Origin of the sequence: Saccharibacillus sacchari, from assembly GCF_037722395.1 — a bacterium.
GTDB lineage: Bacteria > Bacillota > Bacilli > Paenibacillales > Paenibacillaceae > Saccharibacillus > Saccharibacillus sacchari_A.
In genome coordinates, this window is the sequence record NZ_JBBKAR010000061.1 from 1 (window position 1) to 57,671 (window position 57,671).

The window sequence follows — 57,671 nt, forward strand, 5'->3', positions numbered from 1 at the left end:
TTATTCACGAATTTCACCTACAACTCCCAACTGCGGTATTCACGAACTTCATAAACCCCTCACTATACGTATGATTCCCGCCCTCACTCCTTCCCCATATCCTGCATGATCGCAATCTCCAACTTTCTTTCCAACTCGTAATAACGTCCAAGCAACCCATCCTCTTCCGGCAGCCTTTTTAAAATCAAATCCGTTATCCCCCCATACTTACCGGGCTCCTCCGGCTGCCAATCGAACAAAGCCTTATACCATTCGATGGTCGTTTCTTCGCTATTCTTCATAAAACGAATCGGATTGTAGCTGTGTGTCAATCGATGAACCATAAGAGTCTCCAATACATCCAGCCTATATTCCAAGTCCCGCTCCGCTCCTGCCTGCTCGCCTAACTTTTTCACATCTTCAACCATTTCCGCAAAAGTCAGTCCCACATGCTGCATGGCGATGCAGGACCAGTAGCCCGTACCTGTTCCTTTTCCGTGCGCTTCCCAATTGGGACTCCAAAGAATTCGTCGAATGGTTTCTTTCTCTTCCGCCCCAAAACACGCAATTCCAAGAATCAGCCCGGCGTTGCAATCTACGGAAGCGGTCTTCTCTCCCCATTCGAACAGCTCAGGCACGATGCTTCGATCCGCTACTTTATGCGCCAACGCAGGCAAAAATTCCTTAAACAATGCTTCTCCAAAAGAAGCTTTAAGCATTTCCCTAATCTCTTCTTCGTAAGAAGCACAGGATAAATGCAGCAACCCCAAGCACGCATTTGCCGAGACATGCCAATCGTTGATCGAGACCATCTGAAGCAATTGCTCTGTTGCCGCCTCGACTCCCATATACCCCAAAGTCAAAAGGGTTTCGTCCGGCAAGCCCGTTTTCAATACTCCCCGCTCAATACTATAGGCATACAACCTTTGCGCCAACCCGGCATCTCCATGCGCTCCGATTCCCCGAAGCAGCAATTCATTCGTATAATCTTCGGGCAAAGCTGTCCATAATTCGAAAAGCGCTTTAGCGTCTTCAATATCGCCATGCTTTACGATTACATTCATATACGCTTCGATAATGATCCTATCTGGCCTTTGGTCCGCCGTCATTTGCTTAATTAATTTTTGCGTTGCCAAAATCGTCATTATTCTTTTCCTTCCTTATCCAACTCACACCTAAATCCATCTTTCACCTACGCTTACAGTATAGCCCTACCCACCAAGCATGAACACTATTTTTTCGCCTCCTGTCTCCTGTTCCCCTTTCCCAACCGTAACGCAAAAAGCCCGCACTCTCGCGCAGGCCCTCACCGCTATCTATTTTTCTTACTCTCCCAATCATCTCCTACCACGACACCGTAATAATCGACGACTGCGCCATCAACTCCCCGTTCTTCCGGTCCACTTTATTCACCATAATCTTCGTGCCCGACGGGCTCCATTTCATCGCGTCCCCCGCATCTGCCAGGTCCGACGAAATCATAAACGCCTCGCCCGTATTCACATCCGAAATATAAAACCCATCTTTGCTCCCATCGTCCGCCGACGTCACCGTATACGCCAGTCTTTTCCCGTCCGGCGACCAACTCGTCCCGAACACCTGCGTTCCCGTCGCCAGCGTCTTTTTCTCGTTTCCCGCCAAATCCGTCAGCATCAGCGTCATCTCGGTCTTTCCTGTCCGCTTTACAAGCGCGAGCTGACTGCCGTCCGGTGCCGGTATCGCCCACAAAATCCCGCTGCCGAACCGCTCCAATTTCTTCGTCGACGTATGGTAAGCGAACAATTCCTGCTCGTTCAACCCGGTATAGTACACGATATCGCCTACAGTCTGAATACCGCTCGCCCGCTGCCCGGCATCCTTTAAGTCCAGCAACTGCTCGCTTTTTCCCGACAAATCGGTTAGGAACAACTGCCCTTCGATATTCCCGTAAACGAAATGCTCATCATCCAACCAAGCCCCGTCGATCAGAATCTCGCGTCCGTCCGCAATCTGCACCGATTCTCCCGTTTCCAGGTCCATGATATAGCCAACGCCCGTCATTTCGAAGATCTCCTGGTAAAAAAGATGCTTCTTGTCCGGTGACAATTTGGCTCCTCCCCAGTTGGTGTTGTCCGCAACGATCTTTTTCTCTTTGCCTCCGGCGAGCGTATGCACATACAGGCCTTGCGGCAAAATCTCTCCGTCGCTAAATTCGGTCGGTTCGCCTGCATCGTTCTGACGATTGACCACCACTTCATCTTCGCTGAGCCAATCCTGCCCACGCACTCCGTTGATCTGCTGAATATCCTCAAGCTTCAGGTCGGCGTATACCGAAGCATTCGTATTGTCTGTAACTGTGATATCCGGCGCAGCCGTTTGAGTCGAATCATCGGTTTGGGTGTTGGACGCATCAGGCACCACTACCGTTTCCCCGGATGGAGACGACGGTGAAGCACATCCGGCGAGCAACGCCAGTACAGCCGCCGCTGCCGCCATACTTTTCACCCGCGATCCGCCTTGCCTTTTTCCCAAACCTAACTTTCTTCTATATATTAAGTTCATGTATTTTCATTCCCTTCATCGAATCTGTGTCGTTACATTCAGTGTACCCAACAAATACCTCCAAAATGTTTCAAACACGTAAATACTCCACATCCACAGCCCCCATTCAACCTTTTCCGCCGATAAAAAAGAAAAGCCGCAGCTCCCCGCGACTTTTCCACTCGATCTTTTCAATTTCGGTCTATCCGCGGAAACGTCAGCTCGAACACCGTTCCCTGCTCATCCGAAGACAGTAGCTCGATCGTTCCTCCTTGCGCCTCCGTCAATCGTTTCACCAGCGCCAGCCCTAACCCGCTTCCTCCAGACTGCCGCGCCCGATCCCGGTTAACGGTGAAAAACGGCTCGAAAATCCGCTCCCGCAGCTCTTTCGGAATCGCCGGGCCTGTATTGCGGATACAAATCACTACGACATGTTCCACCGTAGCCGCAGTTTGCGCGTGCCCGTCTGCCGCTTCGGCAATGTCCGGTTCGGAACGTCGATCCCGACGATTCGCTTCAACTTCCAGCGCCGAGCGCTCCTTCAAATCCACCACAACCGTCCCGTCAGGTACATTATACTTAATCGCATTATCCAACAAATTCACGAAAATATGCATAAAGCTTTCCCTGTCGAACCAGATCGGAAAACGCAAAGCCGGATCGCCTGCTTCATCACCCGATTCCAACCGCAACGTCAGATCGAATCGTTCCGCTTTCCCGCGCATCCGTCCGACCACGTCCCGCAGCGCTTCCTGCGCATCCATCTGCTCGGCCTGAATCTCGAAATCGTACTTTTCCAACTCGGCCAGACGCAGCACCTTTTCGACCATCTCGTACAGCCGCTCCGCTTCTTTGCCGATATTGCTCCGTGCTTCTTCCAGCAAATTCGGATCGTCCCCGTACATCTCCAGCAGCTCGACATACGCTTTGATCGACGTCAGCGGCGTTTTGAACTCGTGGCTGATGCTGCCGATATACTCTTTTTGCTGCTTTTCCAGCGCTTGAAGTTTCTCGACCGCAAGCTTGAGCTTATGCTGCTCTTCCTGCATCGCTTCGATATTGCGTTCGATCGCCCCGCTCATCTCGTACAGTCCTTCACCCAGCTGCCCCAGCTCGTCCCGGCGGCGCTTAAGCGGCGCGCTGCGCACAAACTCGCCGCGCCGAATCGCATCCGCCGTTTTTTTCAAACGAATGATCCCGCCCGCAAAACGATTGAAAAACAAATACCCCAGCACGAAGCTCAGGCCTACCACGCTCAACCCGATGCTGACAAAAAGCCCGCGAATATCCGCATAAGCGGCCTGATAACTGACGATCGAATACCGGAAACGAATCACCCCGACCTGTCCTTCCGGACCTTCCAGCGGCGCGAAATATTCCAGCGAACTTCCCTGTTTCCAATACGCCACCTGTCCGGCCATCGCGTAGCGGAACGACGAAGCGCCGGACGGATCGCCTTCCAGCGGCGGAATCTCGCCCGGCAGCGAAGTCCCGATCCGCTCGCCTTCGGCGTCGTACAGCGTCACCGGCATGCCCGTCAGATCCGACAGCTCGTCCGATAACCGTACCCCTTCTTGCTGCAAAAACGCCGGCGGATCGAGTCTCGGCTCCTGCGTATAATACTCCTGCCGCACGCGGAGATTGGCCAATTGCGTTTGCCGGGCCATCGTGGCTTCGATCTGCTCCGTCTGGCTCCGCTCTGTTCCCTGCAACACAAGCGCGCTCAACACCCCGACCGTCAAACTCAGCAGCACCGCCAGAAAAAGCGTAAACTTCAGCTTGATGCTGACCCTCATGACGGCGCGGTCGCCTTATACCCGACGCCGTATACCGTTTGCAGCATCGCCTGATGGTCTTCGCCCAGCTTTTTGCGCAGCCGCTGCACATGAATATCCACCGTCCGCGTGCCGCCTGCATAATCCATGCTCCACACGCGGTCGAGCAGATCGTCCCGGGTAAAAACGCGCGCCGGACGGGACACAAGCAGCGTGAGCAGATCGAATTCTTTCGGCGTCAGTTCCAACTCCTCCCCGTCCAATTCAGCCGAACGATGCGAGATACGGATACGCAGCGGACCCAGTTCCACCAAATCGTCCGCGTCGATGTCTGCTGTCGAAACTTCATTCGCTTCCATCGCCGGAGTCTGCTTCTCTACCCGACGCATCAGCGCTTTCACCCGTGCGAGCACCTCGCGAATTTCGAACGGCTTCGTCATATAATCGTCCGCTCCAAGCTCCAGCCCGACGATTTTGTCGATCATATCGTTTTTAACCGTCAGCAAAATAATCCCGATCCCGCTGCGATTCTCCAGACGGCGGCACACCTCGTACCCATCCATCCTCGGCATCATCACATCGAGCACCAGCACGGAAGGACCGAACGATTCCACCTTTTCCAGCGCTTCCACGCCGTCCGCCGCTGTCTCCGTTTCGTATCCTTCTCGCTTTAACGCATACGCGATCGCGCTGCGAATCCCCGGTTCATCGTCCACGACCAGCACTTTTTTGTTCATCCGGATTCCTCCTGTCCGCTTGCTGTTCTTCTTCATTAAACACGATACGTACCGATTTTCCAAAACTAGCAGCTTGCCGCGAAAAAACGTACCGGGCCTGCCGCTTTCCGCGCAGCAGCGGAACGTTCTCCCGGCGCACGGCAAACAGCCGCAGCGGACCCTTTCGTCCACTGCGGCTGAGCGACCGAGCAAGGTTCAGCCTTCCGCGACGACCCGGTCTTTGCCCGACCGTTTCGCCAGATACAACCGGCGGTCGGCGACCGCCAGCAGCTCGGCACGGTTGATCGAACCGCCTTGCACGGTATGCACGCCGATGCTGGCCGTAACCGGAATCACGCCGGTAATCGGGCTCCAATGCGCGTTGCGGATCGCCCGGCACATCCGGTTCGCCAATTCCTCGCCTTGCCGACGATCCGCGCGCGGGAAGATCGCCACGAATTCTTCGCCGCCCAATCTGGCGACAGCCGCCGGTTCGGCAGCCGATACCGACAAGATTTTGGCTACGTTGATCAGAACCGTATCCCCGACCTCGTGCGACAGCGTATCGTTAATGCGTTTGAAATAATCCAGGTCGATGATCGCGACGGTCAGCGATTCGCCGCTTTCTTGCATGCGCAGCAGCAGGCTGTCGAGATATTGATCGATAAAACGCCGGTTGCGCAGTCCCGTAAGCGGATCGCGCAGCGCCATTTCGCGGAAATGCTCGCTGCTTTTACGGGCTTCTTCGGCTTCGAATACAGCTTGGAAAATCCGGACTTTCGCTTCGCGCTCGGACGAGCGAAGCGTTTCGGAATCCGCGTGAAACCGCACATGCTCTTCGTAAGCCTGTTGATACAAGCCGGAAGCCGCATACAATTCCGCTTGCCGCAAACGCACCTGCACGCTGACGCGGGCCAGGCCGTGATCTTCGCATAAGTGCCTGGCTTCGTCCAGCATCGCTTGCGCTTCCGCCAATTTGCCTTGCACAAGCTGCGCCTGGGACACCGTCAGCATACATTCGGGCAGCGATACCAATTCGCTCAACTTGCGCTGCGTCGGATCGGTAAGAACGGGCAGCAGCGTTTTTTCCGCTTCTTCGGGACGGCCGAGCAAAATTTCGCCTTTGGCAATCGTATCGAGTAGCAGCGCAATCAGCGGAAAGCCGTGGCGCTCCGATAGCTCGCGAATTTGTTCGATCAGGCTCGATGCCGCTTCCAAGTCGCCTTGATCGTAATAGGTGTAAGCCATATTATTCAGCGCGTAGAGCGCGAACTGCACGTCTCCCGTAGTATGCGAGATTTCCAGCACTTCGTCGAAGCGCTGCTTCGCGTCTTCGAACGAACCGGCTTCGTCGAGCGCAAGGCCGAGCATCATCAGATGATCGGCGCGCGTAGCCGGAGACACTTCGCCCGGCAGATGCTGAAGCCCGCGGAACGCATGTTCAAGCGCGCTTTCGTGGTCGCCGACGCGTCGAAAAAATCCGCCGAGCAGCCGATGGCTGCGCGCCAGCAGATGCTTGTAATCGTGCTTGGCGGCCCAGGCGTTGATTTCGCGAATCATGCGGCCGCTTTCCGCCACGCGTCCCTGGCGGCCGAACACGTCTGCCTGTACAAGACGGGTGCGGTGCACCAGATCTTCGCGTCCCAACTTTTCCGCGACTTGAAGCGCCTGCTGAACGGGTACGATCGCGGTGCTGATATCGCGGTAAGGCAAAAGCTCCAATATGTCCAGCACTTGCTCGAACTCGGAAGGCGTACACCCTACCGTTTGCGCTTTTCGGTACAGCATCGTCCAATCCGGCTGATGCATGCCCGGACTTGTCTGTTTTGAATGATAATCCGGCAAGGTACTCCCTCCATGTAACAGCCTCATCGCTGTTCAGACCGGATGTCCGGCCGCGAAGCGACGCAAAATGCTAAGTATACAATATACTAAGGTTCTCCGACATGAAAATCAATGCTTTATGCAAGGTTTAGCCTAATTATATAGGAAAAAAGACCGAACGAATTTAGTTCGCCCGATCTTTTTCGAAAAAATCAGTTTTGTCCCAATATATCGAGCAGCGTTCCCGGAATCCGGAACTGCTGGCCGTTGATATGAATCGTCTTCAACATTTCCCGTTCTTCGGCGTCATGCGCGTCCTTGATCGCTTGCACTTCATGCTGCAACCGTTCCATTTGCAGATCGAGCGAGCTGGCGGAATCCGCGGCGGCTTTCAGCTCGGACAACAATTCGCCGGGCACGTCCTGATTGTATTTATAAAAGATTTTATGCTCCAGGCTCGCCCAGAAGTCCATCGCGATCGTACGAATCTGAAGCTCCACGCACACATGCTCCGTCCGGTCGGACAAAAACACCGGTACTTCGATCAACAGATGCAGGCTCCGGTACCCGTTGCTTTTCGGATGCGCAATGTAGTCCTTGATATCCAGCACTTTAAGATCGTTCTGCTGTTGAAGCATCTCGCTAACTTTGTAAATATCGGAAATGAACGAGCAGGTAATGCGCAGGCCCGCGATATCGCGGATATGCTCCTTGATCGAAGTCAGGGAAATATCGTGCTGCTTGCGAATCAACTTGTTCACGATGCTCTCCGGCGACTTCAGGCGAGACTTGGTATGCTCGATCGGGCTATAGTCGTGCAAGGTCTGAAATTCCTGTTTCAGGATGTCGATCTTCGTCTCCATCTCGTCGAGTGCAAACTTGTACGTCATCATAAAGCGGGTCACTTCGTCGCGGAACGACTTAAGCTGCTCCATCGGAACGCTTTTGCCGCTAAAATCCAAAGCTTTGTTTTCCATGAAATTTGTTTCCGTTCCTCTCTGCAGGGGGCAGCGGATTCGGCATCCGTCCGCCCGTCAAATATTCGTTATATCCTGAATATCGGTCACTTTAAGTATAGAGGTTACCCCGCAGTTTTACAAATTTCGAGTTTCGTTTGCCTGGGATCAAATATCCTGTCTGGCATGGAGCTTGAGCGATAGTAAAATGGACAAACACAACAGGATTAAAATAGCTATTGCGACGATCGCCAGCTCTATTCCCGCGCTGCCTGCTCCGCCAAATATCCCGTGCCGCATGACGTCGTAATCTTTCAGGATCGTACCGACCACGGCGCTTCCGATCGCGATCAACATAATAAAGACCGTTCGCACAATCTGCATCCCTTTTGGCCCAAGCCAAAAGTAAAGAGGGAGAAAGATCGAGGTTACCAACAAATTGAGCATCAGCACCATCCCCACTTCGGGAAGTCCGAAAGCTACCGTTTCCACATTCAACATCATGGACAGAAGCTGAAGTACACCGGCAAAAGCAAGTCCGATCAACGTAAACGCCAAAATGCTGAAGTATTTCGACCAGACGATCTGGGATCGGCTTACCGGCAGACTCGCGGTGAAGCGCTGGCTGTTATTTTGCATATCCAATGTACAGGAAGTAACCAGCATCACCACAGCGGGAAATGCTACATATACGAGCAGCGTTCCCGTTTCCGACCAGGCCATATACAGAAGAAACGGGATTACAATCAACACATATCGATAAACAAGCAGGATGTCTTTACGAATCAAATGCGCCACGCTATACACGGACAAACCCTCCTTTGCCTTTTACCGTGAAATAGACAATCTCTTCGAGCGTAGGCTGTTCGATCAAAGCCAAGCTGCCAAAGATTCGCTCGGCTCGCGTACGGTCGGTCATCAGTCCTTCGAAACCGACCCCGCTCTCGCGCAATCCTGCAAAAAGCGGCCGAATGTCGGGATCGAGCAGTTCTTTTCCTCCCTTGACCAACACATGGCGCTCCAGCACTTCGTCTTTGGTTTCGTCGAAGATCAGCTTCCCTTGATTCACAAAAACAATGTAGTCGGCAATGCGGTCCAGATCGCTGGTAATATGACTGGAAAATAAAATGGAGCGTTGCTCGTCTTGAAGTTGGTCAGCAAGCAAATCCAGCAATTCGCGGCGGAACACCGGGTCCAGCCCCGCTGTCGGTTCGTCCATGATCAACAGCTCGGCGGAATGCGATAAGGCTACGGCGAGCGAGAATTTCATTTTCATCCCTTTGGACAGGTCTTTGATTTTTTTGTTTTCCGGAAGTTCGAAACGCTCCAGATAATCGCGAAAGGTATCGGCTTCCCAGTTCCGATAAAACGGCGCGAGAATGTTCGTCATCCTTTTTAGAGTCAGATGATCGTAAAAAACATTCTCGTCCGACACGTAACCGATACGCTCCCGCATTCCTGTTGCTTCATGCTCCAGCTTGCTGCCGAACAGCTCAACATGTCCCTGATCGGGCTTCACCATCTGCATGATCATGCGAATCAACGTGCTTTTGCCGGCGCCGTTGGGTCCGATCAAGCCGGTAATATACCCTTTTCGAATCGAAAAGTTGACGTCTTCCATCTTAAATGAATCATAACTTTTCCATATCCCTTCAAGCGTCGCTGCATTCATTCCCGATTCTCCTCCTCGTATAACGTGGTTAAATATTCGGTCAGTTCTTGTTGGCTAAGTCCCAAAGCTTTGGCTTCGATCATTGCTTCGTTTAACATCTGCTCCAATGCCTTCAACCTTCGTTCCCTCAGAAACTCCGGGTTCACGCCGGCCACGAATGAACCGCGCCCCACCATGGATTCGGTCAAACCTTCGCGCTCCAGTTCTTCATAAGCACGCTTGGTGGTGATCACGCTGATCTGCAAATCTTTGGCAAGTTGACGGATAGAAGGTAAAGAGGCTCCCGGCTCCAACTCCCCGCTAAAAATCAACTGCCGGATCTGAGCGACAATCTGCGCATAAATCGGTTCACCGGACGAATTGGAGATCAAAATGTTCATGGCGGACCTCCCTTGTGTCTATAAGTGTATATATTGTTTACTTTGTATATAAACAATATATACATTAGGGTGTTGGATGTCAATAAATTCCTGGGGATTAGGCGACAGGAAAAAACCACGGCGATATGCCGCGGTTGAGGGATGAAGGCAACTTTGATAGAAGATCCGCCTGCTATAGAGCGATGAGGGAGAAAAGTGTTGACTTTTTGCACACATTTTCGCATATTTCAACGCTCTTTTTTAAAAATTTTGATGAAATATCAACATTTTTTCACTTTTAACAGACTTTTCGGAAAAATCTGTTTTAAATGTTGACCAAATGGCACAATAATCAAAAAAGAGCAGATTAGCTCATGATTTTTTTGACTTTTTGCACACATTTCTTAAATCAAGCTTTGTTTTTTAACATGCGGGGAGTGATGCAAGGTACGTATATGGGTATTTCAATCCATGCTTCTGCGTGGGGAGCCACCTAAGACCCTTATACCGCGCGGGGTGCGAACCTCTCCGGGATTTCACGCGAGCTTCAAGTTCGTACCTTTTAGATTCAAGATCGACAACAAGAATCGTAGAACGTAAAAAAAGGGACTAGGGCGTGTACGCAAACTCCGAAGGGCGCAGATTGAGCTGAATTTTCGTTCTCATCCAGGAACTTTTCCGAAGGCGTGCCGGGGCACGTCAAGGGAAAGTGACGTAGAGGAGGGCGAAAAGGCAGCTCAAGATGTACGTCGCCTGAGTTTGCGTACACGCCCTAGCCAATCCACCTCGCAATGGATTGTGTAGTCCCTTTTCAATCGGTATCTTTATTCCGCCTTAACCAGAATCTTCACTTGATTTTTCTCTTTCAGCAGCGTCTCGAACCCTTCGCTTAGCACTTCGTCCAAGCCGATCCGCTTCGTGACCAGCTTGTCTGCCGGGAAGTAGCCTTGATCCATCAGGCTGATGACCGCCGGGAATACGTCGCGGTAGCCGATAATGCCGTTCACGGTACGCTCTTTCATGACGATGCGGTTCGGCATGATCGGAGCTTCTTTTTCGAAAATGCTGACGATCATCAGCTCGCCGCCGATATTCGTCGATTCCAGAGCTTGAGTCAGCACCGGGGGTACGCCGGTCACTTCGTAAGCGACGTCTACGCCACCGTTCGTGCGGGAATGCAGCTCGGCCACGACGTCGTATTCTTTCGGATCAAGCACGATCGCGCCCAGTTCCGCCGCTTTCGCTTTGCGTTCCGGCGACAATTCGACCGCATAAATTTCCGCCGCGCCGGAAGCTTTGAGCGCTTCGATCACCAACAGGCCGATCGGGCCTGCGCCGAATACCGCCGCTTTGTCGCCGACTTTCAACTTGCTTTGGCGAACAGCGTGCAAAGCGACCGCAGACGGCTCGACCAAGGCGCCTTGCTCGTAAGAGATGCTGTCCGGAATTTTGTGCACCATGTAATCTTCAGCGGTTACGTATTCGGAGAACCCGCCTCCGCCTCCGGCAAGACCGAGGAAGCCCATTTTTTCGCACAGATTATATTTGCCTTTGCGACAAGCTTCGCATTTTCCGCAAGCATAGATCGGTTCAACCACGACACGATCCCCGGCTTGCACGCGCGTCACGCCTTCGCCCGTTTCGACAACGCGGCCGGAAAACTCATGCCCCATCACGACCGGAGCGATTTCGCCCGTGATCGGATGCGGGTCGCTTGCCGGGATAAAGATCGGTCCCGCCGTATATTCATGTAGATCGCTGCCGCAAATGCCGCACCATTCCACTTTGATCTTCACTTTGCCGGGAAGCGCTTTCGGCTCCTCGATTGTTTCCAAACGCAAATCTTTCGGTCCATGCCATCTCAATGCTTTCATTGCCGGTCATCTCCTTCGATTGTGTTGACGCTATACGCTCCGATTTTTCCGGAAACGTTTCCGAAATCAAATATGTCACAGTTCTGACACATTGTCAAACCAATAAAGCAGATCAATCATTGCGATTTATAGCTTTTTCATGATCAAAAACCTCAAAAATAAGCTTTTTAAAGCCTATATGCCCCAATTCCAACCTTGCCTATGAATAGAATGATATAATAAAGAGACACCGCAACGTTTTCAATAATTTTCGGAAACGATTCCGAAACGACGATAAAGGTAGGCGATCCATATGGCATCTAAGAAAGTAACGATCGAAGACGTAGCCCGGCATGCCGGAGTCGGAATCGCGACCGTTTCCCGGGCGATTAACAACGGCGAAGGCATCAGCGCCAAGACCCGCACCCGTATTCTCCAAACGATCGAAGAACTCGGCTTTGTTCCCAATACATCCGCGCAAAGCCTGAAAGTCAGATTGACCAACCAGATCGCGCTCGCCGTTCCCGATATCCGCAACGCGATCATTCCGGATATTGCCTGGGCCGTCGAGCAAGCCGCGAAAGCGCATGGCTACCGGGTCGTTCAGATCAACACGGCGGGTAATGCCCGGGCCGAGCTGGAAGTGGTTCGCGATATCAAAAAGCTGCATGTCGACGGGTTGATCATCATGCCGCTGGCTTACCCCAAAACGCTTTCGGAGCTAATCAACAAAGCCGGAGTGCCGATATCGGTCATTAACTACGGCAAACAGCTCGACACTACGCTTCAAGCGGATATCGTTTGTTTATCCATGCTGGAAGGGCAGCTCGTCATGGATCATCTCAAGCAAATCGGCCGCAACCGGATCGCTTACGCGGGCACGCAAAAAGACGTCATCGAAGACCGTTACCTCGCCTATGAACGCGCAGTAGATCGGGTAGACGCTTCATTGGTGTATTTCGGCGACGACTTTTCCCTGCAAACCGGAACCCGTGCCGCGGACTATTTTCACGGGTTGACGCATATGCCGGACGCCGTTTACGCGGTCAACGACATGGTCGCGATCGGCCTGGTGAACCGGTTCAAGGAACTCGGCGTACGCGTCCCCGAAGAAGTGGCCGTCGTCGGCGTCGATAACAACCAATGGACCACGATCAGCAGCCCGCAGATCAGTTCCGTGTCCATCATGGGCAGCGAAGTAGCTCGATTGGCGGCAGAGCTTCTGCTCAAGCGCATCCGCGAACAAATCGTCGGCGATTATGAAAAAGTCCAGTTCGAGCCGCGCCTGATCGTCCGGGAATCGAGCGTAATGCTGAAACGTTCTTCCCTGAACCATACATAGCCTCACGCAAAAAAGCACCGCTTCAAGAACGACGCTTCGTTCCAGGCGGTGCTTTTTACGATCCGACCTATTACTCTGTACCAGGTCAAATAGTGGGTTTACGTTTGGCCGAGATTCGTACCTAAACCGTGTACGAAGTCTCCGACGGAAACGCACATGGGTCTGGTGCGTTTCGGACGAGCTTAACCTTACATTCATTTGGTACAGAGTACTATACGCTTAATCCGGCTTATATTCCAACAGAAATTGACGGAATTCGTCCAGATTGCCAAACTTCCGAATCTCCACGCCCTGCTCACGGAAAAAGCGCTCCAACGTCACCTCCAACCGATTCGCAGCCGATTGAAGCGCAAATAGATTGGCAGGGTCCAGCACCGATACGAGAGAAGGCAGTTTGGCTCGTTCGGCGATCTTGCGTCCTTCCTCTTGCGCCTTTTGCCCCACTTTCCATTGTCCCGTTTCGCAAAATACGAGGAAGCTGTTCAGCTCGCTCTCCACGTGCACCGCCGAGAAAAAGGCCAGTTCATACTCTTTGCGTTCGCAAGCCGATTGCACTTTGTCGAGCAGCCCTTTGAATTCCTCGAAAAAGCCTTCGGCTCGCGGCACATACTGCGGCGTCGGCGGTTGAAGACGGCTTCTCTGCTCGTCGAATACCCTTTTTGCCGAATCTACGAGATGCTCGCAGGCCCCGATGATCGCAGGAGGTTCGCCACTTCGCATCATCGTATTCATCACCTGTTCCAGTTCGGCCGGTCGAACCGGCAGGTTGTAGATTTCCGTCAGATTTTTGCCCCATCCTTTGCGTAGATAAGTCCGGTTGGCCAGCGCGATCGCTTCCAGCACCGGAGCCACTACCTCAAACGCTTGAAGTCGGTAAAAGGAGAGCGATTTCCCAATCCCCGCACGCCGCATCTCCCACAAAAACGGGTACACCCCCTCCAGCTTCTTTTCCGCCAGATCCAGAAACTTCTTTTCGCCCTCGAACGAACGCATATCTTTGATCTGAAGCTTCAGATTGTTGAAACGCTCCAAATCTTCGTCGGAACGGACATACAGCAGCTTGCAATCGGCCAAAATACCGGTTTTACTGTCCTCCAGCCGTGCCATACGTTCCGCCCGTTCCCAATCGATCGGCCAGAAGTCGAAGCTACGTCCGCCCAGAATAAAAGACAGTCCGGCACCGTAGCCTTGCGGATTCGCCGGAATATAGAAAAAGTCCAGATCGGAACGTTCGGTTGCCGTCCCGTCGGTGTACGAACCATAATAAGCCGCTATCGCGACGTCCTCTGCGTAATCCCGCCGAATTCGCTTGATGAGTGCCGAAGAAACGTCGAATACATTAAACTTTTCCATGGCTGAGATCCCCCGTTTTCCGCCTACTTTGAAGACCGCAGGCTTTCCTTTTTATCCTATCATCTGCCGGATATACATAGCAAAATCGGCAAAAAAGGAGGAGCGGACGTTCGCTCCTCCTTTGCTCTGTATTCACCGATTCACCGAAACGTTCCGCTTATGCCGCGCATTACTGTACCGATACGGTCATGGCTAACGCTTCGAGCGGAACGCGCTGCGTCTCGATCTGGTACACGACGTCTCCCCTGTTCCAGGCTACGATATTTTGCACGACATCGCCGCCTTGCTGGTACTTCGCGCTGATCCGGCCCGCATCATCCGGTGCCGGGAGCGAGTGACTTTCCAGGTAGTCCACCATTTTCTGCGCAATCCCCGCTTGGTCCATCTGATCTTCGCTCAGCGACTGAATTTGCAGCACCCAGCGCCCTTCTTGCCAGGTCAGATACTGCGTACCCGCCGCTCCTTCCTGCATCCCCTGGATTCCATTTCCCAGATCGACGGACATATCGGCAGGAATCGAATCCAGATCTGGCGCCGTGAAAAAGATGTCTTCCTGGCTTAAAGGATCGGCATAACTCTCGGCGTTCACGATCGCAAGGATCGGTGTCTCTCCGGTCGGCGCTAGGGAGTCATCGTCTACAGGCACAACCTGCTCCGTTTCGTAAAAAACAACGTTGAACGCGGCCTCTTCGTTTTTCTCGATCGAAGCCGTCAAATAATGCCCGTCCGCAATCTCGAATTCTGTCGGCAATACCGCATCCGGAAGTTTCAATTGCGCTCGGACCTGATCGATCACGCCCTCCGTATCCGGTGCATTACTATCTTCCGCCGGATCGGTGTCCTCCGTCGCGTTCTCTTCGGTCTGCTTGGTATCCGTGTCTTCTGCCGCATCCTCTGCGCTCGTCGCCGGCCCCGTGCCCGGAACGACATTCGCGCCCCCGTCTTCGGAGGCCGCATCGGCAGGAGCATTCGCCTCCTCGGGCGCGCTGCCCGACGTATTTCCGCAGCCGCTGAGCGCAAGCGCCACGATCAACGCGGCGGGGGCGAGTTTCAGCGATTTGCGTAAAGATGGAATCGTTCGACGTGTTACATTCATGCTGATCTCCTCCTTATTTCTACGTAACCCCATTACCCGCGAGAGAAGCTGCCAAACAAAAAGGATTCCTCTCCCCGCCACCCGGAGAAAGGAATCCTTTTTCAATCGCCTGCGTAACCGTATCTGCTTCAGCCTAAAAAGGTCGGCAAGCAAACTTAAGCCGCGTTCGCGATTGCGCCGACTTCAACTTTGATACTTTGCGTCGAAGTCTCGCCTGCCGCGTTTTTCAGCACGGCTTTGTACTCGTAAGTACCTGGTGCTTTACCGCTGATTTTCGTGACTGCGCTTTGGCCGCCCGGCGTTACCGCGTTGAGGCTTTGCGTGTCGACCAGTTGGCCGTTTTCGTACAGTTCGTACGAAGAAGCGTTTGTCCCCCACCACAGGTTCATCGTCACATTGTAGTTGCCGTCACGATCCCAGTTGTCTTGGGACAAAACCGCTTGAGCAGGCGCTGCGTCTGTTACGTTAACGGTCAGCACATTGCTTTTCGTCGTGCCGAAACGGTTCGTCAATTCCAGTTCGTACGTGTAAGTACCGTTCTTTTTGCCTTCTACAGGTACGGACACTTTTTGCGCGCCTGGCGTTGCATCCGTCAGCAGAGCGCTTTTGATCACTTTGCCGTCTTCATACAGTTTGTACGAAGAACCGTTGTTGCCCCACCATAGGTTCATCGTGACATTGTAGCTGCCGTCACGCAGACCTGTATCGTGTCCGTTGTCGTCCGTCAGCACAGGAGTTCCCGGCGCCGCTGTTGCAGGACCGTCAACGGGTTGACCCGGTTGTTCCGGCTCTTCCACCGGAGGCTCTTCCGTCGAAGCCGCCAAAGCGATATCCGATGCGCCGCGCGGTTTCAGTTGGAAAGCACCGCGGAAGATCGCCGATACGCCTGTGATATCAAGCTTATCGCCTTCTGCATAGGTAAATTGATCCTGCGTCAGACCCGTGCGGCCGTCCACGCGGATATGCGTAACGACGCCGGCATCCGAAGTGGCATCGAATTCAAATGTACCGGCAGGCGTTGCCGCTACGATATTCGATACCGTTACGTTTTTCAGTTGAATCAGTTGACCTTGGTTGGCATCCGTTGCCGTATCGGCAAGGAGCGGGGACGGCAGCTCTGCCGTCCCCGTTTTTTCGATCGCAACCGGTGTTGTCAGTTCAAGCTCCGTGTTGTACAGCGCAAGCGGTGCCGTTACACGAATCTTGTCGCCCTGATTAAAGCCACTTTCACTTTGGAAAACGTAAATGCCCGCAGTGTCGTCTTGCAGATAGAAGGCTTGACCCCCGAACGAACCCGGTTGAGTCGTGACTACGCCTTCCAGCGTAACCAGCGTGCCTTCAGCTTGCGTACGCGCCGATGCAATCGTGCTCAGATCGGGAATGTTGCTGCCCGGTTGCTCGATTTCGGGTAAAGGCTGAGCCGGAACGTTGGCGATGGTCACGCTTTTCGTCAGCAGGTTTGTGCCGTTCTGACGCAAGCGCAAGCTTGCTGCACCCGACGTGCCTGCTTTGATGCGTACGCCCAGATCGCGATAAGCTATGCCGTTCGCATCTGCCGTCACGCTGAACGCTTGGCTGTATCCGTACGAAGTCGGCCATGTGCCGTCCGGGTTCTGGATCTGCGCCACTTGCGTTCCGCCTGTGACATAGATCCCCGCGCTATACCCCGATACGGTCGAGTTCGGTGCCAGGTTGTCGATCTTCACGCGGATTTGGAACTCCTGCGCATTCGGCAGTTGATCCTGGTGGATGAGGCTGTATACCGGTTGGGTCACCGTTACGGACGAGCCGTAAGAACCCGGTTTGAACGTGGATGGGTCCCACCATTTGTAACCGGCTGCCGGGCTTGCCCACGGTTCCGGTTGCGGTTCGGTCGAAGCGGCCGGATTTTCGAACGGCAGCAGAGCCGTCGGTTGATCCAGTGTCAGACCGTCCACTTGCGTCAGGCTTGTGTAGTCTTCCTGATCGGCAAGCCAATTGATGGTGTTCAGCAGCAACGTCGCATCGTCGACTTCTTTGAAGCCGTCGTACGTTGTCTTTTTCGCGCCTGTTTCTTCGCGCAGATACTTCGGCGACGCGTCTTCGACCGGCGAAGAGTCGCCGATAAACGCCGCTTTGCCCAGTCCGACTTTGGAAACGGCTACGTAAGGACCTTCCGCGACGCCGCCGCCATTGTAAACGCCCTGATCGACCGCATTACCCCAAGCCGCGTTGGTGTTCGGCAGGTATACGATGCCTTTGGCTTTGGTTGGGTCCATGATCGCCAGCGTCGAGCCTGCGTGCATCGCTACGCCTTGCACGCCTGCCGTGATGCCGAATGCTTGGTCAGCCGCCACAATGTTGTTGGCCGTGATATCGCCCAGCGCGTTATAACGGAAACGAACGCCGAAGTTTTCGCCCAACCAGTCGGAGCTGACTACGCCTTGCATCGCCGCGGAGTTTTTCTCCTCCGTGCTCATGCCTTTTGTTGGATCTTCCCAAGCACCGCGGCGGTAGCCGTTAATCGCTTCGGAACCGTCCCAGCGGTTTTTGTTGCGGTCCGCGTTATAGTGGTCACCGACGAAGAAGATGCTGCCACCTTGCTGTACGTATTGCAGCATCGCTGCTTGTTCGCTCGCCTTGTACGGAATGTTCGGCTCCGCAATGACGAAGACGTCGTAATCCGCCAGATCCGCATATGTAATCGGCGTTGTTTTGCGCAGTTCTTTGACGTAGTAGCCTTCGCCCGCGATTCCGTTACCGAAATCGGAGAACCCTCCGTCGATAACCCAGTCCGCCGCACCCGCCGTTTGCGCATGCGTGTTGTCGAACAGCACTTTTTTGCCTGCGTTTTCGTTCACGACTTTCGCGTTGATGAACGGAGCCGGATCAGCCGCCGTTTCAGCCGATACCGGAACCGACGAGAATAATCCGACTTCCAGCGATGCGACGACCGACAGCGCCAACACAGCTTTTAATCCTTTAGATTTGAACAGCGAAAACTTACCCACTTTTCAACCGCCTCCTGTTTGGATCTTTTTTGAGAACGTTTTTTCATATCGCAAGATTTTGGTATCAAGCTCTATGCGTCTCATTCTAGCATGTGTCCAAACAGAAAAGTTCATGGTTTCGTAAAAAAATTGAGAAAAAGTGTAAAAATCCTGTAAAAACCAAATATTAGTTCGTACGAACCAATACTAAACGATCACAAGCTCAGGCTCGGGAACGAAACCGAATTCGGCCTCCACCTTCTCTTGAACTAGATGAACGAGGTCCACCACGTCGCCCGCTTTGGCCCCGCCGCGGTTCTGAATGATATTGCCGTGGTGATCGGAGATCATCGCGCCGCCGATGGCCGTACCGCGCAATCCGATCCGATCCACGAGTTTACCCATCGGTTCGCCGATCGTATAGTTGTTTTTGAACACCGAACCGCACGAAGGAAAATCAAAGTGCAGTTTGCCGCCGCGATCCGCGATCACGTCAAGCAGCTCCTGCCGCACCTGAAATCCCTGCTTCGCCGCGATATTCAGCTCATTCGTGTAATGACGGAAATAATCAGGCAGAACGGAAGAAGGCAGATTTTTGGCTTTCAATTTGGCAAAAAGCTCGTCCGTTTGCTGCGGTGTCAGCTTGGGATCGACCGGAAGCTTGAGATCCGCGCCGACCACGATCCATGGCATCCGCATGAATATGGACTTTTTGTAGCCGTATTCGCAGCCGCTCAGCGGTACCGAAATAATGCCTTTTTCCGGATGCTCTTTGTCGATCACGTAAGCCGTCTCCAGCACGTCGCTGATCTGGTGGCTGAAATATTTGGCATTCATATAGATTCCCGCTCCAAGCGTGCCCGGCAACAAGAACGTAAAATCGAACGCGCCAATCCCCGTGTACAACCCAAACAAAGCAAGCAGCGTCATAGGCGTGCCTGCGGAAACGAACAAACGTCCCGGCAGCAACTTGAATTCGATATGTTCCTTGAGCGAAAAGAACAGCATGTCCTCGTCCGGATGGTCCGGGAATAACGTGTTGGAGCCCGAGCCAAACAGGAACGGATTCAGTCCTTTGCTACGTGCTCCGTGCAGCATGGTCGAAAGTTCTTCAATCGTCCGAGGCAGCGCCAAATGACGGGCCTCCCCTCCGATCTCGTATGTCGAATAGGCAGATAGCTTTACATTGCTTTGAAATAGCTGGTCAAACTGTTGGTTTTGCGAAGTCATATGGGGCGGTCTCCTCTTCACGTTCTTCATATATCGCTACTTCGTTTGTTTTGTTCAACCCGTTAACAAACGAATCAATTGACGAATGTCGATAAAAAGTCTAAAATTTTAAGTTGCACGCAAGCATCCTACAGGAAGCGGCGGCAAAAATCAATGAGATCCCGGGTGATAATAGATGGAAAACAGTCCTTACCGCATTTTACTTTTTTATAAATTCGTCAAAATCGATGAGCCGGAAGCTTTTACCGCTCAACATCTGCAATATTGCAAAGACCTCGGCGTCAAAGGACGCATCCTGATCGCAAGCGAAGGCATCAACGGCACGCTGTCCGGCACGTTTGAACAGACCGAAAAGTACATGCAGGATCTGCTGGCCGACAGTCGCTTCGAAGGCACGGTTTTCAAAATCGACGATTCCGAAGAGCATGCGTTCAAAAAGCTGTTCGTGCGTCACAAAGAAGAACTCGTCACGTTCCGCTATGAAAAAGAACTGGACCCGAACGTCAAGTTCGGCAAGCGTCTGTCTCCGAAAGAATTCCATGAACAATTGCAACGCGACGATGTTATTGTACTCGACGGACGCACGGATTACGAATATGATCTGGGTCATTTCCGCAACGCGATCCGCCCGAATATCGATTCGTTCCGCGATTTCCCGAACTGGATACGCGAAAATATGGCCGAGCACAAAGACAAAACGATCCTCACCTACTGCACAGGCGGCATCCGCTGCGAAAAGCTGACCGGCTTCATGCTTGACGAAGGCTTTGACCACGTTGCCCAGCTCGAAGGCGGCATCGTAACCTACGGAAAAGACGAAGAAGTCCAAGGCGATCTGTTCGATGGGAAATGTTATGTATTCGACGAACGGATCTCCGTTCCGATCAACCATGTCGCGCCAAGCATCGTCGGCAAATGCTACCACTGCGACGAGCCGACCGACGTTTATGTCAACTGCCCGGTATGCAACTTGCAGCATCTGGTTTGCGAATCCTGTTCGGATGAGCATAGCCATTATTGCTCGGACGAGTGTAAGGAGTCCGTGGCTGCGGTGTGACGTTTGGGTGAGACGCTGCGGGGCGGCGGAGCTTTCGATCGCTGTCAAAATCGGATTTCCTCCTATTGCATAAAACAAGTTTAAGGTAGGAAATCCGATTTTAAAGGCGAACGCTCAGCTTCTCAAGCTTCCCCCGCCCCTCCGCTACGCCCACGCGCATGAGAAGGGGTGTATAGAGAAAGATAATAGCTCCAATACCTTAGAAAAAGCAATTTTCCGACCTTCCTCCGCTCATCGAGGAAGGTCTATTTACGAAACCCAGAAGCTAACGGGCGAAGCGGAGAGAGAAATTCAGTTTAAGGCGCCTTTGAGCGCGGAAAGCTGTAAGCTTTCTGCGCGAGACAGCGTCTTAAACGAATTTCTCTCGCAGCGCAGCCCCCCAGCTTCCCCACCCAACCAGAAAAAAGGCTCTATCCGAGAACATTCGACTCGGGCAGAGCTTCTTTTATTTCTATCAGCCAGTCGCGATTCTCTGATTACAGTCTGACAATCATTAATCGCGCGGATAGTTCAAGGCCATAATGTCCATGAAAGAGACTTTTTGCGTTTCTTCTTCTTGTTCGACATGAACTTTGCCGGTTCTTGAGTCCATCTTGACGATGGTTCCCCGAACCGCTTCAGGTACTCCCCAGACCGTCAATTCCACAACGGATTTCTCCTGGTAGGCTTCAGTCAATTGATTCCCTATTTCTTCCAGAACAAACTCGTCGCGGGTCGGCCGCTTTGCTACTTTTCCTTTTGCCAAACCGCTTCCTCCTTGCGTTACGCGTGATTTTTTTATTATAGCATTTTTATACAGCAAAATGACGCGAAAAAACGAAATTCATTGAAGAATTTGCGTACATATGTTCTTAATCGGTTTTTCGGTTGTTTTCGTTTAACAAGTCGCTGACGAATAGAAAAAGCCCCGATCCATTTCGGCAAGTTAGAAGCACTTTGCCAAAAAAATAATCGGGGCAAAATATTTGGATTCGTAAAAATAGCCGCTGAACCAGCGAATCGGTTTACAACGTAGCTTTACCTGACGGGATCGCGATATCGGCCAGAATTTCGTAAGAATGCAGACGCTCCGCGTGATCGTAGATCCCGCTCGTTACGATCAATTCGTCCGCTTGCGTCCGCGCTATCAGATCGTGCAAACGGCGTTCAACGGTTTCGCGGTCGCCAACGATGGCGGATTCCATACGTTTGCGCACGGCTGACAACTCCAAAGGATCAAGCTGCGACGATAAATCAGCCGGCGGCTGGATTTTTCCGGGACGACCGCGGGTTAACGCCACGACCTGCTGCTGCATGGTGGTGGACAGGAACTCGGCGCGCTCGTTCGTATCGGCCGCAATCAACGATACGCCCAGCATAACATACGGCTCGGCCAGCGTTTCGGACGGTCGGAAGGTGCTTCGGTATACCTCAAGCGCGCGATCCAGATAGTCCGGCGAGAAATGACCCGCAAAGGAGAACGGAAGCCCTTGGTAAGCCGCCAATCTTGCGCTGAAATCGCTTGATCCCAGCAGCCAGATCGGAATATTCAACCCTTCGCCCGGCACGGCCCGAATCGGTGCATGGTACGAAGTTTTCGACGCGTCGAAAAAACTGCGCAGCTCTTCCACAAGTTCCGGGAAATCGTCCGCTGTTACATCGCGCCGGAGCGCGATCGACGTCCGGCGATCGCTGCCGGGCGCACGTCCCAGCCCCAGATCGATCCGGCCCGGATACATGGATTCCAGCGTGCCGAATTGCTCGGCAATCAGCAGCGGCGCATGGTTCGGCAACATGATACCGCCCGCGCCCAGGCGAATGGTGGACGTTCCTGCTGCCAGATACCCGATCACGACCGACGTCGCCGAACTTGCCACGCCCGGCATATTGTGATGCTCCGCTACCCAGTAACGGTTATAGCCCCATTTTTCAGCATGACGAGCCAGATCCAGACTATCTTTGAACGCGTCCGCAGCCGTTTTGCCTTCTAAAATCTGGGACAAATCAAGTACGGATATCGGGATCTCCCCGAGCTTTTTCCCCGACTTTTCATTCCGATTCGTCGATTCTTGCGATGGACTCATTTCGATCTCCCTCCGTTTAATCAGATAGATAAATGCTAACCTTTAACGCCGCGCTTCCGCCCTGCTATCCCGTTTTTGCTTTTTGAACAGGCGGTCCAGATTCGGCTCCAGCAGCCAAGCGAACCGGACACGCAACCATTCCGACGATAATCCGGCTGCAAGCAGTATGCCCAAGGGAATCAGTGCCCATGTCCAAGCCGCTTCGCCGTAAGTCTCGTAAAAACCGGTAGCGATCAGCGCTTTGACCAGGAAACCGTGCAGCAAATAAGCGTATAGCGTATTACGACCAAGCCCGGATACATAAGGCAACTGTCGCCCCGTCATCAGAATCATGATCGCGCCGCCGATAAGCACGGACGCTCCGTAAGCCGCTATCCGGTACAACCCGGCTGTCCATTGAGGATGATCCAGCGCCGCATACGGCAAGCTTCCATAGAACCATTCCGGACGAATTACGCTCCCATAGTTTATCATAACGAGAACAGCTACACCCAGCACTGCTATAGAAGCAATCTTCATCGGCAGGTTGCGCAGCGCGTCGATATGCTTTTTATCCAGATAATAGCCGGCCAGGAAAAACGGAAAAAACACGATCGTACGCGATATGCTCGCATAATACTCCGCATCCGTTGCATAACCCGCCAAAATAGCAACAACGAACGAGATCGGCAGCGCGAAACGGATTTTGACAGCGTACGGCAGCAGCATTTTCCAAATGATCATACTGAAAATAAACCACATCAACCAATACGGCGTAAAATACGAGAACCGCAGCGCCTGAGCACCCATGACAAAATAATCGAATAACGAATAAAGCGTCTCGAAAATCAAGTAAGGCACAATCAACGACCCGACGACTTTGATCCGGTAATCGCTGCTCGTAATCTCTTTGCAAAAATAACCCGAAATCAGTACGAACAAAGGGATATGAAAACTATAAATAAGCAGATACAACGGGCGATAAGCCTCGCTGCTGCTCAAGGGTTCGATCAGATGCCCAACCACGACCAGCGCAATCAGCAGAACCTTCATGTTGTCGAAATAAGCGTCACGTTTCGCCATACTATCCTCTCCTTACCTCAAGAATCGCCGGGTTCGCGCGCATTCATTTCCGGCTTTCCTTGCTTGGAGTCCTTATACCCGTCGCGCTCGCGGATGAACCTTTACGTTAAAACCATTTGCCGGGTTCGCTTGTCCAATCGTTGAATACGTTTTTTGATAAGGAGTGAAAAGTTGAATTCCGCTACTGTCGATCCACTTATCCAAGCTGCGATGAACGGGGACGCATCGGCATTCGCCGAGCTGATTGTCGCTGAACGTCCCCAACTTCTCCGGGTAGCCGGTTATTATGTGCGCAGCTCCGCCGACGCCGAAGATGCCGTTCAAGAAGCGATTTATCGCGCTTATATCGCACTGCCCAAGCTTCGAGAACCTCAATATTTTCGGACTTGGCTCACCCGAATCGTCATCAATGCGTCGCTGAACGTGCTGGAGCGTTCAAAACGAACCGTGCCCGCAAGCAGTACCGCCGAGCAGCTCGTGGCATCCAGCGAAGACACCGACCGCCGTATGGACCTGCTGCAAGCGATTGACGGTTTGCCGTTGAAATATCGCCGCGTCATTTTAATGAAATATATGCAGGATCTTCGTTTGACGGATATCGCCGCTTTGCTGGGACAACCGCTGGGAACGATCAAGACGTATCAGAACAAAGGACTGAAGCTGCTGCGCAACCATTATCAGGAAGAGATTGCGGATCGGCGGCTTGCGCGCAAGCCTGCCGAATCTGTTTCATGGAGGGAATCGGAGATGGAAATGACGAAACTGCTGCATGATCTTAGGGATCACGCCCGAACGCTGGTCGAACGAGACTTTGCTGCCGCCGATACGGTGATGGAGCCTTTTATCGAAGACGTTTTTCAGGAGAACGGCGTGACTCGCGAGCTGCTTTTTATCTGGACCAAGCCCGGAACCGAGATCGGCGTATCCGTAACCCTTTCGCCCGAAGGCGATCTGCTCGAATACGCCGTCGACCCCGAATTATATGCAGGCTTGGATCTGGATCAGCGTCTCAGCGAGCAAGAACTGCTGGCGATCGGCGAACGTTTTGTCCGCGATCATCGCCCGGATGCCGCGGAAATATTCGCGACTATGCAGCAAGAAGATCGCGGTGAACGGTTATTTTTCACGCATAGCCAGTATGCCTCCGGAATCCCGTTGCCGCGTTCCGGTTATTGGATCGATCTGCATCGCTCGGGCTTTGTAACGGCTTTTAAATATTTCGGCGAGCAGCCGGAACCTACTCTGCCTCCCTACCTTTTAACGCCCGAACATATTATGGAGCGGCTGGCGCAAACCGTGGAAATGAAGCTGCATCTCACGCGCCTGCACGAGTCCGTGTATGCACAAGGCGACGGTCGCTTACATCTGGTCTACGTTCCCGAGCCTTATCTAACCGGGTATTCGGCTTTCCGTTCGATCACAGATTCGCCCCTGGATGCACTCGGCAACGAGATAGACGGCGCGCATGTACCCGACACCATTCCTATCGCCGGCCTTTTAAAATCAATCGAACCCGTAGTGTCTGCTCAATCACTTTTGGAACTTCTGGGGTATCAGGAGGAAGAGTATGCGATAGCCCGCGAAGAAAGCTCCGAAAGCGAAAAAAGAATCGTTTACACGAAAAAGAAGACCTTTCCGAACTCCTCAACCGGAGATTCGCAAGGCCCGCATACGCTTGAAAGCTATATGGAAGCTCGCAACGAAGGCACGCTCAAGCTTCGAGTCGATCAAAAAAGCGGCAAGCTTACAGGCGCGATGAATAGATTTACGGAGCAAGGCCCTTATTTTTTGGACAACCGTGCATGTCTGGATATCGCCCTTTGCCTGATCGCTACGACCGCACCCGATCTTGTACCTTATTTGCTATTGCAAGCCGGAGAAGATACTTTTAACACTGTATTTGCCGACCAACACCAGAATGACGATTCCACCGTCGTTCAAGAGCGTCCGTCCCATGCGATCTTCGATTTCCCAATTGCCAAGGACGGCGTATCCGGTTTCCTGCATCATATATCAATCGGCGTCAACCGCACGACCGGACAGATCAATCATTACATGAACGCCGATCTGTCCGCAGAAGAGCTGCAACAACTATCCGTCATTCCCGGTTTTTCACCGGACGAGGCCAAGCAACGCTTGCTCCAAGCCATCCGTCCGCAACGGGTCTGGAACATCGAATATCCAAACGGCTCCCAACCCGGACAATACGTGCCTCACTACAAACTCGCCTTGCCCGACTCCGGCCGTCATATCCGTATGATCGAAGCCGCTAGCGGTGCGATTTTGACTGACCAATAATAAAAGAGGTCACGCTTTAAAGCAAAAGTTATTTTCTCACTTCTCGATCAAGATTAGATGTTTAGCGTTTGTCCGATCGGGCGAAGCGCTAGGCGGAGTGAGAAATTCAGTTTAAGGCGCCTTTGAACGCGGAAAGTCGAAGGCTTTCTGCGTTCAAAGGCGCCTTGTGAAGCATTTCGAAGAAATGCACTTCGGAAGCCTATGCTGGCAATTTCTCACGCAGCCGCCCGGCTTCTCCAACGAATCGGACTCCGCTCCGCGGCTAACCTTGCCGCCTCCCCCTCCCAATCATCCGGAAAATTTGCCCCCGATGATGAGCTTCGTGCTCGATCAGATGGTATACGATCCACTCCGGCGTCACATCGTATTCCCCCGGCACCTCCCGGATCGTCCGCCAATCCTCCAGATCCACCGAACGAAACTTTTCCAAAAAGTCGCGCCGTACCACAGCCAGTCGTTCCAGATGTCGCTCCAGACTTTCGCCCGGCGGGCACCAGATCTCTCCCCGCTCATTTCGCGTCGGCGCAGTAAACCACGTTTCAAGCTCGGGGTCCAGCTTTTTCCGGAGCAGCATATCGAAATGCAGCCACCCCGTTTCGACGTCCGCGATATGATACAGCAGCGCCCCGATCGTGGTGACATCCCCGTCTTCCGTTGCGTCCAGTTCTTCCTGCGTTAAGCCTTCCAGCTTTTGCAGCAGCTCTCGCCGAATATCTTCCATCATCCATAATTGGCGGCCGATCTCTTCGGGATAGCCGGGCAGAGCTTTGATTTCCAATCGCTGTTCGTTCATTCGATGCGCCTCCTATTCAAAAATGCCCATGCTCAAGTATCGCTCTCCCGTATCCGGGGCTATACATACGACAACTTTTCCCGGACCGAGACGCTTGGCGACCTGCATCGCCGCATAGACGGACGCTCCCGAAGAAGGGCCGAGCAGCATGCCTTCCAACTTTGCCAAATCCCGCATCGCGCCGAGCGCTTCGTCGTCCTTGATCCGAATGATCTCGTCGTAGACGCCCGTATTCAGAATCGACGGCACGAAGCCCGGGCTTGTGCCGACCAGCTTATGCGGCCCCGGTACGCCGCCCGACAGCACGGGCGAGCCTTCCGGCTCCACCACAGCGATATGCAGCTTCGGCAAAGCGGCTTTTAACGTTTCTCCGGTGCCCGTGATCGTTCCTCCCGTGCCTGCCGTCGCCACGAAAGCGTCCAGCCGTCCCCCAGTCTGTTCCAAAATCTCCAGCGCCGTTGTTCCTCTGTGAGCATCCGGGTTAGCCGGATTCTCGAACTGTTGAGGAATAAAGCCGCCCGGAATAACGTCCCGCAGTTCCAACGCTTTGGCGATCGCGCCCGGCATCCGCCCGGAGCTTGGCGTCAACACCACTTCCGCCCCATAGGCTTTTAGCAGATTAATTCGCTCTCGCGACATATTGTCCGGCATGATCAGAATCGCCCGATAACCGCGCGAGGCCGCGATCATCGCCAGCCCGATTCCGGTATTTCCGCTGGTCGGCTCGATAATCGTACTACCCGGTCTCAACTCCCCGCTGCGTTCCGCCGCTTCGATCAAGCTGCGCGCCGCCCGGTCTTTGACGCTGCCGGACGGATTGAAATATTCCAGCTTCACGTAGATATCCGCAGCGTCTTTCGATGCCGTACGGCCCAGACGAACCATCGGCGTATTGCCGACCAGATCGGCCACATTGGCGTATACGCCTGAATTCTGTCCTGACAATGCTTGCTGTTCGAGCTTGTCTGTCATTACGTATTCCCTCTTTTCTGTGCAAATCCATACAACGAATGAAGGAACGACCTCAGTCTTTTATCCCGAATATAAGGGACAATCGACTAAGGCCGTTCCTGTTCTCATGCTTTTTTCTGTTTAAAGTTTACCTTATTTTCTTGCAGGGGTCACGCTCGAAATCTCGGCTTTCCAAGACTACGCTAACCGGATCAGATGCCGCGAAGCGTGAAGCTGTACGTGTACGTTTGATTCGCAGGCAGCGTGAACTCTTCGTGCGTGAGCGCCTGCCAGCTATCGTCGCCGCCCACGCCCATCTGACGATGGTTGACGCGCAGCACCGTGCGGTCGGACTTCGGCAGCTTGTAGCCGTGGTCGCAAGCTTCCAGCGTCTCCGGCGTATACGGCAGCGCGTTCAGCTCCAATTCCGGCGATCCTTCGATACGAAGGCCGGCTCCGTCCGCAGACGTCAATTCCGCCCAGCGAACGCCGGTCTTGTTGCCTGCTTCTTGCGGTCTCAGATACGGCGTCAACTGCTCGGATACCCGACCGTCGTACAGACCGAGACGCGCGCTTTCGTGGCGGTCCCAATAGTTCTCGTGCGGGCCGCGTCCGTACCATTTCAGATGATCCAGATCGCCGCTCAGTTCAAGCAACAGACCGATCTCAGGAATTTCCGGCAACCCTGCACCAGGCGTCAGCGTCAACGAGACTCCGATCTCGCCCGAACCTTTCACTGTATAGGTCACTTCAGCTTGCGAAGCGGGCTCCGTAGGAATCGTCAGGATAGCCTTGAAGGTCACGCCGCTATCCGTAGAAGCCACATCCAGACTGCTCAGTGTGCGTTTTTTGCCGGCTTTGCGCCATGTCGCGCTGCGCTCGTCCAGCTTATTGCCGCGATCGTTGTCGGTCACCGCGCGCCAGAAGTTCGGACGGACCGCCGCCAACAGCAGCTCGCGTCCGTTTTGCGAAAGCGAGGTCAGGTCGCCGCTTTGTTTGTCGAATACAGCCGTGAAGCCTTCTCCGGTTAAGGTCAGCGACGTACCGCTGTCTTCCGTGTTCAACGGAACATTCATAGCCGCAACGGTTGCTTCGGCAACGTCTTCGCCTTCAGCCTCGTACGCCGGAAGCACGAACTGTCCGAAAGCAATCTCGTGTCCGATTGCTGCCCAGAAACGCTCTTCCTGTTCAACCAGCGATACGGTAAGCGTAAATTCTCCTGATTCTGCCGGCAGCGTGAACGGAATGGTCACTTCGCCGGCTTCGCCCGGTGCCAATTGAACCGGAAGCGTGCCGCGTTCCACAACTACGCCTTCGCGCGCCGTTTCCCAGACCAGCTTGTAACGGTTCAAGTCGGTAAACAGGAAGTCGTTGCGCAAGCGAATACGGCCATTTTCGAGATCAACCGCTTCAAAACGAACATTCTGGTAGCAGGTCTTCAGCTCGATCAGCTTCGGCGTGATCGTGCGGTCGGCGAAGATCAGGCCGTCGCCGCAGAAGGTGCCGTCGTGGCGTTCTTCGCCGAAGTCTCCGCCGTAAGCCAAATATTCCACGCCGTCCGCCGTTTTCGTACGAATCGCTTGGTCGATCCAGTCCCAGATAAATCCGCCTTGAAGAACCGGATATTGATACGTCAGATCCGTGTATTTGAACAGGTTGCCGCAGGAGTTGCCCATGGCGTGGCTGTATTCGCACAGGATAAACGGTTTTTTCGGATCGTTTTTCGCGTAAGCTTCCACGTTTTGCGGCGTCGTGTACATATGGCTTTCGATATCCGAAGCCGCGTCCCACTCGCGGGCATGGAACGTTCCTTCGTAGTGCACCAGACGCGTTTTGTCCACGGCACGGAAGAAGTTCGCCATATGAATAAAGTTTTCTCCGCCCCACGACTCGTTGCCCAGCGACCAGATGATGATCGACGCATGGTTTTTGTCGCGTTGGTACATGGAGTTTGCGCGGTCAAGCACATTGGCACGCCAATGCGGCTTGCTGCCCGGCACGGTGCCTACCGCTTCTTCCGTTTGCCCGTATTCCCAGCTACCGTGCGTCTCCATGTTCGTCTCGTCGATCACGTACAAGCCATGCTCGTCGCACAGGTCGTACCAACGATTCTGGTTCGGATAGTGCGATGTACGCACCGCGTTGACGTTGTAAGATTTCATCAGCTTGATATCGGCGATCATGTCTTCTTCCGTGACGACGCGGCCGCGATCGGCGTTGAATTCATGACGGTTGACGCCTTTGAACACGATCCGTTTGCCGTTGATCTTCATCACGCCGTCATGGATCGCGAAATGACGGAATCCGACGCGGAACTTCACCGCTTCGACTTCGCCGTTTTCGTCCGAAAGCGTCAGCAGTAGCGTATATAGGTTCGGCGTTTCCGCCGACCATTGCGCCGGCTTAGGCAGGGAAGCGGACAGATCGGCAGCGTAAACGAAATCTTTTCCGATCTCTAACCGAGACGTCATGCGGGTAACGGCTTCGCGTCCCGCCGCATCGAGCAGACGGGCTTCGAGCGTGTACGCGCCGTTCTTTTTGCCCAGCGGATTGCCGACTTTGACGCCGACCTGCAAATACCCGTTCTCGAAATTGTCGTCCAGCTCGGCTGTCGCCAATACGTCGGCAATCTGCACCTTCGGCTTGGCATAGAGGAAAACGTCACGGAAAATACCGCTCATCCGCCAAAAATCCTGATCCTCCAACCAGCTTGCGTCGCACCAATGGAAGACTTGAACGGCCAGCTTGTTTTCGCCTTTTTGCAGGTAAGGAGTCAGCAGGAATTCGGCAGGCGTGAACGTATCTTCGCTATAGCCGACCAGATCGCCGTTCACCCATACATAGAAGCAGGATTCAACGCCCTGGAAGCTGATGTATACCGGATGGTCTTCCCAATCTTCTGGCACGGTAAACGTACGCACGTACGAACCGACAGGGTTGAATTCGGTCGGCGCGAACGGAGGCTGGATATCTTCGCGTCCTTCCCACGGATAGCGGACATTCGTATAATGAGGGTAATCGTAGCCGTGCAGCTGCCAGTGGGCGGGAACCGGAATATCTGCCCAATCCGACGTATCGTAACCGGTTTCATAAAAGTCTTCGGGACGGTCCGCGGGCTTGTCCACGTGATGGAATTTCCATGTGCCGTTCAGCGACTGTACGCGGCTGGAGCGGTCGCCGTTATTCAGCGCTTCTTCCGCGTTCGCATAAGGAATCAAAGCCGCGCGGGCATCCAGGCGGTTCAATTGAAAAATTTCAGGGTTGTTGTTCCACTCCGGATAACCGTTCTCGGGAGCGACATACTTGTATTTTTTAAACATCTCTTTTCACCTCGTCAGCAAATATGGAAAATTTCTTTTGATTAAGAGTTGACATGGTATCAGTGTACACCGATCTTGATAAAAAAGAAAAGCTCCCCTTCGAATATAATGGTAGCGTTTTCCTTCGGAAGGGCAATCGGAGGCCAAAATCACTTTTTAATTTCCTTATTCTTATACGTAAAATATAAGAATATAGTCATTATCCGTTATGATTGGTTGTATAAAATATAGATTTCGGTAATTTTTTTATGCGTTTCAAAAAAGAAAAGAAACCGAGCATATCGCGTATCGGTTCTGCTGGAAAGGAAATAAACGAATATTTTCGCCACAAAAAACCGACGCAAGTTGTTTGCCTGCGTCGGCGAGTTTTTCGGATTATTTTCGCAAAAATGTCAGTCGCCGATCTTCACCAAAATTTTCGCATGGCTTTTATCGCTGAGCAGCAATTCCAGACCTTCTGCGACAATGTCGTTCAGCTCGATTTTGCGCGTGATGACTTGCTTGACGTCCAAGGCGCCCGCCGCGATCAGAGCGATGATTTCCGGGAAAATGTGGCGGTAGGCCAGCGTTGCCGTAACCGTTGCTTCTTTGACCAGCAGTTGGAAGAAATCGACCTTCAGCGGTTCCGCAATAGCGGCGATGACGACGACTTGGCCGCCCTTTTTCACGATCGATACCGCACTGTCCATCGTAGGCTGTACGCCTGCGGCTTCAAAAGCAATATCGATCCCGCCCGATTGTTGGTTAATGACTTCAGTTGCATCGACTTTGGAGCTGTTGACCGGAATCGCGCCGAGCTTCTCCGCCAATTGCAGACGTTCGTCGAAGATGTCCACCGCATAGACCTGCGAAGCGCCTGCGGCTTTGGCACACAGAACGGTGAGCAATCCGATCGGGCCTGCTCCGTAAACGACGACTTTTTGCCCAACTTTCAAGCTGCTGTGGCGCACGGCGTGCATCGCTACCGCAGTCGGCTCGACCAACGCGCCTTCTTCAAACGAAACTTCATCCGGCAGCGCATGTACCATGTACGCTTCCACCACGACGTAATTCGCAAATCCGCCGTCGCTGTTCAGCCCAACAAAACCAAAATCAACGCACTGATTGTAGTTGCCATGCAGACAATATTCGCATACTCCGCAATGGTACAACGGCTCGATCACGACACGCTGCCCTTTTTCGATACCGCTTACATGTTCGCCTATTTCAGCAACGACTCCGGCAAATTCATGACCGAGCACAAGCGGGGCCTTTTGATGGGATAACGGGTGCTCTTGTCCTTCCTGAATGCCGACGCCATGATGATACGCATGCAGGTCGCTGCCGCAAATCCCTGCGTATTCGACTTTGATTTTGACTTGGCCGGATTGAACCTGACGCTCCTCGCGTTCCTCGACCCGGACGTCTTTTGCTCCATACCATACTGCTGCTTTCATGATATACCTCTCCTTATATTCAAAATCTATATTATTCAAATTTTATTATATCGCGAAAAGAGTCTTCATTTATAATAATAGATACTAATGGTTCCATTAACCAAATTAATGATAGGAGATGCCGACATGAATTTGGAGCAACTTGAATACATCGTGGAAATCGCCAAAACGCGTTCGTTTTCCGCCGCCGCTTCGCAATTGCATATGACCCAATCCGCGATCAGTCAATCCGTGCGCAAACTGGAACAGGAGCTGGGGCTGACCGTGTTCGAACGATCCCGGCAAGGCGCGGTTCCGACCGAGGAAGGGAAGCCTTTTATCGAACAAGCGATCGAAATTTTGCGACGCGTGGAGCTGCTGCGCGTAAACGGCGATCGCGACAAGACCCTCAGCGGTTATATTCAAGTCGCTACTTTTCCGAGCGTGATGCCTTATTTGATACAAACGACGGCTGATATGAAACAGGAACATCCGCAGCTGCATATCTCGATTGAAGAAAAAGGTTCGATGGAGATCGTGGAGGACGTCCGGCAAGGCCGCATCCAGCTTGGATTTATCGCGATCTACAACAAACAATTGCAAAAGCTGAACGGGATGCGTTTTAACGCGATGTATACGGGAAAACTTGTCGTTGGAGCGCATTATGAATCGCCGTTGGCACAGTATACCCGCATTAAGCCGAAGCAATTGATGCAGCATCAGTTGGCGCTGTACAACGATCAGTTCGTGCATGATTTCGTGGATCGGTTCACCGACATTTGCGGGGAGCTGTCTATTTTGTTTTGGACGAATAATTCGGAAGCGATCACGAGCATCCTGAGCAGCGGACTTGCGGCAAGCATCGGGCATGATTTCTCGCTGTATCAGCATCCGTTATGGAAATCGGGACGCATGAAGATTATCGAGATCGCGGATATGGCGCAGCCGGAGATGCAGATCGGGTTTTTGCGGTCGGAGAAGCGTGCGCTCGGCGCGGGGGTGGAACGTTTTGAGGCGAGATTTCGGCAGGCGATTGAGATGGGGCATTTATAAGTGGCGGGGGAAGCTACGGGTGGATGGTTTCGGTCGCGTGTTGAATCCGGGAAATTTTGATTGGATTTTTTGAAGGGGGATTTCCCGGATTCAAAGGCGAACGCTATCGCTCCTACACTCATCCACCCTCCGCTTCTCGGCACTGTTGGGGTTGTAGGAAAGGAATTTAAAAGCATAAAAAAAGGCGGATCGGGCAAATGGGTGCCTGATCCGCTTTCTTTCAATTTAACAGCGATTAGCCTTCGAATTTTACGACGAAGTAGTTCTTTTTACCGCGGCGCAGGACAAGGGTTTTGCCGTGCAGGCGGTCTTCTGCGGTGATGACGGTTTCGATCGATGTGCGTTTTTCGCCGTTGACGGATACCGCGCCGCTTTGGATGTCTTTGCGGGCTTGGCCTTTGGACGGAGCGGCTCCGGCTTCGACGAGCAGGTCGATCAGCAGAGGCTCGGACGATGCGGCGGCGGAAGTGGTTGGCATATCCGCCAAGGCTTCGGCCAGGTCGGACTCGCTGAGTTCCGCGAAGCTGCCGGAGAACAGGGCCGCGGTGATTTTTTCGGCGCTGACTACGGCTTCTTCGCCGTGGACCAGCGTCGTCACGCGGCGGGCCAGTTCGCGCTGCGCGTTACGTTGCTCGGGCGCTTGGAGATGCTGCGTTTCGAGTGCTGCGATCTCCTCGCGGCTGAGGAACGTGAAGTATTTCAGGAACTTGATCACGTCCGCGTCGTCGGTGTTGATCCAGAACTGGTAGAACGTGTACGCGCTCGTTTTGCCGCGGTCGAGCCAGACGGCGCCGGATTCGGATTTGCCGAATTTTTTGCCGTCGCTTTTCGTGACCAGTGGCATGGTCATGCCGAACGCGTCGCCGCCGCCCGTTTTGCCGATCAGATCCAGACCCGCCGTGATGTTGCCCCATTGGTCGCTTCCGCCGAGTTGCAGCGAACAGTTCTCGTCTTCGTGCAGACGCTGGAAATCGTACGCTTGCAGGATCATGTACGAGAATTCCGTGAACGAGATGCCGTGTTGCAGACGGGAATCGACGGAATCTTTGGCGAGCATGTAGTTGACGGTGAAGTTTTTGCCCACGTCGCGCAGGAAATCGATCATCGAGATCGGGCCGAGCCAGTCGTAGTTGCTGACCATTTTCGCGGACACCGGCGCATCGCCGCTACCGAAGTCCAGGAAGCGCGACAGTTGGTTTTGCAGCTTCAGTGTCCATTCCGCTACCGTATCGGCCGTGTTCAGCGAGCGCTCGGTGGAACGTCCGCTTGGATCGCCGATCATCCCCGTGCCGCCGCCCACGAGAGCGATCGGACGGTGTCCGGCAAGCTGGAAACGGCGCATCGTCAGAACCGGCAGCAGGTGACCGATATGCAGGCTGTCCGCCGTCGGGTCAAAACCGTTGTAGAACGTGACGCTTTCTTCGCTGAGTTTTTTTTGCAATTCCTCGCGGTGCGTCACCTGGTAGATCAATCCTCTGTATTCGAGATCGTCCAGCAGCGCATTGGCTTCGATCGGAGTGTGTTCGGTTGTCATAATCAATGTCCTCCTTCAAAATGGGAAAATAAAAAAGACCCGGCCTGCTGCATTTCTGCAGGGACGAGTCTTAATCGCGGTACCACCCTTATTGGAAAGGCGCTTCAACACTTGCGAAGGCGCGTTTCCCACTCTGACGCCCGATAACGTGGACGATTCCGTCCCGCTCCTTCCGCTCTCGCGGGTTCGGAAACGGGAAGCTCCAGGACGTAATTCGCATTCATTCGCCTACCGCCTCGCACCAACCGGCGGCTCTCTGAAAGTACGGATCTGAACGCTACTGGGTTCCCTTCAACGCTTTGTATAAAGCTCCGCAGGCCGGACGCTTATTGATTCACTTTATATCACGGAAGCGACGGATGTGTCAAATGAATATCTTGTCCGGCTTCAATCACGGGCGTACGCTTATGTTTGAAAAAGACAAGGTATTCCTTTTTCCGAAAACGATTTTAAAAATATTTAACACAGCCTTTACATACCCTTTGATTTTAAAAAAATCCCTGTGATACAATATGACGGCACTAGGGCGTGTACGCAAACTCCGAAGGGCGCAGATTGAGCTGAATATTCGTTCTCATCCAGGAACTTTTCCGAAGGCGTGCCGGGGCACGTCAAGGGAAAGTGACGTAGAGGAGGGCGAAAAGGCAGTTCAAGATGCACGTCGCCTGAGTTTGCGTACACGCACTAATCAAAACTTAGGGGGAATACACGTTTATGAATTGGAAAAACTGGAGAAGACCGAGCGTCGGATTCGCGGCGGCAGCGCTGCTTTCCGCTCAGGTATTGGGCGCGGCGGGAACGGCTTCGGCCGCTGAAGGCGATATCGAAGTCCACCTGCTCGGCATCAACGATCTGCACGGACAACTCGATACGACTTCGATCGTAGCCGACAAACCGGCAGGCACCGCTCCTATTCTCGCTACATATCTGAAGCAGGCTCAAGCCAAATACGAGCACTCGCTTCTGTTCCACAACGGCGACTCCGTCGGCGCTTCCGCTCCGATCTCTTCGCTCGAACGCGACGAACCGACCATCGAGTGGATGAACATGATGGGCTTCGACGTCGGCTCGCTGGGCAACCATGAATTCGACCAGGGCATCGCCGCGCTCAAAGCGCAACTGAACGGCGGCCTCGATCCGAAAGACGGCGTCGTGACGCACAAAGGCGTGAAATTCGACTACGTGAACGCGAACGTGATCGAAGAAGCAACAGGCAAAACATTGATCGACCCTTACGTGATCAAAGAAGTCGGCGGCGTGAAGATCGGCTTTATCGGTCTCGTAACCAAATCGACTCCGGCCAAAGTATCCCCTGCGGGTACCAAAGGCGTCCGTTTCCTGAGCGTCGAAGAAGAAGTGGCTGCGGTCAACAAATATGCGAAAGAACTGCAAGACCAAGGCGTCGAGACGATCGTCGTGCTGGCGCACGATCCGGCTTCCACGAAAGAAGGCGTAACCACGGGCGAAGCGGCCGATCTGGCCAAAGCCCTTCCGGCGAATTCTCCGATCGACGTGATCGTGGCGGGCGACAACCATGCGCTGGCCAACGGCGAAGTCAATGGCAAACTGATCGTTCAAGCCTACTCTTACGGTACGGCGTTTGAAGATATCAAATTGCTGATCGATCCGAAAACAGGCGACGTCACAGAAAAATCCGCTACGGTAACGACAACGTTCCAACAAGGCGTAACGCCGGACGCGGAATCCGTGGCTCTGATCAAAAAGTATCTGGAAAAACACCCGGAGCTGACCAAACCGGTCGGTACGACGGACGGTTCGGTGACGCGTACGGATGCCTACAACAACGAAGCGGCACTGGGGAACCTGATCGCCGATTCGATGCGCACGGCCGATTTCGGCGATAACGCGGAAGCCGCCGACTTTGCGTTCATGAACCCGGGCGGTATCCGTGCGGATCTGCCGAAAGGCGACGTAACGTTTGCCGATCTGGCGAAGATTCAACCGTTCGGCAACACACTGGTGAAGCTGACCCTGACCGGCGCTCAAGTGCAAAAGCTGTTGGAACAACAATGGGGAACGAACGCAGACGGCACGCCGAACACCAAAACGCTGCAAATCTCCGGTCTGAAATACAAAGCCGATCTGAACAAGCCGGTAGCCGAGCGCGTTAGCGATCTCCAATTGGCGGACGGTACGGCGATCGACCCGGCCAAATCGTATACAGCAGTCGTGAATAACTTCATGGCAGGTGGCGGTGACAACTACAAAGTGCTGACCGAAGCGAGTGCTTCGCTGGCCGGCCCGATCGACCTCGATGTCTTCTACAAATACATCGTCGATACGTTCAAAGGCTCCGCCATCACGGCAAAAGTCGAAGGCCGCATCGTAAACACGCCGGCCGCAGGTTCCGAAGTTCCGGATTCCGACGGCCCGGCGACGGCGCCTTCGACTCCGGCAAGTGATTTCATCTCCCGCGCGGACTTCGTGTCCAAGCTGGTCGAAGCGCTCGGTCTGAACGCGGTAACGGCACCGAGCAAAGCGTTCACTGACGTAGCGGCTGACGCTCCTTACGCCGACGCGATCGCCGAAGCGGTCAACGCCGGCCTGATCAAAGGCTACGGCGCGGGCAAATTCAATCCGGACCGCTCGATCACCCGCGAAGAAATGGCGACGATTCTGGCGAGCGCGCTCAAGCAGCAGCTTCCGACGGTCAACGCGGCTGCCGTTCTCGGCGCATTCGACGATGCTTCGCTGGTGGCGTCTTACGCCAAGACTCCGGTTGCTCAATTGGTAAACGCCGGAATCCTCGGTGCCGACGAACCGGGCAAATTTTTCCCGAAAGACACGGTTCTGCCGACCGAAGCGGACGCCGCGATTGAAGCCTCCCTGGCGGCTTTGACGCCCTCGGCTTCTTAAGCGAAAATGTAGCGCAAGTACAAATTTCACTGCGGAAACTCCTTTTTTGAAAAGGAGTTTCTTTTGCGTTTTTTCTTTTTTCGCTTTAAAATAAAAATAATCATTTGCTTACGGATCGGTGACGAAGAACGTCCCGCTTCTTTCCTTTTACCGAGGAAAGAAGTAGGGGCGTTTTTTGTTTTTCTTTTGCACGATCCATATTTTTTACTCAGGAGGTTTTATCATGGACTTTCAATCCGCGCATGACTTATTTCTTGATCACCATCTTACTGCACGCTCCGGCGAACGCCGGGATCGCCTGGAGCGGGGACACCGCGAAGCCGAACGGCTTTTTTGCCGCAACGTCTGGTGGCCGCTCAGGCAAAACTTCGACGACCTGCATCCGGAATATGAAGTCACGGATTGGCGCGGCTTGACGTATTTTTGCGACTTCGCCTGGATCACGCCTTACGTCAAACTGGTGATCGAGATCAAAGGCTTCGGCCCGCATGTTCAGGATATGGACCGCCGTAAATTTTGCCGGGAATTGAACCGCGAGACTTTTCTGACCGCCGTAGGTTTTCAGGTGATTTCTTTTGCCTACGACGACGTGGCCCAAAGACCGGAATTGTGTATCACGCTGCTGAGGATGGTGATGGGGCGATATAGTAGCATGGCCGAAATCGACGGGAACATAACGATAGCGGACCGCGAAATCATTCGTCTGGCTTGCACCTTGAGTCGGCCGATCCGGCCGATCGACGTTTGCACCCGCCTCGGACTCGACCATCGGACCGCCGTCAAAACACTGCGATCGCTATGCGATAAACGCTTGTTCGAAGGCGTGCCCGGCACGACAGGTAAACGAATCGTTCGTTACACGGTGAAAACCGCGGCGATTGCTTATTTGTAAAAAGTCAGGCGGTTCGAGATGATCCGAACGACGGATAGACGCAACTGAGGTAGACGTACTTGACATAAAAACATCTAATAGGTTTGCTCTCTTGCAGACGCCTCGCGAAATAACAGCATATATCCAGTTAATTTTCATTTTTTGACTATAGAACGCCGTTAACTGCATATATCCATTTATTTTCCGATCTATTCTGAAATTCAGGGGTGATCCGGTCTTTTAAATGGATATATGTAGTTATTTCATTTAAAATTCAAAATCCTCGCTAAATAAATGGATTCTCGCAGTTATTTTCGCACAAGTGACTTTTCACGCTCTCCTTTCCCACCTTTGCTTTCCCTATCAAAAAAGCGGATCGCCTCAAGCAATCCGCTTCTTCCCATCCATTTTCACTTTTCATGAGTACAGTTTGTTCGCTCGCTGTCTGCGTTCCGCCGATCACTGATGCCCAATCACCGCATGCGGCACATAAGGCTCTTCCAAGCGCCGAACTTCCTCATCCGTCAGTCGGATCGACAGCGCCGCGACCGCATCCTCCAGATGGCGAGCCTTCGTCGCGCCCACGATCGGGGAGGTCACCGGACGCTTTTGCAGCACCCATGCCAGCGCGATCTGCGCTCTCGGTACGCCGCGTTCGTCCGCAACGGCTGCCACCGCTTCGACCACCCGCCGATCTGCTTCTGCGGTTTTGTCGTACAACGTTTTGCCGAACGCATCCGTTTCCGAACGCTTGCTGCTTTCTTCCCAGTCTCTTGTCAGTCGCCCACGCGCCAGCGGACTCCACGGAATCACGCCGACGCCTTCCGCTTCGCATAAAGGCAGCATCTCGCGTTCTTCTTCCCGGTACAGCAGATTGACGTAGTTTTGCATGCTGACGAACTTCGTCCATCCGCGTTGCTCCGCCGTATGCTGTGCCTTTAGAAACTGCCACGCATACATCGAAGACGCCCCGATATAACGAGCTTTCCCCGCTTTGACCACGTCATGCAAGGCTTCCATCGTCTCCTCGATCGGCGTATGCGGGTCCCAGCGATGAATCTGATACAAATCGACGTAGTCCATCCCGAGCCGCCGCAAACTGTTGTCGATCTCCGTCATGATGACCTTACGCGACAAACCTCCGCCATTCGGCCCTTTACGCATTTTGCCATGGACTTTGGTCGCCACCACGATCTCGTCGCGATCCGCGTAATCGTTCAGCGCACGCCCGACAATCTCCTCGCTCGTCCCGTCCGAATACACATTGGCCGTATCGAAAAAGTTAATGCCCAATTCTAGCGCCTGCTTGATAAACGGACGGCTTTCGTCTTCGCCCATCGTCCATTCATGCGCGCCACGCTCGGGAATTCCGTAACTCATGCAGCCGAGGCATAATCTGGAGACGTCCAATCCCGTTTGACCCAATTTGGCATATTCCATATCACGATCGCTCCTTTTTCTATGGGAAATGATAATCTTAGGCGAACTACAGATGCTTGGACGGTGCAACGACGTTGAGAGCCGCGGCTTATGCGCCGCTTCCTTAATCCGTTACACCTTCAGATCCAGCGGATGCTGGCGTCCTACGTGATACACGTACACTTTGGTGCGATACAGATCATTACATACCGCTACCGAAGTCGGCTCCCAATCGTCGAAAGCGAAAAACACGCTCACAACTCTCGTTCCGCTTTCCGCGCGCTCGCGCAATACAGGCCCGAGACGACGCATCGCAGCGGGGTGCAAATAGCAGACGATCAGATCGACATCGGCATATGGATACTTGAATAAATCCCCCCGCCGAAACACCAATCGAGACTTAGGCAAGCGATTGGCCAAGGCCAATAAACGCGAACCCCATAACGGCACAAGCGAATTCTCCACTCCCGTCACCCGGCACAAAGGAAAACGTCTCGCCAGATTGATCGCCAGCGTCCCGAAACCGGAACCCGCCTCGACGATCCGGCTTCCTTCCGGCATGCGATCGATCTCTCGCATGACCATGCTCCTTACCGGCCTACTGGTCGGCATAGGCGTTATTCCGTTGCGAACACTTGAGATAAAAACCAATAAGATCAGTACAAGTACAACTGCCGCTAGTGACCAACTCAAGATTAGGTAAAAAGCGTGCAAAGAACCCCTCCTCGCCGTTTGTTCTCCGAACTTTCTCAAACTTACTTCTTCATCATACCCTTTTTTTCCCGTAAATACCTTTTCGATTCTTATTCAGCGGATTACGCTTGTCCGAATCACATATGCTCTAAGTGTTGAAAAGATACATTTTCATTTTCTTTCTGTATTTTCTTGAATTATGCCGACTTTCTTGCGAGAATCGGAGAGATGAGTTTACACGAAAGGAATGAAGGATTTGCACGTCAAAACTTGGCGCAGCGGTATATTGATGCTGCTGTGTATGTCGGCGGGGATCGTCGACGTTATCGGTTATATTCATTTGGGACGCGTTTTCACAGCGAATATGACCGGGAATATCGTTATTCTCGGAATGTCGTTCGCTCATGTCGCGGAATTGTCCTTCCTGCGGGCGGCGTTGGCTTGTATCGGCTTTATCGTGGGGAACGCGGCGGCGGCGATTTTGCTTAGCGGCGGGAAAGCGAAAGGCTTCTGGCCTGCGCGAATTACCCTGATTCTGTTTATCGAATTGGCGTTCTACTTCATCTTTGCCGCGCTGGCCGGTCCGGTGATGAGCGAGACGCTGCTGCATGTGTTGATTTTGCTGCTTAGTAGCGCAATGGGCATGCAAACGACTGCCGCCCGCAAGCTTGGGATCGCGGGGATTTCCACGACGGTTCTGACCAACAATCTCGCGAGCGTCATCGAGGATTTCGTGGCCTTTTTCCGGAAAAGATTCCGTCTTAAAGAGAAAGCTTCGAAGATCGGCGGCGAGACCTGGCTACGTTTTACGGCGGTGGTGATTTATTGCTTCGGGGCGCTTGTGGCGGGGGTTGCGGAGATCCATATGCCATTCAGCGCGATATGGATTCCGATTTTGGTGATGGTGATTATTTTGGTTGTGGTGTTGAAAATGTTTCGGGGATTGGACGAAAACGGCGAGCGGCGGGTTCGTTAAGCCGGTTTTCGGAAATCCTGTTCGTTTGGAAAGCTTGGGCGCTGCGGGGAAAATTCATTGATTGCTTTACTACCAACATAAGGCCTTTCCAATCAGCTTAAAAAAGCTGCTCGATCAAGATTAAAAAAGACTGCTGCGCTAGGCCGTGTACGCAAACTCAACGCCGTGCATCTTGACCTATCTTTTCGCCCTCTGCCGGATTCGTACCTAAACCGTGCACGATTCCAGCGACGCCGCGTCATTTTCCCTTGACGTGCCCCGGCACGCCTTCGGAAAAATTCCTTGTCGAGAACGAAAATCCAGCTCAATCTGCTCCCGGCGGAGTTTGCATACACGCCCCAGGAAGCTTACTTTGTAAACGCAGCTTTTCTTACACATCGAACGGAACCGTTAGCGGCTCCGTTTTTTTGATATCAACTGAAGTGGGCTTTTCCAAAATAAGCATCCCTTTTTGGTATAGCTTTTGTAAAACGATATAACTACGGATACGAAAAATAAGCAACGGGGGTGTTACTTTTTCTTCCATCCTTTTAAACTGGGAACAGAAACGGACAATTGATTTTAAATCATGGCGCATAGGCGTTCCCGGGAAGGATGATTTCATGGAAAAATGGGTGGCAAGACTGGCTGAGTTGAAAGATACGATGGTCGAATGGAGACGTCATTTGCACCGCAATCCGGAGTTATCGTTTCAGGAAGCGGCCACGGCGGCTTTTGTCGCGGAGACGTTGAGCGGGTTTGGGGGGATTGAGGTACGGACCGGAGTTGGCGGAAACGGTGTGGTCGGAACGATTACAGGCGGGAAGCCTGGGCCGACGATTGCGTTGCGGGCGGACTTCGATGCGCTGCCGATTCAGGACGAGAAAGACGTGCCTTACAAATCGACGGTGGCGGGCGTGATGCACGCTTGCGGACACGACGGGCATACGGCTTCGCTGTTGGCGGTGGCGCAGGTGTTGAGCGAATACCGGGATGAGTTGGCCGGAAATATCGTTTTGCTGCATCAACATGCCGAAGAAGCGCCGCCGGGCGGAGCGAAAGCGATGATCGAAGACGGTTGTTTGGACGGGGTAGACGAAGTCTACGGGATCCATCTGGCTTCGCTTCAACCATACGGTTCGATCGGGTACAAGCACGGCTTTTTGACGGCCAGCGCCGATCTGTTCGAGATTCTGGTTCAGGGCAAAGGCGGACATGGCGCGTCGCCGCATCATTCGATCGATGCCGTAGCGCTTGGAGCGCAGCTAATTACGGAACTTCAACTTCTGGTCAGCCGCCGCGTTGATCCGATGCACCCTTCCGTGCTAACCGTCGGTTCGTTCCATGCAGGCACGACGCATAACGTAATCGCCGATCAGGCCAAAATGACCGGCACGGTGCGTACGTTCCAGGAAGAAGCACGCGATAAGATTCAGCAGGGCATCACCGCATTGAGCGAAGGGTTATGCCATTCGTTCGATGCGACATGCGAAATCGATTATCTGCGCGGCTATCCGGCGACGTTCAACCATGAGAAAGAAACCGACGAAGTCATTCGCATCTTGACCGATAGCGGCATCGCCAAGCTGGTTGAGCTTCCGGCGATGATGGGCGGCGAAGACTTCTCTTATTATCTTCAGGAAAAACCGGGAAGCTTCCTGATGGTCGGCGCAGCATTCGAAGATCAAGAAAACTTCCCGCATCACCATCCGAAGTTCGATTTCGACGAACGGGCGCTGATGATGTCGGCCAAGGCGTTTCTGGCGATCGTGGACGGGAGATTGAATGCGGTGCCGGAAGCGGAGACAGCGGAAATCGCTTCGATCTAACTCTCGGTGCGCACAATGGCAAGCTCGACGTGCAGAAAACGAAAACAAATCGAACGAAATAAGCGCTCAAATACACTTATTTCGTTCGATTTGCTTCCCGGTTGTCAAGTAAGTGCGGATATACATCTATTTCACGAAAAAACGCGTAAACGATCAAAATAAGGAGAAATTAAGTGTATATTCGTATTTATTCTCCCAAATTAAAAGAATTAGAGACAATTAAATGTATATTCGCATTTATTTTCAAAATCCAATTATAGAGATTCGAGCTTGGCTTTCCTTACGTCCTCCCGATCCGCGCCGAAAGCGTCTTGCGACGCGTTTCGAAAAAATGGACTTCGGAAATTTTTCCCGTTTACGCATAATTTTCTCGACAGAAAAGCCGAGTTCCCAAGAACTCGGCTTTTCTTATTCGCAACAATTCCGTTTCTACAACCCCAGCCCTTGCCTAAACTCCCTTGGCGTTTTGCCGAATCTGCGCTTGAACGAACGGGTGAAGTTTTTGGGGTTCTGATACCCCACCGCTTCGCTGACCTCGTATGTCCGGCAGTCACTCGATTCCAACATCCCCGCCGCTTTGGACATCCGCACGTCGTTCAGGTATTCCGAGAAATTGATGCCTGTCTTCTGTTTAAAATATTTGCTAACGTAAGTGGGATTCATCCGCACCGCCAATGCCGATCCTTCGAGTGTGGCTTCCGAACAATTGCCGTCGATGTATCGCATAATGCGCAGGATGATCGGATCGGAAGCTCCTTCTTGCAAAGGGAACGAGGGTCCGTCCGTTTGCTCGGGTTCCGGTGATAAGGCGGTTTGCGCTTCCTGATCCATCGCTTCTTTCAGCGTCGTGAATGTATCTTTCAACTCTTGGTACCGCGTCGGTTTCAGAATGTAACTACGCACCCCGAATTCCATGGCGCGGCAAGCCGCGTCGAAATCCCGATGCGCGCTTAGAAACACGATGCGCGGAGAGGTCTTTTGTCTATGCAAGTATTCGGCCACCTCAATACCGGTCATGACCGGCATCATCACGTCGCACAGCAGAACATCGACAGAGTGACAGCCGATATATTCCAGCGCTTCAAGCCCGTTTTGCGCAAATCCGTCTACTTCGAATCCCAGTTCGCTCCACGGGAAGTAATTTCCCAATCCATGTCTGATTTCCGCTTCGTCATCCGCAATCAGCAGCTTATACATGCACCAACCTCCTTTTTTTGATCGATTATATAACACTGTTAACCATTCTACAACCAAGAAAATTGCAGAAACATCACATAATTCTTTCATTGTGATTTGATTTTTGGGGAATAACGATTTGCACCAGCGTTCCTTTTCCTTCGCGGCTATAGATCCGAAGTCCGTATTGTTTTCCGTAAGCAAGCCTTAACCTTTTATGGGTATTGGATACGCCGATGTGCGCAGATTGTCCAAAAGGACCTTCTAATTTGCTTCGTAGTTCCTGTAGCTGTCGAGGCGTCATGCCGCGGCCATTGTCAAACACGGATAAGCGCAGCATGCCTTTATTCTCATAAATTTTGATTTTAATAGCGCCTCCCTGCCGTCCTCGAAGACCGTGGATCACACTGTTTTCGACCAAAGGCTGTAGCAGCAGCTTCAAGATCCGAATATCTTCCCCTTGAGCACGACAGTCCCATACCACGTCAAAAGCCTCGCCGCTCCGCATAAGCTGAATCGCCAGGTAAGATTCGGTGTAGCGAATTTCTTCCTCGATTGTGACTTCCTTTTCCTCCAGATCCAGCGCGCCTTTTAAAATTTCTCCGAGCTGCTCGATCATTTGCGTCAGTTCGTTATCCATGCCGCCCGCCAGCGCTGCCGCTTTCCATTTCACCGTTTCCAGCGTGTTCAGCAGAAAATGCGGATTCAACTGCGATTGCAAAGCGCTCAGTTCCATCAGTTCATTGACCGCTTTTCTCCGGGCAAGCTGCGTTTTCAAATACTTTTTCTCCAAAAAATTCGCCAGGATCTGCTGCACGATATATGCGTTGACGTCATGCTTCCCCGCTCTCGCGGCAGGCTCGGCTCCTTGTTCGGCATCATGCAGCATATCCACGATATGCCGAATATTGCGAACGTTGCGCCGGGCAAAAAGCAAACTTACCGCGATCGCGGCCAAAACGGACAACAACACGGCGATCCCCGTATACAGCGCGAGCCGAATCGGCAGTTCGTATAAAGCCGCTTTCGGCGTGACCGAAACGAAGTGCAACCCGTACGCCGGCGATTGCAGTTCCGATACCTCGTACCCCAAGGCGGTTTCGCCGTATAGCCGTTCGGGATGAAAAGGATCGAACGATGTTCGAAGCGCAAACGACGGCGTATCCGACCCGTCGCCGCGAACGATCACCTGCCGCTGCAAATCCGTGATCAACAAATGTTGGTCGGCGGAGGTCGGCAGCAGCGCAAGCTGTTCTTTCAAATAATCAAGCCGAACGTTCAACACGATTACGGCATCGTTTTTCCCTTCGATATCAAGCATCTGATACAGCGAAATGACGTCCGTACGAAACGTAGCCAATCCGTATTTGTCGAAAGAACGCGGTTCGCTCCATTGCTTGTCTTTGCCCGCGTCGCGATGAGCCGTGTAACTCTCGTACCAATCCGCGTCATAGGTGTCGTCGAACGCCATCGTCCCTCCGGTCGTGGAAGAGATGAAGCGGCCGCGATTATTTTCTACATAAACGTAAATCGATTCAATATAGGGCCTTGCGATCGCCGGAGAATCGATGAAGTTTTTGAATGAAGCCAAATCCCGGTAATCTTCGGCGCTCGGCAACGGTTCATTGAGCATTTTTCGCAAACGATCGAATTCGAGCGCGCTGGAAACCGCGTGCATATGCAGCGTATCCAACTCCTCGAACAACAACTCCACGTTTGACTGCATCCGCTCCAGCACATTTTGGTTGGCCGCCTGCGCTTCGATCCCTACGTACCGCTGAATGATCGAGATCGATAATCCGCCCAACATAACAAGCGGAATCAAGACAGGCAACATGAAAGAAGAAAGGTTGCGAATAAAAAACGTCTTGTAAACTTTCTTCACACCGATCTCTCCTTCTTTTGTCGTTATATGACGCTTTACGTCGATTATAGCTTTTTGCGCTGCAACGTTAAAGCATAAAAAACGCACCCTTTGCGTAAGTAATGACACTTTTTTCGCGTTTCATCTGACTTTCTCTGCAAACCAGGACCCAAAAACCAATCCAAGTTACTTTCAGAAAATAGAGCTTCTCCTTACAATGAGGACATCAACGAAAGCTATCCTGACATAAGAGAGGAGCCAGATGCGATGAACGATTTGCTCGAAGTAGATGGAATTGAAACGGTGTTTCGCACGGAACGCGGGGAAGTGACTTCAGTCGATGGCGTCAGCTTCCGTCTGAAGGCAGGCGAGACGCTCGGCATCGTCGGCGAATCGGGCTGCGGCAAAAGCGTCACCTCACTCTCCATTATGCGATTGCTCGGCAAGACCGGCTCGATCCGCAAAGGCGAAATCCGGTTGAACGGACGCAATATCACAGGACTTGCCGAATCGGCTATGCGTCAAATTCGCGGCAGCGAAGTGTCGATGATCTTCCAGGACCCGATGACGTCGCTCAATCCGGTATTCACGATCGGCAGTCAATTGGTCGAATCGATCATGCTGCATCTGAACGTAAAAGGCAAAGCGGCACGCAACCATGCGATCGAGATGCTGCGCAAAGTCGGCATATCGCGTCCGGAAGAGATCATGGACGAATATCCGCATAAGCTGTCCGGCGGCATGCGCCAACGGGTGATGATCGCAATTGCTTTATCCTGCGAACCCAAGCTGCTGATCGCCGACGAACCGACCACCGCGCTAGACGTGACTATTCAGGCGCAAATCCTTGATCTGATGAAAAAGCTGCGGGAAGAAACCGGAACGGCGATCATGCTAATCACCCACGATCTGGGCGTCGTGGCCGAAATGGCCGACCGGGTCATCGTTATGTATGCGGGACAAGTCGTGGAAGAAGCAGACGTGTTCACATTGTTCGACAAGCCGCTGCATCCGTACACCACGGGCCTGATGGGTTCGATCCCCCACCTCGACGGCGATGACGAAGAAACGTTGGCTTCGATTCCGGGTACCGTGCCGCCGCTGCAAAATATGCCTTCCGGCTGCCGCTTCCATACCCGCTGTTCGTTGGCGACCGAGAAATGCTTCGCCGAAGCGCCTCCGCTGCTCGAATTGGCCAAAGGACACCGCGTACGCTGCTGGGTTGCTCAAGGAGATGCGGAAGCCCCGAGTGCAGCTCCGGCTCCGGCTTCAGCTACGAAAGGAGTGACGACATGATTGAATTTGAAGAAATGCCGATGGCGGCTGTTCGACCGGACACGGTTGATACTCTGCTGCGCCTGGACGGACTCACCACCTATTATCCGATTCGCAAAGGATTGCTGGGACGGGTCAAAGGCCATGTGAAAGCCGTCGACGGCGTCAGCCTGGATATTCGCGAAGGCGAAACATTGGGGCTTGTCGGCGAATCCGGCTGCGGAAAATCGACGATCGGCCGTACGATTCTAAGGCTGGAGCAATCGACGGGCGGACAGATCATGTATCGGGGCGAAGACATCACACGCTACTCGATCTCGAAAATGCGGCCGCTGCGGACCGAGATGCAAATGATTTTTCAGGACCCTTTTTCCTCGCTTAATCCTTGGATGCGGGTTCGGGACATTTTGAAAGAACCGATGCTCGCGCATGGCAAAGCAACCGCCGCCACGGCGGAAGCCGAGGTGGATCGCTTGCTGGACGCCGTGGGGATTCCCCGCTCCTACAAAGACCGTTACGCGCATGAATTTTCCGGCGGGCAGCGGCAACGGATCGGCATTGCGCGAGCGTTGTCGTTGAATCCCAAATTTATCGTCTGCGACGAACCGGTATCCGCGCTGGACGTATCGATTCAGGCTCAGGTTCTTAACCTATTAAAACAACTGCAAAAGGATCTGGGCCTGACCTATTTGTTCATCGCTCACGGACTGGGTGCGGTCAAATACATCAGTACGCGCATCGCGGTGATGTATCTCGGCAAAGTGGTCGAGATCGGCACGAAAGAAGAGATCTTCCGCAATCCGAAGCATCCTTACACCAAGGTCTTATTGAATGCTTATCCGGTTCCGAACCCTCACTTGCGCGGAAGGGAAAAGATCGTGGTACAAGGAGATGTTCCTTCCCCGGCCAATCCGCCGTCCGGATGCCGGTTCCATACCCGCTGTCCGTTTGCACAGGAGCTTTGCCGACAGGAAGAACCGCCGCTTGCGGCAGATTCCAACGGACATGCGGCAGCGTGCCATTTCACGTTTTAAATAAGCCCGTTTCGCCGGCATCGGCAATGTTCGACGCCATATAAACAAGGAGGGATTTCGCATGGTGACTTATATTGCGCGGCGGCTGCTGATTTTTATTCCGGTGCTGCTCGGTATTACGATCATTAACTTTATCATCGTCAATATGGCTCCCGGCAACCCGGTCGATATGTATATCGATCCGAACATGTCGCCGGAGATCGCCGAAGCCAAAAAAGAAGCGCTGGGGCTGAACGATCCGCTGTTCGTTCAGTACATCAAATGGCTCGGCACGCTGCTTACCGGAGATCTCGGTTACTCGATGAGTTCGTACGCGCCCGTGGCGCAGCTTGTCGGCGAACGCATCATGCCGACCGTCACGCTCGGCCTGGCGGCTCTGGTATTGGCTTTGCTGATCGCCGTTCCGCTCGGCATTCTCAGCGCTTTGAAGCAAAACACCAAAATCGATTACCTCGTTACCGGGCTGTCGTTTATCGGCACGTCGATTCCGAACTTTTTTCTCGGGCTTGCGTTGATCTACATCTTCGCCGTCAACCTCGGCATCTTGCCGACGGGCGGGATGCAAAAGCTCGGCGGGGACGGCGGCTTCGGAGACCGGATGGTGCATATGATTTTGCCCGCGATCGTGCTGGCGACCGCAATCGCCGGACGCAAAGTCCGCTATGTTCGCGCCAGCATGCTGGACGTGCTGAAGCAGGATTATCTGCGCACCGCCCGTTCCAAAGGCGTGCACGAATTTTGGGTCACGAACAAGCATGCTTTGCGTAACGCGCTGCTGCCGGTCATTACCGTGGTCGGTCTGGAAATCCCGATTCTGCTCGGCGGCGCCATCATCACGGAGCAGATCTTCCAATGGCCGGGCATCGGCCAGTTGACGCTCCAGTCGATGATGTCGCGCGATTATCCGACGATCATGGCACTGAATCTGATCGCCGCGATCGCCGTACTCGGCGCCAACTTGTTGACGGATATTCTGTATTCCGCAGCCGATCCCCGGATCAAGGTCGGTTAAATCCTTATTCGTCCGCAAAGAATCAATGGCTTCTTTGAACGCATTGCGCCATAATCGTCTATTTAAAAAAGGCTATCGCCCACTTTCAGGAGGTGACGTTCATGTCTTCAACCAAGCTTCAGGCATTGGCTTCGACGAATGTGCAGAACCTGGCGCAGGTACAGGCCGAACATTCGGAGAGCCGGTTCCGCCAAGTCTCGCGCCGCTTTTCCAAAAACAAAATGGCCGTGATCGGATTGATCTTCTGCATCTTGCTGTTCGCCGTCGGCTTGTTCGCTCCGCTGCTTCAGCCTTACCCGCCCGATCAGGTTACGGGCGACTTCTCCGCTCCGCCGAGTTCCGCGCACTGGCTCGGCACGGATCAGATCGGACGCGACGTGCTTAGCCGATTGATTTCGGCAGCTCAAGTCTCTCTTCTCGTCGGCTTCGCTACGGTAGCCATCTACGTCGCTTTCGGCACTGTGGTCGGATTGTTGTCCGCTTATTACGGCGGCTGGATCGATACGCTGGTCATGCGGATCACGGATATGTTCATGGCGTTCCCTTTCATGATGGTCATTCTTGTCGTGGTCAGCGTCGTCGGGCCGAGCTTGTTCACCATTATCGCGGTGCTCGCGCTGTTCTCCTGGCCAAGCATCGCCAGGTTGGTACGCGGTAGCGTTCTATCGCTCAAACAGGCCGACCATGTACGTGCGGCCGTCTCGCTCGGCTTGAAGACGCCGCGCATTATCCGGCAGCATATTTTCCCCGGCGCGTTGGCTCCGATCATCGTCAATGCCACGTTCGGCGTCGCTTCGGCGATCCTGACCGAATCGGGACTCAGCTTTCTCGGCATGGGCGTACAGCCGCCGACCGCAAGCTGGGGCAATATGCTCAGCGAAGCGCAGTCCATTTCCGTGCTGAGCGGTCAGCCGTGGCTGTGGCTGCCGGCCGGCATGGCGATCTTGCTGACGGTGCTGGCGATCAACTTCGTCGGCGACGGCCTGCGCGATGCGCTTGATCCGAAGCAATAAGCTGTAACACCTTTAACCTTTTGCCGTATCGAAAAGCCTTACCCGGTGTTTCCTGTCCGAACTTTTGCGTTTTCTATCCGAACTTTTACAGGGGGTCAACGAAATGACGAAAAATAAAAAAAGATTTACGGGATTGCTGCTGACCGCAGCTTTTGCTCTGACCCTGTCGGCCTGTGGAGGCAGCGGATATACGACTACAAACGAAGCCGCCGCGACTGAATCGTCCTCTTCTTCGTCAGGCAGCGGCACGGCGGTAATCGGCATCGTCAACCCGCCGACAACGCTCAATCCGATCAACCCCAACGATACCGCTTCGACCCAGGCCATTTCGATCATGAACGACAGCCTGATGGTGGTGAACGACAAGCTGGAGTTCGAACCCCGCCTGGCGGAATCGATCGAAACGGAAGACAATCAGACGTTTACGGTTCACTTGCAAGACAAAGCGGTCTGGAACGACGGTACCGACTTTACATCCAAAGACGTCGAATATACGCTGGGCATGATCGCCGCTCCGGCCGTAACGACCAACATTAACCTATCCTTTATCGAAGGGTTGAACGACTCTGGCAAGCTTGACGAAGGCCAGGCCGCGATCTCGGGTTTCGCTGCTGTCGACGACAAAACGTTCACGATCAAAACCAAATACCCGGTCGAGATCACCTATTTCAACGATAACTTCAGCGGTAAAGTCCGTTTCCTGCCTCAGCATGTGCTGAAAGATACGGCTCCAGCGGATCTGGACACCAGCCCGTACATGCAAAACCCAACCGTCTCGATCGGGCAGTTCAGCTTCGTCAAATTCGCGAAAGACCAGTACGTGCAGTACAAAGCCAACGAAAGCTACTACCTGGGCGCGCCGAAGCTGGCCGAACTGTACGTCAAAATCCTAACCGCGCCGAACATGGTCGCGCAGCTTCAAACCGGCGAAGTGGACGCGAACATGGACCGCACGGGCTTGATCCCGGTCGAAGACTTCGAAAAAGTCTCCAACATGACCAATGTGACGTCTTCGTTCTCGCCGATCAGCACGCCTGTCTCCGTCATGTTCAATGTGCAAAAAATGACCGATCCAAAGGTACGTCAAGCGCTCGAAATGGCGGTTAACCGCCCGCAAATCGTCGACAAGCTGCTCAAAGGCAACGGCGAGATCGTCGACAACATGCTGCCGAGCACGCATCCGTTCTACGATAGCAGCGTCGAACCGTACGCTTACGACCCGGACGCCGCGAAAAAATTGCTGCAAGAAGCCGGATGGGACTTCAGCCAGGTCATCCACTTCTCGATCCCGGTCGGCAACAAAGTCCGCGAGCAAGCTTCCGAACTGGTCGCGGCAGATTGGAAAGCGATCGGGCTGCAAGTCGAAATCCAAAAGTTCGATTTCCCTACCCTGCTGCAAAAGCTCGTGTCCAACGATTACGAAGTCGGCGTCGTGACGATCCCTTACACGGCCGATCCAAGCTCGGTATTCAACTACTTTACGCCGTCGAGCGCCATGAACTTTACCGGAATCGACGATCCGGAACTGACCGGATTGATCGAACAAGGCGCCAAAGAAACCGATACGGCAGCGCGCAAAGAAGCGTATAACCAGGTCCAACAGTACTTCCACGAAAACGTCCCTCAATTCGCGATGTACGTCGATAACCTGATGTCCGCGCAATCGAACAGCCTCAAAGGCAAAGTCGGTCCGGACATGTTGAACAACGTTTATCTCTGGGAGAAGACTGAATAAGGGAAGCAGCCTTTCGGTCGGCTGTGAAAATCCGGTTCGCTAAAGGCTTAGGGCTGCGGGAGAAATTCGTTCAAGACACTGTCTCACCAGGAAACGTCGATTAGATATTTAGTAGAATGTTTCCCGGTTCAAAGGCGTCTTTCACTGAATTTCTCCCTCCGCCTGCGCTTCGCTCGCTTTATTTTTTGTATCAACCGGGCTGCCGCCCTTTTTTTGAGAAAGTAGGTGTTGCATATGCGTCTTGCGGAAAAGGTATCGGAATTGGTCGAACGGAAAAAAAAATTGTTCACGGACGCCAGCGATCGGGTATGGGAATTCGCGGAGATCCGGTATGAGGAGTTTCAATCGGCGGAGTTACTCAGTCGGGTGTTGGAGCAGGAAGGCTTTTCGGTAGAGCGGCAGTCGGCGGGGATTCAGACGGCGTTCGTCGCCAGCTTCGGCAGCGGCAAGCCGGTGATCGCGCTGCTTGGCGAGTATGACGCGTTGGCGGGGTTGAGTCAGCAAGCGGGACTGGACGAGTCCGATCCGGTTGCGGCAGGCGGGCATGGACATGGATGCGGACATAATCTGCTCGGAACGGGCGCATTGGCTGCGGCTGTTACGGTCAAAGATTATATGACGGCAAACAAAGTTCCGGGCACGGTACGTTTCTACGGGTGTCCGGCCGAGGAAAGCGGTGCGGGCAAAACGTTTATGGCGCGAAAAGGACTGTTCGACGACGTGGATACGGCCATCACCTGGCATCCGGGCACAAGCAATGCGATCATGCAGGTGACATCGCTGGCGACGACGACGGTACGTTTCCGCTTTTTAGGAAAAAGCACGCACGCCGCGGCGGAACCGCATTTGGGTCGAAGTTCGCTGGATGCGGTCGAGCTGATGAGCGTCGGCGTGAATTATATGCGTGAGCATATGATCGATCAGGCGCGTATCCATTATGCGGTGCTGAATACGGGCGGAAGCGCGCCGAACGTGGTTCAGTCTGAAGCGGAGGTGCTGTATTCGATCCGGGCTCCGAAGTCGGCGCAGGTACGCGAATTGTTCGAGCGGGTGAAAGACGTGGCCCGGGGCGCGGCACTGATGAGCGGGACGAAAATGGAGTTTTTCGTAACGGGAGCAACGTCCGATCTGATTCCGAACCCGACGCTGGAACGCGTCATGCACCGTCATATGGAACAAATTACGCCGCCTGTGCCTTCCGCTGAAGATATCGCGTTCGCGCGGCGTATTTTCGCTTCGATTCCCGAACCGGACAAGCAATCCGCGGCCAGCCGGATGAGTCGGGAAAAGGCAGCGGCTTTACGGGAAAATCCTTTGTTGCCGGAATTGGATCCGCTGATCGACGGCAGCGTGCCGCTGTCCGCTTCGACAGACGTCGGCGACGTGAGCTGGCTCGTGCCTACGATCCAGTGCACGACCGCGACCTGGGCTTTTGCCACTCCCGGTCACTCCTGGCAAGCCGTGTCGCAAGGACAATCCCCTCATGCGCACAAAGCAATGCTGTATGCCGCGAAAGCGATGGCCGCTACCGCGATCGAAGCGTTGCTTGATCCTGAGCTGATCACTGCGGCCAAGCAGGACCTGATCGTTCAGTTGGCGGGCGAATTTTACGTTTGCCCGATCCCGGACGATGTACATCCTCCTCAACCGCAAAATCCGGCGGCCGCGCGGGAAGCTTTGACGGTATCGTCTTAATCCTACACCCATCCACGTAAAAAAGGCCCGAAGCGTATGATTCGATCCAATCGAATCGGTACGCTCCGGGCCTTTTTCATTATCCATTCTACTCGCTTATTCAAAAATCCGATTACTTCGAATCTTCGAGGAAGCCTTTTTCAAAAATACCAAGCAGGTTCTCCAACGTCGTCGGATCGCTATACGAAGACGCTCTCGATTCGAACTCGATCACATGCCCTTCTTTAACAGCCGGAATCTGATTCCAGACCTCGGAGCCGATAATCTCGTTGCTTGCATCCAGCCTGCGACTGACCAGTACGAAATCGCCCAGATATTCCGGCAGCACTTCGAGCGACAACGAATAATAACCTTCTGTCGATACGGCTTCTTTTACCTTCTCCGGCATCTTCAGTCCCATCGCTTGATACACGATTTCCGTGCCGCGTGCCCAACTGTCGCCCATAACGAATGCGCTTTTGCCGTCGATTTCGATAACGGATACCGTCACGTCGTCGCCGTATTTCGCTTTGATCTTTTCTCCGGCATCCGCCGCTCTTTTGGTGAAATCGTCTACCCAGGCTTGCGCTTCGTCTTCTTTGCCCAGCAGCTTGCCGATCTCGACTTGTTGGTCCAGATAATTCAGCTTGCCCCATGTGTATACGACCGTCGGCGCGATTTTGCTCAATTGATCCAGATTCTTCATATGCGATCCCGCAATAATCAGATCCGGTGCCAAAGCGGCTACCGTTTCCGGTTGTTCTTCGGATACGACCGCAACGTCCTTCAGTTTGTCGGCGAACAGCGGATTTTCTCCCGTCCATTGATCGACACCGATCGGCGCAACGTCCAACGACAGCACGTTAGGCGCGTTCGTCAACGCTACGATGCGTGTCGGATTGGCCGGAATCTCCACAGGTCCCGTTTCCGATTCATAAGTAACCGTTCCCGATGACGTTTCTTCCGTAGCCGCAGGTTCTGTCGTTGCAGCCTCTGTGCTTTTCCCTGCCGCGGCTTCGGTTGTCGGTTCTGTGGCTGCTCCTTGTTCGGTCTGCGCATTGCCGCAAGCGCTCAGCACAAGTACGAATAACAGCAAAAGCGCCGCTACCCAGTATGTATTCTTTTTCATCGCTCAGATGTCCCCCCGGAGTCTATGTTGTTGGTATGGACAGTGATAACCGTTATCATATCCAAAAGAAGTGTATGTGCTGGAAAGACGAATGTCAATATAGGGAGCGAAAAATAGGATTCACACGGGTGACGGCAATTTTCCAGAGAACGTCGTGCCAAGCGAAGCCGCAAATCGATGCAACGCCCGTTCCACGCTCGCCCGAATTTCCGAGTCGTCCCCTTCGCCGTCTTCCCACCACCATTGCTTGATCGCAAGCGGTTCGGTTCCTCGCTGCTTCTCCGGCTCGAACCGCGCAACGAATCGACCGTCGGCCGCTACGGGGAGCACGTAATAGCCATACCTGCGCTCCGTTATCGGTTTATAGACTTCCCACAGATAATCAAAACCGAACAATTCCCGAATCAGTTTGCGATCCCACAACAAATTGTCAAGCGGCGCCAACACGCAGGCTCTTATCGAAGCAGAACTGGATTCCGCAAGATTTCCTTTCGCCGATCCAATCGACAAGGAAGCTTCCAATAGCGGGATATCGCCGGAACGAATATACAGCGGATGAGTCAGCCCCTTTACCGCGACCTCCGTAATTTCACTTCGATCAATCAGTGCGGCAAATGCGGCCTGTCGCTGCGGCGCTTTGATCCCTGTCATCAGCAGCGCGTCGCTCGGGCGGTTCCACAGCAACCCTACACTGCCGATCCGGCGCAGGAGGTACCATTCATAATAAGCAGCATCGTCGGAAAAAGGATCGGACAGACCGTAAAGCTCTTTCGGCACGATGCGCTCGGCCAGCTCATAGTATTTGCGGCCGGACGTTTTATGATGCACGACCAAGCGGCCTGCGAAATACGAACCTTCCAACGCCGCGCGAGACAGTCGGGTTGGCCCCCATGCCCAGTCGACCTTTTCGTTATATTGCAGATCCGCCGAACACAAAGGGCCGCGCTGCGCGATCTCGTCCAATGCCGCTGTCGCCGCCGCGGGATTGGACTGGAACCAGGCTTGGTGCTTGCGGCGATGACGTTCGAAATACGGCCAGTCCTCCATCGGAAAGATTGCCATGTTTTTGTCCCAGTAATCGACCAGACTCCGTTCTTCATACAGCAATTCCCACAGCATCTTGCGCTCAAAATCCGAAATTCTCGATTGCAGCACCAGCTCGGGGTTGGTACCCACGACATTCAGCGGATCGAACTGAATACAGCCGACCCGGCGGATATAATCCAGAATGCCTGCTTTGCCTGCCGCATCGAAGGTATGCGACAGTCCGTGATAATCGAATAAAAAGCGCCTGGTCTGTTCAACGGTCAACTCAATCGCTTGCTGTGCCATCGGTTCGCCTCTTCTCTTTGCATAGCTTGAATTAGCCTTTGAACATCAATCTGACTGCTGCGATCAGCAAACATACGGATAGTATGCGGACGACGGCCAGTGCGGGGATTTTGGAAGCGACGCGGGCGCCGATCTGGCCGCCTGCTAGCGCTCCGATAGCCAGCCAAATGAATTTGTCCCACATGACGTGTCCCAGTACGGCATGGGAGACGGTTCCGACGAATGCGGACAGCAGGATCGAGAACATGGAAGTCGCGGTCGCGATATGCGGCGGGAAAGCCAGGAACAGAATCATGGTTGGCACCATGACCGATCCGCCGCCGATCCCGAACAGGCTGGACAAAAATCCGACGAAAAAGGCCACTACGGCCGCGAACGTCATATTAAACGAATACTCGTGCGTAATACCGGAAGCGTCGAGCAGACTGCGGCTAACGGTCGGTTTTAAAAATCCGTCTCGGCTTTTTTTCGGCTTAAAGTTGATCGAGATCGCCATGAGCACCAGGAAAATGCCGAGCGATACGAAAAACACCCGATTTTCCACCACGCCTGTCGTCCATGCGCCGAGAATCGAGCCCGGGATCATCGCGATC

The 57,671-nt window shown here is 53.3% G+C and carries 43 protein-coding genes and 1 other annotated feature (1 of these 44 running past the window's edge); of the genes, 14 read left to right on the forward strand and 29 right to left on the reverse strand.

All coding sequences use genetic code 11. The annotated features are described in order from the left end of the window. Positions 1–83: 83 nt before the first annotated feature. The 10 genes from WKI47_RS24520 to WKI47_RS24565 all read right to left on the reverse strand — a co-directional run bounded on the left by WKI47_RS24520 (position 84) and on the right by WKI47_RS24565 (position 11,675). Entirely contained in the window at positions 84–1,124 is a 1,041-nt protein-coding gene (locus WKI47_RS24520) for a hypothetical protein (protein WP_340229834.1), read from the reverse strand. A gap of 199 nt (positions 1,125–1,323) precedes the next feature. Then, positions 1,324–2,463 (reverse strand): hypothetical protein, encoded by a 1,140-nt coding sequence (locus tag WKI47_RS24525; protein WP_340229835.1) that lies wholly within the window; start codon positions 2,461–2,463, stop codon positions 1,324–1,326. Between the two features lie 227 nt (positions 2,464–2,690). Continuing rightward, positions 2,691–4,295, reverse strand: a complete 1,605-nt coding sequence (locus tag WKI47_RS24530; protein ID WP_340229836.1) for a HAMP domain-containing sensor histidine kinase — start codon at positions 4,293–4,295, stop codon at positions 2,691–2,693. Continuing rightward, entirely contained in the window at positions 4,292–5,011 is a 720-nt protein-coding gene (locus WKI47_RS24535) for a response regulator transcription factor (RefSeq protein WP_340229837.1), read from the reverse strand. The genes WKI47_RS24530 and WKI47_RS24535 overlap by 4 nt, the downstream gene beginning before the upstream one ends. Positions 5,012–5,206: 195 nt before the next feature. Then, complete coding sequence (locus WKI47_RS24540; RefSeq protein ID WP_340229838.1) at positions 5,207–6,835, reverse strand: diguanylate cyclase; 1,629 nt, start codon at positions 6,833–6,835, stop codon at positions 5,207–5,209. A gap of 191 nt (positions 6,836–7,026) precedes the next feature. Continuing rightward, the gene (locus tag WKI47_RS24545) at positions 7,027–7,791 is read right to left on the reverse strand and encodes a GTP pyrophosphokinase family protein (protein WP_340229839.1); all 765 of its coding nucleotides are present in this window, start codon (positions 7,789–7,791) and stop codon (positions 7,027–7,029) included. A 147-nt stretch (positions 7,792–7,938) separates the two neighbouring features. Further along, a complete protein-coding gene (locus WKI47_RS24550) occupies positions 7,939–8,577 on the reverse strand; it encodes an ABC-2 transporter permease (protein WP_340229840.1) in 639 nt (212 codons plus the stop codon). Then, positions 8,570–9,442 (reverse strand): ABC transporter ATP-binding protein, encoded by an 873-nt coding sequence (locus tag WKI47_RS24555; protein WP_340229841.1) that lies wholly within the window; start codon positions 9,440–9,442, stop codon positions 8,570–8,572. The genes WKI47_RS24550 and WKI47_RS24555 overlap by 8 nt, the downstream gene beginning before the upstream one ends. Next, a complete protein-coding gene (locus WKI47_RS24560) occupies positions 9,439–9,822 on the reverse strand; it encodes a GntR family transcriptional regulator (protein WP_340229842.1) in 384 nt (127 codons plus the stop codon). The genes WKI47_RS24555 and WKI47_RS24560 overlap by 4 nt, the downstream gene beginning before the upstream one ends. Positions 9,823–10,625: 803 nt before the next feature. Next, positions 10,626–11,675, reverse strand: a complete 1,050-nt coding sequence (locus WKI47_RS24565) for a 2,3-butanediol dehydrogenase (protein WP_340229843.1) — start codon at positions 11,673–11,675, stop codon at positions 10,626–10,628. 292 nt (positions 11,676–11,967) lie between these two features. Between WKI47_RS24565 and WKI47_RS24570 the strand changes: the two genes are divergently transcribed. After that, positions 11,968–12,996, forward strand: coding sequence for a LacI family DNA-binding transcriptional regulator (locus WKI47_RS24570; protein WP_340229844.1), 1,029 nt, complete (start codon positions 11,968–11,970; stop codon positions 12,994–12,996). Between the two features lie 219 nt (positions 12,997–13,215). Here the strand turns inward: WKI47_RS24570 and WKI47_RS24575 are convergent, their stop codons facing one another. The 4 genes from WKI47_RS24575 to WKI47_RS24590 form a co-directional block, all read right to left on the reverse strand. Beyond that, a complete protein-coding gene (locus WKI47_RS24575) occupies positions 13,216–14,349 on the reverse strand; it encodes a nucleotidyltransferase domain-containing protein (RefSeq protein WP_340229845.1) in 1,134 nt (377 codons plus the stop codon). Between the two features lie 169 nt (positions 14,350–14,518). Then, positions 14,519–15,445: a hypothetical protein gene (locus WKI47_RS24580; protein WP_340229846.1), complete on the reverse strand. Its 927-nt coding sequence runs from the start codon at positions 15,443–15,445 to the stop codon at positions 14,519–14,521. 155 nt (positions 15,446–15,600) lie between these two features. Further along, positions 15,601–18,435, reverse strand: coding sequence for a chitinase N-terminal domain-containing protein (locus tag WKI47_RS24585; RefSeq protein ID WP_340229847.1), 2,835 nt, complete (start codon positions 18,433–18,435; stop codon positions 15,601–15,603). A 186-nt stretch (positions 18,436–18,621) separates the two neighbouring features. Then, on the reverse strand, positions 18,622–19,644 hold the full coding sequence (locus WKI47_RS24590) for a UDP-N-acetylenolpyruvoylglucosamine reductase (RefSeq protein WP_340229848.1): 1,023 nt from the start codon (positions 19,642–19,644) through the stop codon (positions 18,622–18,624). Positions 19,645–19,819: 175 nt separating this feature from the next. On the opposite strand from WKI47_RS24590, the gene WKI47_RS24595 reads away from it, so the two are divergent. Beyond that, positions 19,820–20,701: a rhodanese-related sulfurtransferase gene (locus WKI47_RS24595; RefSeq protein ID WP_340229849.1), complete on the forward strand. Its 882-nt coding sequence runs from the start codon at positions 19,820–19,822 to the stop codon at positions 20,699–20,701. A gap of 493 nt (positions 20,702–21,194) precedes the next feature. Here WKI47_RS24595 and WKI47_RS24600 read toward each other — a convergent pair whose 3' ends face one another. The 3 genes from WKI47_RS24600 to WKI47_RS24610 form a co-directional block, all read right to left on the reverse strand. Continuing rightward, on the reverse strand, positions 21,195–21,446 hold the full coding sequence (locus WKI47_RS24600; protein WP_340229850.1) for a YolD-like family protein: 252 nt from the start codon (positions 21,444–21,446) through the stop codon (positions 21,195–21,197). A gap of 259 nt (positions 21,447–21,705) precedes the next feature. Then, positions 21,706–22,764, reverse strand: coding sequence for an LLM class flavin-dependent oxidoreductase (locus WKI47_RS24605; protein WP_340229851.1), 1,059 nt, complete (start codon positions 22,762–22,764; stop codon positions 21,706–21,708). Positions 22,765–22,806: 42 nt separating this feature from the next. Next, positions 22,807–23,826, reverse strand: a complete 1,020-nt coding sequence (locus WKI47_RS24610; RefSeq protein ID WP_340229852.1) for an acyltransferase family protein — start codon at positions 23,824–23,826, stop codon at positions 22,807–22,809. Between the two features lie 171 nt (positions 23,827–23,997). Here WKI47_RS24610 and WKI47_RS24615 point away from each other — a divergent pair, with 171 nt between their 5' ends. Continuing rightward, positions 23,998–26,124 (forward strand): sigma-70 family RNA polymerase sigma factor, encoded by a 2,127-nt coding sequence (locus WKI47_RS24615; protein ID WP_340229853.1) that lies wholly within the window; start codon positions 23,998–24,000, stop codon positions 26,122–26,124. A gap of 262 nt (positions 26,125–26,386) precedes the next feature. Here the strand turns inward: WKI47_RS24615 and WKI47_RS24620 are convergent, their stop codons facing one another. The 4 genes from WKI47_RS24620 to WKI47_RS24635 form a co-directional block, all read right to left on the reverse strand. After that, positions 26,387–26,917: a DinB family protein gene (locus WKI47_RS24620; RefSeq protein ID WP_340229854.1), complete on the reverse strand. Its 531-nt coding sequence runs from the start codon at positions 26,915–26,917 to the stop codon at positions 26,387–26,389. Positions 26,918–26,929: 12 nt separating this feature from the next. Then, positions 26,930–27,889 (reverse strand): cysteine synthase A, encoded by a 960-nt coding sequence (gene cysK, locus WKI47_RS24625; RefSeq protein ID WP_340229855.1) that lies wholly within the window; start codon positions 27,887–27,889, stop codon positions 26,930–26,932. Positions 27,890–28,080: 191 nt separating this feature from the next. Beyond that, positions 28,081–31,188 (reverse strand): glycoside hydrolase family 2 TIM barrel-domain containing protein, encoded by a 3,108-nt coding sequence (locus tag WKI47_RS24630; RefSeq protein ID WP_340229856.1) that lies wholly within the window; start codon positions 31,186–31,188, stop codon positions 28,081–28,083. A gap of 392 nt (positions 31,189–31,580) precedes the next feature. After that, a complete protein-coding gene (locus tag WKI47_RS24635; RefSeq protein WP_340229857.1) occupies positions 31,581–32,624 on the reverse strand; it encodes a 2,3-butanediol dehydrogenase in 1,044 nt (347 codons plus the stop codon). A 126-nt stretch (positions 32,625–32,750) separates the two neighbouring features. Between WKI47_RS24635 and WKI47_RS24640 the strand changes: the two genes are divergently transcribed. Next, positions 32,751–33,656: a LysR family transcriptional regulator gene (locus WKI47_RS24640; protein ID WP_340229858.1), complete on the forward strand. Its 906-nt coding sequence runs from the start codon at positions 32,751–32,753 to the stop codon at positions 33,654–33,656. Positions 33,657–33,891: 235 nt separating this feature from the next. Here WKI47_RS24640 and tyrS read toward each other — a convergent pair whose 3' ends face one another. Continuing rightward, entirely contained in the window at positions 33,892–35,190 is a 1,299-nt protein-coding gene (gene tyrS, locus WKI47_RS24645; RefSeq protein ID WP_340229859.1) for a tyrosine--tRNA ligase, read from the reverse strand. A 56-nt stretch (positions 35,191–35,246) separates the two neighbouring features. Beyond that, positions 35,247–35,494 (reverse strand) — a binding site (T-box leader). Between the two features lie 410 nt (positions 35,495–35,904). Here tyrS and WKI47_RS24650 point away from each other — a divergent pair. Both WKI47_RS24650 and WKI47_RS24655 read left to right on the forward strand, forming a co-directional pair. Then, complete coding sequence (locus WKI47_RS24650) at positions 35,905–38,067, forward strand: 5'-nucleotidase C-terminal domain-containing protein (RefSeq protein ID WP_340229860.1); 2,163 nt, start codon at positions 35,905–35,907, stop codon at positions 38,065–38,067. Between the two features lie 223 nt (positions 38,068–38,290). Continuing rightward, entirely contained in the window at positions 38,291–38,959 is a 669-nt protein-coding gene (locus WKI47_RS24655; protein WP_340229862.1) for a DUF559 domain-containing protein, read from the forward strand. 438 nt (positions 38,960–39,397) lie between these two features. Here WKI47_RS24655 and WKI47_RS24660 read toward each other — a convergent pair whose 3' ends face one another. Then, on the reverse strand, positions 39,398–40,378 hold the full coding sequence (locus tag WKI47_RS24660; protein ID WP_340229863.1) for an aldo/keto reductase: 981 nt from the start codon (positions 40,376–40,378) through the stop codon (positions 39,398–39,400). Positions 40,379–40,489: 111 nt separating this feature from the next. Beyond that, complete coding sequence (locus WKI47_RS24665) at positions 40,490–40,936, reverse strand: class I SAM-dependent methyltransferase (RefSeq protein WP_340229864.1); 447 nt, start codon at positions 40,934–40,936, stop codon at positions 40,490–40,492. A 370-nt stretch (positions 40,937–41,306) separates the two neighbouring features. On the opposite strand from WKI47_RS24665, the gene WKI47_RS24670 reads away from it, so the two are divergent. Further along, the gene (locus WKI47_RS24670) at positions 41,307–42,026 is read left to right on the forward strand and encodes a YoaK family protein (RefSeq protein ID WP_340229865.1); all 720 of its coding nucleotides are present in this window, start codon (positions 41,307–41,309) and stop codon (positions 42,024–42,026) included. A gap of 602 nt (positions 42,027–42,628) precedes the next feature. After that, positions 42,629–43,834 carry an amidohydrolase gene (locus WKI47_RS24675; RefSeq protein ID WP_340229866.1) on the forward strand — a complete coding sequence of 402 codons (1,206 nt, stop codon included), beginning with the start codon at positions 42,629–42,631 and terminating at the stop codon, positions 43,832–43,834. 429 nt (positions 43,835–44,263) lie between these two features. Here WKI47_RS24675 and WKI47_RS24680 read toward each other — a convergent pair whose 3' ends face one another. Both WKI47_RS24680 and WKI47_RS24685 read right to left on the reverse strand, forming a co-directional pair. Continuing rightward, complete coding sequence (locus WKI47_RS24680) at positions 44,264–45,031, reverse strand: response regulator transcription factor (RefSeq protein WP_340229867.1); 768 nt, start codon at positions 45,029–45,031, stop codon at positions 44,264–44,266. A 73-nt stretch (positions 45,032–45,104) separates the two neighbouring features. Further along, complete coding sequence (locus WKI47_RS24685; RefSeq protein WP_340229868.1) at positions 45,105–46,895, reverse strand: sensor histidine kinase; 1,791 nt, start codon at positions 46,893–46,895, stop codon at positions 45,105–45,107. Between the two features lie 246 nt (positions 46,896–47,141). On the opposite strand from WKI47_RS24685, the gene WKI47_RS24690 reads away from it, so the two are divergent. The 6 genes from WKI47_RS24690 to WKI47_RS24715 all read left to right on the forward strand — a co-directional run bounded on the left by WKI47_RS24690 (position 47,142) and on the right by WKI47_RS24715 (position 54,638). After that, the gene (locus tag WKI47_RS24690) at positions 47,142–48,170 is read left to right on the forward strand and encodes an ABC transporter ATP-binding protein (RefSeq protein WP_340229869.1); all 1,029 of its coding nucleotides are present in this window, start codon (positions 47,142–47,144) and stop codon (positions 48,168–48,170) included. Further along, positions 48,167–49,183 (forward strand): ABC transporter ATP-binding protein, encoded by a 1,017-nt coding sequence (locus tag WKI47_RS24695; protein ID WP_340229870.1) that lies wholly within the window; start codon positions 48,167–48,169, stop codon positions 49,181–49,183. Before WKI47_RS24690 ends, WKI47_RS24695 begins: the two co-directional genes overlap by 4 nt. Positions 49,184–49,244: 61 nt before the next feature. Then, positions 49,245–50,195, forward strand: coding sequence for an ABC transporter permease (locus tag WKI47_RS24700; RefSeq protein ID WP_340229871.1), 951 nt, complete (start codon positions 49,245–49,247; stop codon positions 50,193–50,195). A 101-nt stretch (positions 50,196–50,296) separates the two neighbouring features. Continuing rightward, on the forward strand, positions 50,297–51,208 hold the full coding sequence (opp4C, locus tag WKI47_RS24705) for an oligopeptide ABC transporter permease (protein ID WP_340229872.1): 912 nt from the start codon (positions 50,297–50,299) through the stop codon (positions 51,206–51,208). 103 nt (positions 51,209–51,311) lie between these two features. Further along, positions 51,312–52,943: an ABC transporter substrate-binding protein gene (locus WKI47_RS24710; RefSeq protein WP_340229873.1), complete on the forward strand. Its 1,632-nt coding sequence runs from the start codon at positions 51,312–51,314 to the stop codon at positions 52,941–52,943. 234 nt (positions 52,944–53,177) lie between these two features. Then, positions 53,178–54,638 (forward strand): M20 family metallopeptidase, encoded by a 1,461-nt coding sequence (locus tag WKI47_RS24715; protein ID WP_340229874.1) that lies wholly within the window; start codon positions 53,178–53,180, stop codon positions 54,636–54,638. Between the two features lie 112 nt (positions 54,639–54,750). Here the strand turns inward: WKI47_RS24715 and WKI47_RS24720 are convergent, their stop codons facing one another. From WKI47_RS24720 to WKI47_RS24730, 3 genes are all read right to left on the reverse strand, one after another. Beyond that, positions 54,751–55,746, reverse strand: a complete 996-nt coding sequence (locus WKI47_RS24720) for an iron-hydroxamate ABC transporter substrate-binding protein (protein WP_340229875.1) — start codon at positions 55,744–55,746, stop codon at positions 54,751–54,753. Between the two features lie 120 nt (positions 55,747–55,866). Then, positions 55,867–57,078, reverse strand: coding sequence for a winged helix-turn-helix domain-containing protein (locus WKI47_RS24725; protein WP_340229876.1), 1,212 nt, complete (start codon positions 57,076–57,078; stop codon positions 55,867–55,869). Between the two features lie 31 nt (positions 57,079–57,109). Continuing rightward, positions 57,110–57,671 carry the 3' portion of a sulfite exporter TauE/SafE family protein gene (locus tag WKI47_RS24730; RefSeq protein ID WP_340229877.1) on the reverse strand. It continues 230 nt past the right edge of the window, so the window shows 562 of its 792 coding nt (coding positions 231–792); the start codon falls outside the window, past its right edge; the stop codon is at positions 57,110–57,112.

Excerpts from the sequence above, each read along its gene's own strand:
- WKI47_RS24595 (WP_340229849.1), top strand. The coding sequence starts at position 19,820 with ATGGAAAACAGTCCTTACCGCATTTTACTTTTTTATAAATTCGTCAAA.
- WKI47_RS24700 (WP_340229871.1), top strand. The coding sequence starts at position 49,245 with ATGGTGACTTATATTGCGCGGCGGCTGCTGATTTTTATTCCGGTGCTG.
- WKI47_RS24610 (WP_340229852.1), bottom strand. The coding sequence starts at position 23,826 with ATGGCGAAACGTGACGCTTATTTCGACAACATGAAGGTTCTGCTGATT.
- WKI47_RS24530 (WP_340229836.1), bottom strand. The coding sequence starts at position 4,295 with ATGAGGGTCAGCATCAAGCTGAAGTTTACGCTTTTTCTGGCGGTGCTG.
- WKI47_RS24620 (WP_340229854.1), bottom strand. The coding sequence starts at position 26,917 with ATGAACGAACAGCGATTGGAAATCAAAGCTCTGCCCGGCTATCCCGAA.
- WKI47_RS24555 (WP_340229841.1), bottom strand. The coding sequence starts at position 9,442 with ATGAATGCAGCGACGCTTGAAGGGATATGGAAAAGTTATGATTCATTT.
- WKI47_RS24570 (WP_340229844.1), top strand. The coding sequence starts at position 11,968 with ATGGCATCTAAGAAAGTAACGATCGAAGACGTAGCCCGGCATGCCGGA.
- WKI47_RS24680 (WP_340229867.1), bottom strand. The coding sequence starts at position 45,031 with ATGTATAAGCTGCTGATTGCGGATGACGAAGCGGAAATCAGACATGGA.
- WKI47_RS24605 (WP_340229851.1), bottom strand. The coding sequence starts at position 22,764 with ATGAGTCCATCGCAAGAATCGACGAATCGGAATGAAAAGTCGGGGAAA.
- WKI47_RS24690 (WP_340229869.1), top strand. The coding sequence starts at position 47,142 with ATGAACGATTTGCTCGAAGTAGATGGAATTGAAACGGTGTTTCGCACG.
- WKI47_RS24720 (WP_340229875.1), bottom strand. The coding sequence starts at position 55,746 with ATGAAAAAGAATACATACTGGGTAGCGGCGCTTTTGCTGTTATTCGTA.
- WKI47_RS24710 (WP_340229873.1), top strand. The coding sequence starts at position 51,312 with ATGACGAAAAATAAAAAAAGATTTACGGGATTGCTGCTGACCGCAGCT.
- WKI47_RS24575 (WP_340229845.1), bottom strand. The coding sequence starts at position 14,349 with ATGGAAAAGTTTAATGTATTCGACGTTTCTTCGGCACTCATCAAGCGA.
- WKI47_RS24660 (WP_340229863.1), bottom strand. The coding sequence starts at position 40,378 with ATGGAATATGCCAAATTGGGTCAAACGGGATTGGACGTCTCCAGATTA.
- WKI47_RS24655 (WP_340229862.1), top strand. The coding sequence starts at position 38,291 with ATGGACTTTCAATCCGCGCATGACTTATTTCTTGATCACCATCTTACT.
- WKI47_RS24725 (WP_340229876.1), bottom strand. The coding sequence starts at position 57,078 with ATGGCACAGCAAGCGATTGAGTTGACCGTTGAACAGACCAGGCGCTTT.
- WKI47_RS24695 (WP_340229870.1), top strand. The coding sequence starts at position 48,167 with ATGATTGAATTTGAAGAAATGCCGATGGCGGCTGTTCGACCGGACACG.
- WKI47_RS24630 (WP_340229856.1), bottom strand. The coding sequence starts at position 31,188 with ATGTTTAAAAAATACAAGTATGTCGCTCCCGAGAACGGTTATCCGGAG.
- opp4C (WP_340229872.1), top strand. The coding sequence starts at position 50,297 with ATGTCTTCAACCAAGCTTCAGGCATTGGCTTCGACGAATGTGCAGAAC.
- WKI47_RS24565 (WP_340229843.1), bottom strand. The coding sequence starts at position 11,675 with ATGAAAGCATTGAGATGGCATGGACCGAAAGATTTGCGTTTGGAAACA.
- cysK (WP_340229855.1), bottom strand. The coding sequence starts at position 27,889 with ATGACAGACAAGCTCGAACAGCAAGCATTGTCAGGACAGAATTCAGGC.
- WKI47_RS24580 (WP_340229846.1), bottom strand. The coding sequence starts at position 15,445 with ATGAATGTAACACGTCGAACGATTCCATCTTTACGCAAATCGCTGAAA.
- WKI47_RS24635 (WP_340229857.1), bottom strand. The coding sequence starts at position 32,624 with ATGAAAGCAGCAGTATGGTATGGAGCAAAAGACGTCCGGGTCGAGGAA.
- WKI47_RS24665 (WP_340229864.1), bottom strand. The coding sequence starts at position 40,936 with ATGCGAGAGATCGATCGCATGCCGGAAGGAAGCCGGATCGTCGAGGCG.
- WKI47_RS24715 (WP_340229874.1), top strand. The coding sequence starts at position 53,178 with ATGCGTCTTGCGGAAAAGGTATCGGAATTGGTCGAACGGAAAAAAAAA.
- WKI47_RS24560 (WP_340229842.1), bottom strand. The coding sequence starts at position 9,822 with ATGAACATTTTGATCTCCAATTCGTCCGGTGAACCGATTTATGCGCAG.
- WKI47_RS24675 (WP_340229866.1), top strand. The coding sequence starts at position 42,629 with ATGGAAAAATGGGTGGCAAGACTGGCTGAGTTGAAAGATACGATGGTC.
- WKI47_RS24535 (WP_340229837.1), bottom strand. The coding sequence starts at position 5,011 with ATGAACAAAAAAGTGCTGGTCGTGGACGATGAACCGGGGATTCGCAGC.
- WKI47_RS24545 (WP_340229839.1), bottom strand. The coding sequence starts at position 7,791 with ATGGAAAACAAAGCTTTGGATTTTAGCGGCAAAAGCGTTCCGATGGAG.
- WKI47_RS24590 (WP_340229848.1), bottom strand. The coding sequence starts at position 19,644 with ATGACTTCGCAAAACCAACAGTTTGACCAGCTATTTCAAAGCAATGTA.
- WKI47_RS24520 (WP_340229834.1), bottom strand. The coding sequence starts at position 1,124 with ATGACGATTTTGGCAACGCAAAAATTAATTAAGCAAATGACGGCGGAC.
- WKI47_RS24650 (WP_340229860.1), top strand. The coding sequence starts at position 35,905 with ATGAATTGGAAAAACTGGAGAAGACCGAGCGTCGGATTCGCGGCGGCA.
- tyrS (WP_340229859.1), bottom strand. The coding sequence starts at position 35,190 with ATGACAACCGAACACACTCCGATCGAAGCCAATGCGCTGCTGGACGAT.
- WKI47_RS24640 (WP_340229858.1), top strand. The coding sequence starts at position 32,751 with ATGAATTTGGAGCAACTTGAATACATCGTGGAAATCGCCAAAACGCGT.